Raw genomic sequence first — 57,671 nt, 5'->3', positions numbered from 1 at the left:
TCGATTTCAGCAATAATAAAATAGTACTTATCAATTCTTTTTTTCCATTCTTCCTGATCATCAGCACTAGAAGCCCATGCGTTAATCTGCTTTTCGGAATAATGCTTCTTGTTAATATGGGTAACAGTATCTCTAAAAAGTGACGTAATTTCAAGGCTATCTTCTAGGGTAGCAGGTCTTATTTGTATCATTATTTTAGTCTAAATATACTGCCAAAAGATAAAACGCGCTGAAAAAAGTAAAAACTTTGCTCTGCATGATCCGCAGAATCATTTGTTGTTCTTATGTTATTCATATCAATATAGCCACCTTTAGCATTTAATTGTATGAAAAAGTGTTTAAAGAATGTAAGATTTAAGCCAATATTAGCGGAAAGTCCATAACCAGACACATGAAATTCATCATATCTGTCCTTTTGTAATAATGTTGTATTGGTTCTAGGAAACAAAAGCCCTCCGCCAATACCTTCGGTTACATTTACTTGAAATTTATCCGTATTGCTGATATGAAATAATGATGAAATATCATCATATCTCGCAATTTCGGTATAGATGAAGTTGAGCCCGTCCGTATGTTCAAATTTCAATAAATCACTAGAAATAAATACATTTTCATTATTAAATTCACCATTGTAATTGCTTCCTGGTTCGTTGTCAGGTAAATTAATATAACCGTTTACATTTCTATTTCTGTCTCTATTCATAACATATTTCATATGGTCTAAACCAATTGAGATGGTGTAATGATCTGAGATAAAATATCCCAACTTAGCATTTGTTTGAGGAATGGTCATTCGAGACGGGTTAATATAATCGATATGCCAACCTTTAGGTTTGTCTTTTGCTGTAGCGTCACTTATGGTAAAATCATAGTCATCACCTTTAAATCGAATATCCGATTTTGAATAGGCTCCTCTATTTCCTCCCCAACTAATAAATAGTTTCCCTTTATTAGAGGATGAGTATTTTGGTATTTCTTGAATTTGGCTGTATGCAATTGTGCATAACAAAATGAATCCTAAGCTTAGAATTCTATTTAAATAGTTCATAAGTAACTTCCGTAAGGATATGGGTAGACGTTAATCTTACACCTTACTTACAATAACTAAGAAAATAGTAGTTATAATGCTGTAATTGTTTTTCTAATAGCCACTAAATTAGATAATAAACCTTCCAAATTATCCAAGTGCAGCATATTAGCTCCATCACTTTTAGCATTTGCAGGATCAAAATGGGTTTCAATAAATAAGCCATCAACATTATTAACCACACCAGCTCTGGCAATGGTTTCAATCATATCTGGTCGTCCGCCAGTAACGCCAATACTTTGATTGGGCTGTTGAAGAGAATGCGTCACATCTAAAACCGTTGGTGCATATTTACGCATGGTTGGGATGCCTCTAAAATCTACAATCATATCTTGGTAGCCAAACATAGTGCCTCTATCCGTAATCCAAGCGTTTTCGTTTCCTGCATCCTTTACTTTTTGAACCGCATGTTTCATGGCTTCAGGACTCATAAATTGGCCTTTTTTCAAGTTTACTACTTTTCCTGTTTCAGCAGCTGCGACAACCAAATCTGTTTGTCGTACTAAAAATGCCGGAATTTGTAATACATCAACATATTCTGCAGCCATAGCAGCATCAGACGCTTCATGGATATCAGTAACGGTGGGTACATCAAAAGTTTCAGAAACTTTTCTAAGAATTTTTAAGGCTTTTTCGTTTCCAATACCTGTAAAACTGTCTATTCTGCTTCGGTTTGCTTTCTTAAAACTGCCTTTAAAAACATAAGGAATTTCAAGTTTGTCTGTGATAGTGATTACTTTTTCAGCAATGCGTAAGGCCATGTCTTCGCCTTCAATAGCGCATGGTCCACAAAGTAGAAAGAAGTTTTTGGAATTAGTGTGTTTTAGTTTCGGAATTGTTATCAAAGCTTTAGACTTAAATTGTTAAGTGGCAAAGATACGATTCTGTAGGTTTAGTTGAAACTATGAATATGGATTATAGGGTTATTTTAATATTGTGTCTGCACGTGCCGTCTAAATAACAAGAAAAGTTAATAATTTCTATGAATTTATTATATGGAAAATGAAACAAGTCTAACCTCTTGGATCTAAAAACAAAACGGACTTATTTCTGTTTTAAAACACCTTCTTAATACTATTTCTTACTATCCAAAGCGACATTACAAAGTTACCAACAACTAAAAGGCCTCCGTAAAACAATAAATTTTTCGATGTTTCTGTCCAATGAATAATGTTAAGCAAATCAGATAGATAAGCTAAAATGAGATAAGAGGATAGGCAAACAAAGATAATACCTAAAGAGAAATTTAATTTCCTGCTTGGTTTAATGAGTTGCCATAAAAACGGAATACCAAACAATAATATTGGGTAGGCAGAAATACCTTCTAATTTATTCATGTTTGTAAACCAATATACTATTATTGATAAAAAATAGAGGTAAGGAATGAATTTTGTGTACTTGCTTAGGGTATTCATCTGTTAATTTTTTAGGGTTCAAATTAATCTCGAAAAATATAGCTGTATTTTCTTAAATAGCGATAGGCATTGTAATACAAGCTTTAAGCTACTAATCAATTATTTAGCGTAAGATACAAATTCAAATTATGTGATAATGAAATAATAACATTTTATTAACGAAAAAAAAAGAATTAGCCGTACATTTGCACGCTTAAAAATTGGCATCAGTTATGACAAAGATTAAAAATATTGCAATTATTGCACACGTCGATCACGGGAAAACAACATTGGTAGATAAGATTATGTACCACTGTCAGTTGTTTCGTGAAAACGAAAACACAGGCGACCTTATTCTAGATAATAATGATTTAGAACGCGAAAGAGGTATTACAATTACGTCTAAAAACGTTTCTGTTATTTACAAGGACACTAAAATTAATGTTATCGATACTCCTGGTCACGCCGATTTTGGTGGAGAAGTAGAACGTGTCTTAAACATGGCTGATGGTGTTTTATTATTAGTAGATGCTTTTGAAGGGCCAATGCCACAAACGCGTTTTGTATTGCAGAAAGCCATTGACTTAGGTCTTAAGCCTTGTGTGGTTGTAAACAAAGTGGATAAAGAAAACTGTACACCAGATGAAGTACACGAAAAAGTTTTTGACTTAATGTTTGAACTTGGTGCTGAGGAATGGCAGTTAGATTTCCCTACAGTTTACGGTTCTGCAAAGAACAACTGGATGAGTGATGATTGGAAAAATGAGACTGAGAATATTGAGCCATTATTAGATATGGTGATAGAGCATATCCCTGAGCCAAAATTTGATGAAGGCACTACACAGATGTTAATTACATCTTTAGATTTCTCTTCTTTTACAGGACGAATTGCTATTGGTCGTTTAACTAGAGGTGGTTTAAAAGTGAACCAACAGATTTCTTTAGTAAAAAGAGACGGTTCTATTGTAAAGAGTAAGATTAAAGAATTACATACGTTTGAAGGTGTTGGCCGATTAAAGGTTGACGAAGTTCAAACAGGTGATATTTGTGCTATTGTAGGTTTAGAAGGTTTTGAAATTGGTGATACTGTTGCTGATGCTGAAAATCCTGAAGGTTTAAAAACGATTGCTATTGATGAGCCAACAATGAGCATGTTGTTTACAATTAACGATTCACCTTTCTTCGGAAAAGATGGAAAGTTTGTAACATCGCGTCATATTAAAGACCGTTTAACTAAAGAGCTTGAAAAGAACTTAGCATTACGTGTTGAAGAAACTGATAGTGCAGATAAGTTTATGGTTTTTGGTCGTGGTGTATTACACTTATCGGTATTAATAGAAACGATGCGTCGTGAAGGTTACGAACTTCAAATTGGACAACCACAAGTAATCATCAAAGAAGTAGATGGTGTAAAATGTGAGCCTTTTGAAGAGATGACTATCGACTTACCAGAAAACGTTTCAGGGAAAGCTATTGAAATGGTGACTTTGCGTAAAGGTGAAATGACAAGTATGGAAGCTAAAGGCGACCGTATGGTTTGTCAGTTCGTTGTACCTTCTCGTGGTATTATTGGTTTACGTAACCAATTATTAACGGCGACGGCAGGTGAAGCTATTATGGCACACCGTTTTGTAGATTACAGACCGCTTAAAGGAGGAATTCCAGAACGTCAAAATGGATCGTTAGTATCTATGGAAAACGGACAAGCGATTCCTTATTCTATTGATAAATTACAAGATAGAGGTAAGTTTTTCGTTGATCCAGGTGAAGATATTTACGAAGGTCAAGTTATTGGTGAAAACTCGCGTCAAGATGATATGACGGTTAACGTAACTAAAACTAAAAAGTTAAGTAACGTACGTTCTTCTGGTGCAGATGATAAAGCTAAGATTGTACCAGCAATTAAGTTCTCTTTAGAAGAAGCTTTAGAGTATATTCAGAAAGATGAGTATGTTGAGGTTACACCTAATCACTTAAGATTACGTAAGATTTATTTGAAAGAAGTAGATCGTAAACGAAATAAAAATATTTAAAAAAATTAAATCCCGACGTGTTCGGGATTTTTTTTGCTTTCTTTTTTAGATTAAACCATCATAAATAAACTATACTCATAGAATTTTATTTACTTTGGTATTCACATTAAAAGGAAATATTATTTTCTCAGTAAAAAAATATCAATCGAACTTACAACCAGAATGGGATGCGTTTGTGAAAACTGCAAAAAATGCGACGTTCTTGTTTCAGCGTGGTTTTATGGATTACCATAGCGATCGTTTTAAAGATTGCTCTGTAATGATTTATAAAGAAGATAAGCTTTATGCATTGTTACCAGCAAATCGTGTGGGAGATAAGGTGATTTCTCACCAAGGGTTGACTTATGGTAGTTTTGTGCTTCAAGATAAATCCAAGTTTTTCTATGCTTTTGAGGCTTTTAAAGCCATGCTGTCATTTTATGAAAATGAAGGTTTAAAAACATTAGAAATAAAGGTGATTCCAACCTTTTATAATAGAATGCCTTCAGACGAATTAGATTATTTTCTGTATAAAGCCAATGCGCAGTTAGTAAAAAAGGATGTGTTGATGGTTATTGATTATACACATAAATTACGCTTTCAAAAAAACAGAAGAGAAGGGATTAATAAGGCGCTACGTTCTGGACTAGAACTTAAGGTAGATACTAATTTTAAAGACTTTTGGATAGATGTTTTAATTCCTAATTTAGAAAGAAAACACGGTATTAAACCTGTACATTCCTTAGAAGAAATAGAACTATTATCGTCTCGTTTTCCAGAACATATTAAGCAAGTCAATGTTTATAAAGATGGAAAAGTTGTTGCCGGAACAACGGTGTTTTTAACTGAAACAACGGTTCATCCTCAGTATGTGTCTGGTAACTTAGATAAAAATGCATATGGTAGTTTAGATCTTGCTTACGATTTTATCATTAACAAAATGTGTGATGATAAGCGTTATTTTGACTTTAATATTTCGAGTGAAGACAATGGAAGTAAAATAAATGAAGGTCTTATTTTTTGGAAAGAAAGTTGTGGAGCACGAAGTTTTACAGCAAATACGTTTAGTATAGCAACGAACGTTTATAAAACATTAGAGATTTCACGAACATGATTTTAGTTCGATGTTTTCAATATTAAAACCTATGATTAAATTCTTAGACCTACATAAAATTAATAACCGTTTTCGCGATGCTTTTCAAGCCTCGTTTAGTAAATCTTTGGATGATGCTCATTTTATTTTAGGTCAAAATGTTACAGCGTTTGAAAATGAGTTTGCTGCCTATTGCGGAACAGAACATTGTGTAGGTACAGCAAATGGCTTAGATGCGTTGACCTTAATTTTAAAAGGCTATGTAGAACTCGGAAAATTACAAAAAGGGGATAAGGTGATTGTTCCTGCAAATACCTTTATAGCAACTATTTTATCGGTTTTACATGCGGAATTAGTACCTGTTTTGGTGGAACCAGATGCTGATACTTATAATATTTCTATACACACAGATAAATCAATATTTATAGGAGCAAAAGCTATTATAATGGTTCACCTTTATGGACAATTAGCAGATGCCGAATACTTTAAAAAGATAGCTAAGGATTATAATTGCCTTTTAATTGAAGATGCTGCGCAGGCGCATGGAGCGGTTGCAAATTCCCAAATTCCAAATTCCAAATCCCAAGAACTAATTGTCAAATCCCAAAAGCCAAAAGCTAATAAAGCAGGAAACCTTTCCGACGCTGCAGCATTTAGTTTTTATCCAACTAAAAACTTAGGAGCGCTTGGTGATGGTGGAGCTGTGACTACAAGCGATTCAGAATTAGTTGAGGTCATAAAACTATTACGTAATTACGGAAGTATAGAAAAATACACAAATAAAATTATCGGCTTCAACAGTCGGTTAGATGATATGCAAGCGGCTTTTTTGAGGATAAAACTAGAGACCTTAGATAAAGACAATGAGCGACGACGCGACATTGCTAAAGCGTATTTGAGAGGTATTACAAATTCAAAAATAAAACTTCCGTTCTATGATGGTTCTAAAAATCATGTGTTTTATGCATTTGTGATCGAGGTTGATGATAGAGCGCTTTTCACTGCGTTTTTAGATAAAAATCAAATAGAATGGTTAATTCATTATCCAATTCCACCACATCAACAAGAAGCATTACAAGGTTTTTCGTATAATAATCTTCCGCTTACAGAAAAGATTCATAAAAGAATTATAAGTTTGCCTATGAGTCCTGTGATGACGGAACAAGATATTCAAACGGTCATAGATGTTTTAAATACGTATTAATTGAAGAGACTTTTCCAATATATAAACAACGAAGTTCTGGTAAACGCAGCGCGTTTAAATGTAGCTAATCTTAGCCTTAGAATTGTAACAGGTATTCTGGTTTCAAAATTTATCGCCGTTTATATAGGACCACAAGGCATGGCGCTTATTGGAAACTTACGGAATTTTATGAGTGCCTTGCAGTCGCTATCTATTTCTGGACTTTACAAAGGTGTCGTTAAATTTGTGAGTAAAGTTAAAGACGATGTCGCTGAGCTAACCAAAACCTTATCTACGGTATTTTACTTAGGGTTTTTCTCGTCTGTATTTTTGGCATTGTTATGTTATTACAATGCAGAGTCTATAAATGACTTCATTTTTTCTTCAAGTTATCGCTATACGTATATCATAAAAACGCTGGCTATTGTATTGCCGTTCTATGCCTTAAATATGTTTACTTTTTCCATAATGAATGGGTTCTCTAAACATAAGTATCTACTCATTATTAACATTCTTGGTCAGATTTTAGGGCTTTTAGTCACATTATTATTAATCTACCAAGATAATATAGATGGTGCCTTACTAGCCATAGTAATTACGCCAGCACTTAATTTATTAATTACCATTGTTGGTATTGCGTTTAGACGAAGTTTAGTATCGCATATTAAAATCACCCAAGTTAGTTTTTCGGTTATAAATAAATTAAGTCCTTATATGATAATGGCGTTGGTTAGTGCTATTGCGCTGCCTATTGTAATGATTATTATTAGAAATTACCTTATAGATGAAACAGGCATAAAAGCTGCTGGTTACTGGACAGCCATGACACGTGTTTCAGATTATTATTTAATGTTTTTTAATTCATTAATGGCACTTTATATTTTGCCTCGTTTTTCGGAAATTAATACCAAAATCGCCTTTAGAAAAGAAGTGTTTAGTTTTTATAAAACGATTATGCCTCCATTTTTAATATTACTTCTTGTTATTTATTTGAGTAGATCGCTATTGATAACTGTTTTATTTACTGAAGATTTTAGACCTGTTGAAGACTTATTCGGATTTCAAATATTGGGTGATATAGCACGTGTGCTTTCTATGGTGATTGTCTATCAATTCTTAGCTAAAAAGATGTTTGCGCATTTCTTGATTTTAGAAGTGTTTTTATTCATTATGCTATACTTCTCTAGTGTTTATCTCATTGATGAATTTGGGCTTAAAGGTGCTGTAATGGGGCATTGTTTGAGTTATGTTATGTACTTCGGTATAATAGTATTACTTTTTAGTAGTTCTTTGTTTGGTGTTATAGACGAAGAAGGAACAGCCGATCATTAAAAATAGCCGCGTGAAACTTCCAAAATTTATTAGTAGTAATATAGTGCTTAAGATCACCTCGCTTAACGCTGTGGTGATTACTATTCGATTAATAGTTTCTGCGTTTATTCAACGTTTACTTGCAGTTACTGTTGGAGAAGCGGGTTATGCAAGTATTGGTCAGGTAAGGAACGTTTTAGCGATGCTCACCAGCACATCTACTTTAGGAACGTTTAATGGTGTTGTAAAATACGTGGCTGAATTTAAAAGCAATCAGCCAGAACTTTCTAAAGTGTTTTCTACAGTTTCCGTTTTTGCCATTATTGGTTCTTTAATTTCTGCAGCTGTTTTATTCTTTGGATCATCGTATTTGTCCGATTATCTTTTTCAGTCCCAAGATTATATTTATATTTTTCAGTTATTAGCTGTTATTGTACCTTTTATTGCTGTAGGTCGTGTTGTCAATGCTGTGGTTAGTGGTTTGTCAGATTATAAACGCTATGCTAAAATTGAATTAATAAGCTACCTTTTGGCCACAGGAGCACTGGTTATTGGATTGTATACATCTGAATTACAAGGAGTGATTATTGCCATTGCCTTGGCACCTGTTATTCAGCTCATCGTTTTAGCCTTCGTTTTTGGAAAGACATTAAATGCCCATGTAAAATTAAAGTCACTTAACTTAAATGTCTTATACAAAAATAAATTGTTGGCTTTTACCTTAATGTCTTTTATTTCTACGTTTTTATTGAATTATGTAGAATTGTTTATCAGAACCTTAGTAGCGGATGAAATCAGTATTAATGAAGCTGGTTATTGGACCGCAATCACATTTATTTCTAAAAATTATATGGTATTTGCAACTGGATTGTTTACACTATATGTGCTTCCAAAATTTGCGAGTATTCATAATAAGCATGAATTCAAGGTTGAGGTTTTCAATATTTACAAAACAATTCTGCCTATTTTTGGTATAGGTATGCTTTTGGTTTATCTTCTTAAAGATTACATCATTCTGCTTATTTATCCTGATTTCTCAGGAATGAAACCTTTATTTAAATGGCAATTGTTAGGTGATTTTGTGAGATTAGGAGCCTTAGTATTATCACATCAATTTTTGGCGAAACGATTGGTGAAAAGTTTTGTGATTACTGAAGTGATTTCTTTAGCCTTGTTTTTTATACTTTCTAAAGTATTTATTCAGTATTTTGGCACAGAAGGAATAGTAATTGCACATTTTGTAAGGTATATTATCTACTTTATAATTGTAGTTTTAGTGATTCGTGGGTATTATAATTCTACAACTTCAAAAAGCGAATAACATTACTTATGCTTTTGCCACGTTTTTAAATAGTTTTCAGCACAGGTTTTGTAATTATGATGCGTTTCTACAAACTGTCTAGCATTCAAAGAAATTTCAACTATTTTTTCAGGATTACGTATGAGCCATTCTAATTTGCTTGCAATTTTTTCAGCATCTGGTAAGGCATTTATAGCAACAGTATCCTCTTCTAAGTTATAATAGGAAAGCCATTCGTTTTCAGCACCTGTAAATACCACTTTCCCTTTTGCCATTGCTTCTAAAGCATTAAACCCTTGGTCGTATGCATAAATTTGATCGAGCATTATATGTGCTTGATTATAGGTTTTTATGTATTCGTCATAAGGTAAACTTCTGACCGTTACGATTTTTATTTTATCGGCGTATTTTCGATTGATAATTTCTAAGGCAGCTTCAAAAATATCATTCCCTTTTTTATAATAGTTATGCGAATTGATCCCGTGAAATATCACAATTTTATCTTCAACTTTTAAAGGTTGAAACTTTAATTGTTCCGTGTTTATTGGGTTTGGAATGAGTCCTAAATATTTTGGATGATTCAATAAAGGCAAGTGATAATCTAAATCTGAAGCTATAACGCCAACGATAGATTTGTAAATATGATGGTGTAGTTTTATAAAATCGGGTTGTAAATACTTTAAACCATAACTGAATTTAGACTTTTCATTTCCGTTTAAATACGGAGTTAAAATAGAGTATTTTGGAATCTCATCATGGGCATATTTTACACTGATATAATCGGTACCACAAGACAAAAGGAAAACACTGTTGTTCCAATCAGATATGAGATCGAAAATATCTTGTTCAATTGCGGCAGAACATCCAAAAGGCGCTTCATTTATAAACTGAACAATATCAAAATCACTCATTTTAGGCTTTAAATTTAGAATTTGCTTTATGGTATGAATCGATTCCAAATCGATTTTTGTGAACCTATAAAGCAGATTTTTAATTTTCTTTAAAAATCCTTGGTCATATTTTTTATAAATTGGTAAGTCTACATCGTAATTTTTAAAACCATCCTTTGCGGCCACAATAGTAACCTCATGGTTAAGTTCCTCTAAACCTTCCTTTAAAGAGTTATGAAGTCTACTATATTCACCAACTAATAGAATTTTCATGTACTATTTTATAATTTAAAGTGACATCTTAAAACAGCCTTTTGCTTTACTTGGTAAGTGTATATATTCAAATACGGATGTTTCATTTATATCGTTACATTTGTCTCAAAGATACTCGTTAATGCTAAAAGCCAATAATAAAAAAATTTGTATTGTGGTTTCCTCTTTAGGAAAAGGTGGTGCAGAACGCTCTTCTGGCTTATTGTCACAAATGCTTTATGATGCTGGTTACGATGTTCATGTGGTTAGTGTACTTAATGATATTGAGTTTCCATATAAAGGAAAATTACTCAATTTAGGCGAACTTAAAGATCAGAACGATTCTTCTTTTGGCAGATGGCAACGCTTACGAATTTTAAAGAAATATTTAAAAACGCATAATTTCGATTATATCATAGATAATAGAACCCGAATTGGTTTTATAAAGGAATTCATTATTTCGCAATTTATTTTTAATCCTAAAAAAACAATCTATTGCATTCGAAGTTTTAAAACCGAAAAATATATAAATCCGAATCGAGTTTTAGGTCGATTATTATACAGTAATTCTTATAAAATTGTTGGAGTTTCAAAGGCTATTGCCGAAAAAGTAAAAGCAGATTATAGTTTTAAAAATGTGATCTCTATTTACAATTCAATTCCATTGGAAACGAATAACACAAAGCTCGAAACTAAAAACGACTATATCTTATTTTTTGGTCGCTTAGATGATGAGGTGAAAAATATTTCATTGTTAATTGAAGCCTATTCAAAATCCGAATTACCTAAACATCAAGTAAACCTGAAAATCTTAGGAGAAGGAAACGATCTAGAAAAATTAAAAAATCAAGTAGAAACTTTAAAGTTAGAGTCTAATGTTGAATTTTTAGGATATAATCCAAATCCTTCAGAAATTGTGAAATCTGCGTTATTTACCGTTTTAACAAGTCGCTATGAAGGATTCCCAAGATCAATTTTAGAATCTTTAGCGCTTGGAACTCCAGTAGTTTCTGTAGATTGTAATTCTGGACCAAATGAAATAATTCAAAATAACTTTAACGGACTTTTAGTAGAAAACCATAATCTGGAAGCATTAGCAGAAGCAATGACGAATCTTTTTACTGATAAAGATTTATATTTACATTGTAAGCAGAATTCTCAATTGAGTATTGCGCAATTTTCGGAAGCTGAGATTATAAAACAATGGCAATCCATTTTAAATTAATACCATTATATGTATACCATAAACAACGTAGAAATAATAGACATTCCCAAAGTACATGATGAACGTGGTTTTTTAGCTGTAGTTGAAAAAGATGTGATACCTTTTGGGATAGAACGTGTGTATTATTTATACGATGTGCCAACCGAAAGTAGTAGAGGAGGTCATGCTCATATAGAGCAACAATCTGTTATTATAGCCTTAAGTGGCAGTTTTGAAGTCATTGTAGATGATGGAAACTCAAAGAAGTACATCATGCTTAATAAGCCAAATCAAGGATTGTTTATTCCAACGCATATTTGGAGAGAAATCGAAAACTTTTCTTCTGGAGCTGTGTGTTTGGTTTTGGCATCCACGACGTATAATGAGGGTGAGTATATTCGTGATTATACCGAATTTAAGGCTCAACTTTTAGGATAATATATTTTTTCCCCTTGTAACGATTTTATTTTTACTAGCAGTTTCAAAAGCCACCTTGGACAGTTTAATAAGACGTTTTGTCTAACACTTAAACTGCTAGAATCTAACTGTGAGGTATAATATTCATAAAGCTTTTTATCATCTTGAATCTTACTGAGAATAGCCATTGAATATCTGTTTCTATCCAAAAATAACTTTAAAGGCTTGTTCTGTTTTTCTTCCGTGTAATACTTGTCAAACTTTGGTTTTTTACGCGCATCAAATGTAGTATTCGATAAACTCGAAGGATTAAAAACATAAAACGCTAGAACTTTATTTATAAACAGCACCTCATAATGCATTCCGAAACGTAACCATAAATCTGTATCCTGACCAGAAACAATGGTTGGATCAAATCGTCCTGTTTTATCTAAAATAGATCTATTGAAAACAACGCTAGAACTCGTAATTAAAGAGTACTTCTGGCTAGCTTGAAAAAAATTATGAATGCCATATAGATCTTGTTGTTTAAAATTATACACAACAGGAATCACTTTGTTTTCATATTGCTGTGCAATTCCGGTAGAGAATATGTTTAACTCAGGAAATTTTTGAATGGCATCATACATGTGTTGCAAAAAAGATGCATCCCAAGTGTCATCACCATCTAAAAGTGCGATGTAATTTGAGGTTGCTTCTTTAAGACCTCTGTTTCTAGCATTTGAAGCTCCTTGATTTGCTGTTGTTATCAGCTTAATGCGTTTGTCTTCATATGCACTGATAATGTTTTCACTGTTATCCGTTGAGCCATCATTAATAACGATGATTTCAAAATCTTTGAAGGTTTGGTTTAGAACACTTTCAATAGTTTGTTGAATGTGCTTTTCCTTATTATAAACCGATATGACTACTGAGAAAAATGCCATTATTTAGATGCGTTTAAACTACAATAATAACTCAATCTGAATAGGTCAAAAACTAAAAGCGATGGATTTTTGCCAAGTAAGTTTTTCTTGAACCTATGGTTATATTTACAGTGAACAAATGAAAGTAATTTTGAAATGCCAGTGTTTTTAATTTTAGAATACACCTTTGTAATCCGCGTGTAGTCTGCAGGTAGCAAATCTTGTTGAATGAATAAATCAATCGCTTTTACAGAATCTAATGATTTTTGTAAAAAGGTTTTACTGTTTTCAAGACCTAAATGATAAACGGGGTTTTCTATATGCTCTACTTTAATCTTCGATGCTTTTAAATGATATGAAAACAACGTGTCTTCATGGCGTAAATTGGGTATGTCTTCATTAAAACGCACCGAATCAAAAACGCGTTTATGTATTAAGAAACTTAAAGTTAAAAAGCTTAAATAGGTATTTTTGTTTCGAGCATCGGCAGACAGGGCTTCTCTTTTGTTTCCGTAAATCCATCGTAAAAGTTGCGCATCATCCACACGTTTTTCTTGGTATAAAATACCTCCATATATAACCTCTGATTTTTCTGAGATTGCACTAAGATACGTGTTTATAAAATCATCAGTTTTAGGTAAGACATCTGCATCTAGAAAGAGACACCAGTCGTATTTGGCATCGTTAGCCAATTTATTTCTAATAGCGCTTCGACCAATATTTTGAGGTAGAATGCGATATTCACAATGAGAAAAGGTATTTATAATGCTGTTACTTTCTTGTAAATTATGATTGTCAGAACAGTCATCATAACATAGTATTTCGAAGGTGGTATCTGTTTTTGTTAACTGCTTATGTATTTCGGAAACTAGGTCTGAAATATTATAATTATAAACAGGAATTAGTACAGAAATCATAACTTTTTACAAGGGGTGAAAAAGGACTTAAGAAATGCTTTAACTCTTACGTTGTACCACTTCAAAGACTTTATTTTCGTCGCATTTCAACGTTTTACTTGGGTATTTTAAAAGCAAGGCATAATCGTGAGTTGCCATTAAAATAGTATTACCGTTTTTATTGATATCTTGAAGCACTTCCATGACTTCAATACTGGTTTGAGGATCTAAATTACCGGTTGGCTCATCGGCTAAAATTAATTCAGGATCGTTAAGTAAAGCACGTGCAATTGCAATACGTTGTTGTTCACCTCCAGAAAGTTCATGAGGATATTTAAAGCCTTTAGTTGTCATGGCAACCTTATTTAAAACAACTTCTATTCGGTCTTTAATACGGTTCTTTTCTTTCCAGCCAGTAGCTTTTAATACAAATTCTAAATTGCCATTAATGGTGCGATCAGGTAATAATTTAAAATCCTGAAATACAATACCCAATTTTCGTCTTAAAAATGGGATGTCTTTTTCCTTCATGGTTTTTAAATTAAAATCAACAATAGAACCTTCGCCCTCAGTTAATTCTAAATCGCCATAAAGTGTTTTCATAAAACTACTTTTTCCACTTCCGGTTTTACCAATAAGATACACAAAATCACCCTTTTGCATTTCAAAGTTTACTTTAGATAGCACCATGCTATCACCTTGATAAATCGTTGCATCTTTAAGTTCTAAAACCGTTTCGGACATAGTATAGGTATAAATAAATTGGTAAGTGTAAATGTATTGCTAATAAACTAATTTCCAAAAACTAAATTCCACTTTCCAATCGCGAATTCTTGATGTAAACGTACATCTTATAGTTCAATTGTCTCTAAAGCTTAAAATAATCAATATAATTCTGTAAATCTTTATCACCACGACCAGATAAACTAATCACCACTACATCATCAGGTTTAAAGGTTTTATGTTTAAAAATGGCTAAAGCATGAGAACTTTCAATAGCCGGAATAATACCTTCTAACTGCGTTAATTCTAATCCAGAAGTCATCGCTTCATTATCTGTAGCCGAGTAAAATTCACCACGACCAGTTTTGTATAAATGCGAATGTAAAGGCCCAACACCAGGATAATCTAATCCGGCTGAAATAGAGTAAGGCTCTGTAATTTGACCGTCTGTAGTTTGCATTAATAAGGTTTTACAGCCGTGAATAATACCTTCTTTTCCTAATACCGAAGTGGCTGCACTTTCTCCAGAATGAATTCCTTTTCCGGCAGCTTCTATAGCGATGATACCAACGTTTTCATCATCTAAAAAATGATGATAAGTTCCTGCTGCATTACTTCCTCCTCCAATACAAGCTACGACGTAATCTGGGTTTTCTCTACCTTCTTTTTCTTTTAATTGCCATTTTATTTCTTCTGAAATGACGGACTGAAACTGCGTCACCATATCAGGATAAGGATGCGGTCCAATTGCAGAACCAATAATATAATGTGTGTCCACAGGATTATTAATCCAATCGCGAATCGCTTCATTGGTGGCATCTTTTAACGTGCGACTTCCTGATAATGCAGGAACCACTTTAGCGCCCAACATTTTCATTCGAGCTACATTTGGTGCTTGTCTTGCAATATCAATTTCGCCCATGTAAACCACGCATTCAATACCAGTTAAAGCGCAAACGGTTGCTGTAGCTACACCATGTTGACCAGCTCCTGTTTCGGCAATAATGCGCTTTTTACCGAGTCGTTTTGCCATTAAAATTTGACCAATAGTATTGTTGATTTTGTGTGCACCTGTATGGTTGAGGTCTTCGCGTTTTAAATAAACCTTAGTATTATATTTTTCGGAAAGTCGTTTGGCAAAATAGAGTGGTGAAGGACGACCAACATAATCTTTTAAAAGTTGATTAAATTCTTCTTGAAACTCAGGTTCAGCCATAACTTTTAAATAATTTTGGCGTAATTCTTCTACATTTGGGTAGAGCATTTCTGGGATGTATGCTCCTCCAAATTCTCCGTAATAACCTTTTTCGCTGATGTGATATGTGTTTTTCATAATCCTCTGTCATTCCTGCAAAGGCAGGAATCTATTTGTTTTAATTGTCATTATGGATTCCGTTTCAAGTGCGGAATGACTAATGTGTTTTAAATTGTATTTGTCAGTTCGGGTGATTTCGAGTTTTGTGGAAATTGTATCGAGAACATTTGAAATTACTTCTCGATACAATTTTTTCATCCTTCAAAAATCACTCGAAGTGACCTGTGTTTTAAATTTTTCTAATGCTGCAATGTTCTTTAGTCCTGGTTCAATTTCAAATTTGCTGTTTACATCAATAGCGTAACAATATTGTGATTCCGGTTTTTGTAGGAATGCCAAAACGCTTTCAACTTCATTTATTCCAATACCTCCGCTTAAAAAATAGGGTTTTGTAGATGGATAGTCTTTTAACACATTCCAATTGAACGTAAAGCCATTTCCACCTGGCAATTTACCTTTGGTATCGAATAGAAAATAGTCGATTACGTCTTCGTAGGCTTCTAATTGTTTAAAGTTGAATTCATCTTTAATGCTAAACACCTTGATGATTTCTATTACATCGTTTTTAGGCTTCAATTGAGATTTCGAAACAAGTTCGGCATGACAAACTTTTCTGAGTTTGTCACAATATTCTGGTGATTCATTTCCGTGAAGTTGCACTGCGTGTAGATTATGTTTTGATATCATGTCAACAATAAAATCTACTTTAGCATTCACAAAAACTCCTACTTTTTTTATGGTTTTGGGTAATTCAGGAATGGTGGTATTAAAATGTCTAGCTGATTGATCATAAAATATAAAGCCCAAATAGTCGGGTTGCAAATTTGCAACAGCTTGGATATTGTCTTTATATTTCATGCCACAGACTTTTAGTTTCATTTTATTCTCGTGAAAGCGGGAATCACACCACGCTTTTTAATTTTTGTCATTCCTGCGAAGGCAGGAACCTATTAATTTAGTTGTTTATTATGGGGTCCGTATCAAGTACGGAATGCCAGTTTTCTTATTTAATATATTCCAGCGAAAGCGGAAATTTCATCGCGCATTCGACTTTTTAAATTTTTAAATTGAGACCTGCTAGGTTTTATAAACCTGCTAGGTCTTTTATAAATATAGTAGCACTCTCTCCAGGATTATCTGTCTTCATAAAATTCTCTCCAATCAAAAAGCCTTTAAATCCGTAAGGTTGTAATTCTTTAATGGCTTCAACTGTGCTAATACCACTTTCAGATATTTTTACAAAATCGTCTGGTATTAATTGACTTAGTTGTTTTGAAGTGTCTAAACTGACTTCAAACGTTTTTAAATTTCTATTATTTACACCCAACATATCTAAGGAAGGCATAATGGATTTGTGTAATTCTTCTTCATTATGAACCTCTAATAACACATCGAGATTTAAACTTTTGGCGAGTTCTGAAAATAGTTTTATTTCAGCTTTAGTTAGAATGGCTGCAATAAGTAAAATAACATCCGCACCATAAGCTTTAGCTTCAAGAATTTGATATTCATCAATTATAAACTCTTTTCTTAAAAGCGGTAAACTAGCACTTGCTCGAGCTACTAATAAATCGTCTAAAGATCCACCAAAATATTTACCATCAGTTAAAATAGACATACCACAAACTCCTGCATTTTCATAACCAGAAGCCACATCTTGTACATTTAAACTGTAGTTAATAACTGATTTTGATGGCGAGCGTCTTTTGTGCTCTGCAATAATTCCCGATTTACTGTTTCTTAAATTTGAAGTTAAAGATATGGTTGCTCTATTGAACAATATGGATTGCTCTAGTTGCGAAACGGGAATTAATGATTTACGTAAATTAACCTCCTTACGTTTATCAACTACAATTTTATCTAAGATATTCATTTACTAAGTGCTATTAATGTATCTAAACTTTCTTTGGCTTTACCACTTTTTAAAGATTTTTTAGCCAATTTAAAACCGTCTTTATGTGATATTTGTTTTGCCGTCGCAATCGCTAACCCTGCATTGGCACAAACTACATTGTTTTGAGCTTCTGTGCCATTACCTTCTATGATTTTAACGAATAGTTTTGCAGCTTGTTCTACAGTACTTCCTCCAAATATTTCGGATTGTTCAATTTGTTTAACATCTAAAAAGCTAGGCTCAAATAAAGTTTCAGACGTATTAGAAACGACCTTGGTTTTTCCTGTTAATGAGATTTCATCATAACCATCTAAAGCATGAACAATAGCATAATTTTTATCTGATTCTTGATATAAATAACTGTATAATCTCAATAGTTCAAGATTAAAAACACCGACCATTTGATTTTTAGGAAATGCAGGATTGACCATAGGCCCTAACATGTTAAAAAATGTTTTTACACCAAGTTCTTTTCGGATTGGTGCCACATTTTTCATGGCTGGATGAAATAAAGGTGCATGTAACACACAGATGCCAGCTTTATCGATACTTCGTTTTAAAAAGTCAGTATCATTAGTGAATTTTATACCTAAACTTTCCATAACGTTAGATGAGCCACAGGCTGAAGACACTCCGTAATTACCGTGTTTTGTAACATGAATTCCTGCACCTGCAGTAACAAATGAAGATAATGTTGAAATATTGAAGGTGTCTTTGCCATCGCCTCCTGTTCCGCACAAATCTATAGTGTCGTAACCGTTTAAATCTACGGGAATACAAAGTTCTAAAAGGGCATCTCTAAAGCCTCTGAGTTCTTCAGTAGTTATGCTTCGCATCATGTAAACGGTTAGGAAAGATGCAATTTGACTTTGGTTGTATTTTCCTTCGGAAATGTTAACCAATACGTTTTTTGCTTCTTCACTTGAGATGCTTTCTTGATTGATGAGTCTGTTTAGTATTTGTTTCATATAAATGTTCCGTAAAGCGGAATATCTTTTTAAATGTAATTTCTATTCTTTCTTTTTATCACTGTTCATTTTGCCTTGTTGCACAACCCTTCGACTACGCTCAGGATAAACCAAGCCAAAAATCACGATCAAAATTAGGAAATTACTCATTGATTTTTATTTCTTCAATAAGGAATTCGTGGATGCGAAGCATTTGCTGCGCACCATTCGCTTTCAAAGCTACATGCTTGAAGCTTCGCTTCGAAGTTCCGCTTCTTCGCTCATTATTTCTGAAAATCGTTGTTTCCGACTATGTCGGAATTTGGGACATTAATATTTATTAAATTTTGTTTTCTTCCCAATTAATATTTTAAGTTTTCCAACTTCCAACATCCAACTTCCAACTTCCAACTTCTCACTTCTAACCCTCATTCACCCAATTCTTCAAAATCTGCTTTCCATTTGGTGTTAAAACAGATTCAGGATGGTACTGAACCCCTTTCACATCATAAACCTTATGTCGCAATGACATAATTTGTCCGTTTTGGTCAAAAGAAGTGGCTTCTAAAGATTCAGGTAAATTAGTGTTAACTACCCAAGAATGGTATCTACCAACCTCAAATGTTTTATCTAAACCTGTAAAAAGTGATTCATCATCAACCGAAACCGTCACATGTGTTGCTACACCATGATAAACGGTATCTAAATTCTCTAGTGAACCACCAAAAACTTCACCAATAGCTTGTTGTCCTAAGCATACACCCAAAATACTTTTAGTTGGCGCATAGGTGGCTATAATTTCTTTCAGTAAACCTGCTTCATCTGGGATTCCAGGACCAGGTGATAAGACAATTTTATCGAAAGCCTCGACTTCTTCTAGTGTTAGTTTATCGTTTCGTTTTACGGTGACATCACAATCTAAATCTTCTAAATAATGAACGAGATTATAGGTGAAACTGTCGTAATTGTCTATGACTAATATTTTTTTCATCTGAATGTTCCCATGCAAATGGGAATCTTTTTAATTATACTTTAATCTTTTAAAATGGATTCCTGCCTACGCAGGAATGACAAATTAACTAAATACTTTCTGCTTGCTCAATCGCTTTTGTTAAGGCACCAAGTTTATTATAAACTTCTTGTAATTCGCTTTCTGGATTTGATTTTGCAACTAAACCTGCACCTGCTTGCCAAAATAATTTATGATCTTGACTTAAGAAAGTTCTTATCATAATAGCGTGGTTAAAATTACCATTAAAATCCATAAAGCCAATTGCTCCACCATAGTAACCTCTACTGGTTTTTTCATATTTTTCAATCAACTGCATAGCTTTGTGTTTTGGTGCTCCACTTAGAGTTCCTGCCGGAAACGTATCTGCAACCACTTGCATGGTATCTGTATTTTCATGAATAGTTCCAGTAACCTTACTCACTAAGTGAATAACATGCGAGAAGAATTGTACTTCTCTGTAATTTTCAACAGTAACATTACTGCCATGTCTGCTGAGATCATTTCTGGCTAAATCTACAAGCATAACATGTTCGCTATTTTCTTTTTTATCTTTTATTAATTCTTCTGCGAGTTCGGCATCTTTAAGGTCGTTTCCACTACGTTTAAAAGTGCCTGCAATAGGATGAATTTCGGCTTTTCCTTCACTCACTACTAATTGAGCTTCTGGCGAACTTCCAAATATTTTGAAATTTCCATAATCAAAATAGAAGAGGTAAGGTGAGGGGTTAATACTTCTAAGTGCACGATAGACATTAAATTCGTCTCCACTAAATTGTTGCGAAAACTGTTTAGATAATACCAACTGAAATACATCTCCTCTGCCACAATGTTTTTTTGCGAGTTCTACATTCGCTTTATATTCGTCATCCGTGAGGTTAGATTTAATGTCGCCTTTTGGTTTAAAATCGTACGATGCATACTGACGCGTTTGTATTAATTGTAAGATGTCATCGATATTATTTTCGTTATGAAAACAATGTGCAAAAATATATGCTTCATTCTTTTGATGATTAATCGCGATTATATTTTGATAAACCGCATAATATATTTCTGGAATACTAACTGAATTATCTTTTTTTGAAATCTCAATGTCTTCAAAATATTTTACAGCGTCGTAAGCCGTATAACCAAAAATGCCATTGTTAATAAATTTGAATTCTTCGTTAGCATCTACTTTAAAACGTTGCGTAAATTTGTGAATTTCTTCAACAACACCAACGGTTTCAACAAAATTACTTTTAGAACTACCATCTGGATACGTTTGGTAAATGGTATCGCCTTCCACTTTTATAGAAGCAATAGGATTACAACAGATATATGAAAAGCTATTGTCGTTGGCGTGATAATCACTACTTTCTAAGAGAATACTATTAGGAAACTTATCTCTAATTTTTAGATAGATACTCACAGGAGTAATGGTGTCCGCTAAAATTTTTTTATAATGTGTGTTTAAACTAAATGTTTTCATTTTATGTCAAATTCAATATCTCTTTAAACAGAGATGCGTTTCAATATAATAGCTTCTTAAGCCATGTTAAATTAAAAAAGGCTTGTCGTGAAGACAAGCCTTTTTTTATATAAGTATTACATACTAAGGATTAGTTCACGAACGTAAGTTTGAGAAATTCCACCACCAAGTATGATTTGTATTTGTTTTCATAATATGGTCAAATATAGAAATGATAATTTATAAATTCAAATATTTGTTTTAATTTTTATAAATTATTCAAAAGTGAAGTTGTAAATTTTTAAAATAACTGAGGTCTAAACGACTTTGAAACTACATTATATAGTCTGTTACACGAATTGTTTTCTGCGTTTTAGAAATAGTATAGATTTTATTTTAAGTTGAAATTTGTTAAATATTGAAGTTAGAATGTAACACTTCTCATTTTTTTTCGTCTATATCATAATGAAATGTTAATTTTGCTAAAAATATAGAATAAGAAAAATGGCTGATTTATCACAAGAAGAATGGACAAAACAATTAGAAGCAGATACTAATGCTGTTGTTTTAGACGTTAGAACACAAGATGAAGTTGATCAAGGAATGATTCCTAATGCAATTCATATTGATATATTTAAAGGACAAGGTTTTATTAATGAAGTTGAAGAATTAGATAAATCTAAAAACTATTATGTGTATTGTAAGTCTGGGAATAGAAGTGGACAAGCTTGTGCAATTATGAATCAATTAGAAATTGAAAACGCCTATAACCTTTTAGGTGGATTTAGTGAGTGGGAAGGTGACGTTGCTTAAAAAACTATAATATTATTATAAATAACCATGAAAAAAGTCGTTACAATTTGTTGTTTCCTATTAATGGTCGGTCTTTGCACGAGTTGCTTAGATAAGGTCCTTAGTAATACAGAGGTACAACTTGTATCTGCTGATGAAATGGAGTCTATTTTAGAGCAAGAAGATGTGCAATTAATAGATGTTAGAACACCAAAAGAGTATGAAGAGATGCATATCGCAAACTCTCAGAATATAGACTTTATGTCACCTACGTTTGATGAGGATATTTCAAAACTCGATAAAAGTAAACCCGTAATTTTGTATTGTAAATCTGGAGGAAGAAGCGCGAGATGTGCAAAGAAATTAAAAGACGCTGGATTTGAAAAAATCTATGACCTTGAAGGTGGAATTTCAAAATGGAAACACTCAGATAAACTGAATATTAAAGTTAAATCATAATCTTACCAACCGAGCCAAGTGTTCGGTTTTTTTATACTCTATATTATCCTTCTTTAAATCTTAAGGTTTTTATAAATTAGACGACTGTAATCTGAAAACAGAATAACATCTGTTACATTTGCAAAATTAACCTGTCGTATATGGATTTTAAAAAAGTATTTCTGCTGTGCCTTTTGGCATTTTGTTTTTCATTTAATTTATACTCTCAAGTTTTCGACCCAGTAAAATGGGAGACTAAGGTTGAGAAAGTTTCTGATACAGAATACGATTTAATTTCAACGGCTACGATAGATGCTGGTTGGCATTTGTATTCTCAAAATGTACCAGAAAATGGACCAATTCCTACTGGTTTTTCATTTACAGAAAATGATAGTTTTGAGTTAGTCGGTGAAACAACTGAAGATGAAGGTGAAATTGTTGATGATCCTGTTTTTGAGATGAAAATTAAATTTTTTGATCATAAAGCAGAGTTTGTACAACGCATTAAGGTTTTAAACAACGAATTATCGTTAGTGGAAGGTGAAGTAGAGTTTATGGTTTGCGACGACCAAAGATGTTTGCCACCAACGTTTATAGATCTTCAATTTAATATAGAGGACGCTAAGGGTGTTGAGGACGATGCTCCACAACTGTCTTTAGGTTTACCGAGCACTACTAACGTAATAGGAGGAACACCTAGAATTTTAGAGCCTGTTAAATGGAGTACTTCGGTTGAAAAAATTTCTGATTCTGAATTTGTTCTGGTAACATCTGCAACCATAGATAATGGCTGGAAACTATACTCGCAGAGTGTTGATGAAGGTGGTCCAATACCAACAAGTTTTGAATATACATTGAAAGATGGTGTAGAATTAGATGGTAATACTGTTGAAGAAAAAGGTGAGAAAAGTTTGGATAAGGTCTTCGATATGGAGATCAAATACTTTAAAAACAAAACGAGCTTTAGACAGAAAATTAAAGTTGTAAATGCAGATATTACGTCAGTTACAGGTGAAGTTAGTTTTATGGCTTGTGATGATGTTGAGTGTTTGGCTCCAACTTATGTTGATTTAAATTTCGATTTAACGTCAACCACTGCAGAAACAAAAGGTATAGATGACAAGTATGAATCTGGTACAGCAGATTCTGAAGAAGAAGATTCTAGCAGAGGCTTGTGGTCTATTTTTATTATCGCTTTTTTATCAGGTTTTGTGGCTTTGTTAACACCTTGTGTATTTCCTATGATACCAATGACGGTAAGTTTCTTTATAAAACAAAGTCAATCTAAAGCAAGAGGCATAAGAAATGCTGTAATTTATGGTTTATCAATTGTTGTTATCTATGTCTTATTAGGAACTATAATAACGGCTATTTTTGGTGCTGATGCCTTAAATGCTTTAGCGACAAACGTCTGGTTTAATGTCATTTTCTTTATATTATTAGTGGTTTTTGCCATCTCGTTTTTAGGAGCTTTCGAAATTGTGCTTCCAAATTCTTGGGCAAACAAAGCCGATAAACAAGCTGATAGAGGAGGTCTTTTAGGTATATTTTTTATGGCTTTAGCTTTAGCGATAGTCTCTTTTTCTTGTACAGGTCCTATAGTAGGAACTATTTTAGTTGAAGCGGCTTCAAAAGGCGGTGTTGCTCCTGTAATTGGAATGTTAGGATTTTCTTCGGCAATTGCCTTACCATTTGCTTTATTCGCAGCGTTTCCTGGTTGGTTAAATTCCTTACCAAAATCTGGTGGTTGGTTAAATACCGTGAAAGTGGTTTTAGGATTTCTAGAATTGGCATTGGCTTTTAAATTTTTATCACAAGCCGATTTAGTCTTACAACTACATTTCTTAGAACGTGAAGTATTTATCGCGATTTGGATTGCTATTTTTGGAACGCTTTCACTGTACCTTTTTGGTAAAATTCAATTGCCTCACGATTCGCCTTTAAAGCATATTTCCGTAGGTCGTTTACTACTAGGTTTACTCACATTAACGTTTACCATATATATGATTCCTGGACTTTGGGGAGCACCGTTAAAAATTATAAGTGCGTTTCCACCTCCATTAGATTATTCAGAATCTCCTTATGGTGTTGGAAATTCTAGAGGTGGAGGTTCCGCGAGTACCACAGATATTCCAGAAGGTGCACATTTATTAGCTCCACACGATATTTTAGCTTTTAACGATTACGAAACTGGCTTAGCATATGCTAAAAAAGTTGGAAAACCTGTGATGTTAGATTTTACAGGTTGGGCTTGTGTAAATTGTCGTAAAATGGAACAAAATGTTTGGGTAGATCCTAGCGTTTTATCTCACCTAAAGAATGATATCGTTCTTATTTCATTGTATGTTGATGAGCAAATTGATTTCCCCGAAGGTGAAGCACCAGACTCTAAATTAAGACCAGGAAAAAAATTAAGAAATGTTGGGCAAAAATGGAGCGAATTCCAAACTATTAGATATAAAACCAATACGCAGCCTTATTATGTGTTAATGGATCATAATGAAGAAAATCTAAACGAACCAACAGCTTACACACCAAATATTAAGGAATATGATGCTTGGTTAAAGGAAGGGATTGGAAATTTTAAGGATTAAAGATTTAGTTCCATTCTAAGTTGCTTCGTTCCTCCCAATAAAGTTCTGGTGAAACGGCAAATGATTTCAGTGTTGTCACTTCATCTGTTGTCAATTTAAAATCTAAAGCTTTTAAGTTTTGTTTTAATTGATTGGAATCTGATGCACCACTCAACACCAAATTGGGGTTTAAATAATCCATGATGAAACGAATGGCAATGGCATCATTACCTACTTTATATTTGTTAGAAAGCGTTTCTAAGTAATCATAAGCTTCAACATAATTCTGAAAGCTATCATTTCTAAATACACGGCCATTTGCTAAGGCTTCTTTAATTATTACAGTTTTTCCTTCAGCTAATAGAGCTTTTAAAACAGTATAGGTTGATGGCTCAAGAAGATTAAATGTCACTTGGAAACTGTCAAACAAATCTTCACCATTAAAACTAATTTTTCGAGCTTTTTCAATGATTTTTACTTGTTCTGTTCCACTAGATGATAGTCCGATTTTAAGTTGGTGTTCTTCTTTTAGTTCGTATAATCTAGCGAGAACAGCATCATTGGTTAAAACTCCACTATCTAAGGTAGCAGAATGAATTTGATAGATTTTTAAATTTGGTAAAAGTCCTTTGGAAACACCCCATTGTTCGTTTAACTTTTCAATAGAATGTTCTTTAATTTCATGCTTGCCAGAAAATCCAACCTCCCAATTGGCGACATAGGTATAACCAAATTTTGTAGACAGGCTCACGTCTTTATGGTTTCTAGAGGTATTCCAATCTAACAAAAATTGTTCGCCCAAACCGTATGATGGAGCAACATCAAAATCTCTAATTCCCATTTGGTAACTGTCATCTAAAACCTGAGCTGCATTCATTTTAAACGCAGCAACAGATTTATCAATATCATTTTTAGACCTAATATTAATATAATCTGGACGACCTAAAGCGGCTAAACCTAATCCTAATTTAGTAGTGCTCATTATTTTATGTGTGCTTTATTTTATTTGGGATGACATCAAAATTTACGTGATTTGAAAAATTCTTCAATAATAGTTTCAATTTAGGATTTATAAAGCGTTCGCAAAAAGGTTTTTCAGGATTTTTTTGATAGTAATTCTGAATGGCTTCTCGAGATGGTTAAAACATTGAAAACGGTAATACTTGTGTTATAATCGTATTTTCGAAATCTGCTTGGAGCATCTGCAATATATTTTCAATTTTAGCTTTTTGAATGTCTGAAAAATAATAAACTGCAGAACGGTATTTATCTCGCATAGCGTGTGCAGACGTGCTTTTGTGTGTATATAAATGAATTTTAATTAAGGTTTGAAGAGAAATCGCTTCAGGATTAAAATGAACAACAACAGCTTCAGAAAATGTTTGGTTTTCATTTGTAGATGCTATAAAGCCTTGTGATACGTTTGCAACTCCTTTTAACGCTTGAAAAACAGCTTCTGTACACCAATGGCAACCACCTCCTAATGCTATTTTAGCTTCTTTATACATGTATTTAATTCCAATGGATAATACTTTTATTATAAATCCAATTATCGTATGGTTTCTAAAAAGTTGATCGCAGAACTAGCATAGAGGTGAAAATCGCTATACACCACATTGTTATGCGTATCTATAAAAATAAACCATGGTGTTCCGCCAGTTTTATAATTGGTTATAATATTACTTTGTGATTTGTCATCTTTCCCAGCATCATGACCAAAAGGAATCTTTAAATCATATTGTTTTTGAGTGGCTAACATTTTATCGAAAGTATTAATTTCGTAACCTTCAAAAACAGTTTGAATGGCTAAAAATACAACCTTATCATTTCCTTCTAAAGCATCAACCATTGTTTTTAAATTAGGTAGACCCTTACTGTGGCAACCACGACACCAGCTTTGAAAACAGAATAAGACTTTGAATTTTCCTTCTAAATCTGATAGATTAATGGCTTTCGCTTTATTGCCATTGGCATCTACCCAATGATTAACATTAAATTCGGGTGCTCTAAACAATTCTTGAGTTCTAATTGACATCTTATGGTTTTTTGCATTAGACGTATTAACACTTCAGGCCATTCTATAACTGAATTGCCTGAGCGTTGTTTTTTTACCTAAGTTCAGTCTAAGCCGATTTTAATTTGTCGGCATGAAGCTTTCTTAGTTTCGCTATTTTTGGATCGATTACAAAACTGCAATATCCAAAATCAGGATTGTTCTCATAAAAATCTTGATGTTCTTGTTCTGCTTCATAAAAAGTTGGAACAGCTGATAATTCAGTGACTATAGGATTCGGATAATGTGGTTCTAATTCTTTTATCACAATTTCTGCGACAGTCTTTTGTTTATCATCATGATAATAAATCACAGAACGATATTGTGTGCCACGATCAGCTCCTTGTCTGTTAAGTGTTGTTGGATCGTGCGTCGTCATAAAAATGATTAGAATATCTTCATAAGTTATTATGTTAGCATCAAAAGTAATTTGAACCACTTCTGCATGGCCAGTTAACCCAGAACAAATTTCTCTGTATGTAGGTCTGCCAGGTACATTGCCTCCAGAATATCCGGAAACCACTTTTTCTACACCTTTTACTTCCTGAAAAACGGCTTCTGTACACCAAAAGCAGCCTCCGCCCACTGTGGCGATTTGTAAGTTTTTAGTTATCATTTGGCAGTCTCCTTGTCTATAATCATAGATTCTGAATTAACGCAATAACGCAAACCACTCGGTTCTGGTCCATCTGGAAACACATGACCTAAATGAGAGTCGCAAGTATTACACATTACCTCTACACGTACCATTCCTAACGTGGTATCTCGTTCGTATTTAATGGCATTTTCTTTAATAGGCTGTGTAAAACTTGGCCATCCAGTGCCAGAACTAAATTTAATTGTAGAATCAAATAGGGGAGTGTCACAACAGACGCAATTGTATTTACCTTCGTCATAGGTGGTACAAAGTTCGCCACTGTGCGCTCGCTCAGTTCCTTTTTGTCTTGTGATTCTATATTGCTCTGGAGACAATTGGGCTCTCCATTCGGCTTCTGTTTTTTCAACTCGTCTGTCTGGAGTTGGGTTTCCTTTAACGGAAAAGTTGATGATATCTTTCCAAGTTAACATAAGTAAATGTCCTTTCTGGTTTTAATGAATTAATTTTTATGTTTAAGGTAACTGTAGTCGAAATGGTATTCAATTCCTTGCAGTTACAAATTCTATCTAATTTACCACTTTTAAATTACATTATAATAGAGCTAAGCTAATGATTCACGTTAAGTTTTTCTTAAATACTCATAAAACATAGTCCATCATTCTTTTTTCTGTATGATAAATAATAGTTTTGCAGCACATTTAAATGAAAATAAGAAGTTTATGAGTTTAGTAAAAGAAAATGATACAGTAAAAGTACATTATACTGGGAAATTAAAAAACGGACAAGTCTTTGATAGTTCTTTAGAGCGTGAGCCTTTAGAGTTTACATTAGGACAAGGTATGTTAATTCCTGGTTTTGAAAAAGCTGTTATCGATATGAAAGTGAACGATAAAAAAACAGTAGATATTCCTGTAACTGAAGCTTATGGTGAAGTGAGACAAGAGTTATTTCACAAAGTTGAGAATGCACAACTTCCTGAAGAAGTAAAGCCAGAAGTTGGTTTAGGATTAGTATCTAAAGATGCACAAGGTAATGAGCATCCATTCAAAATTGTTGAGGTAAATGAAGATCATATTGTTGTTGATGGAAACCATCCATTAGCAGGACAAGAGTTGGTATTTGATCTTGAATTAGTTGAGATTAAATAAACACGAATTGTTTAGCATATAAGAGACCTGTGATGTAATTTTCGCAGGTCTTTTTTTATTTATAAAAGGACGAGCTCTTAGTTCTAAAATAAATTCATTTTTTTTAAATCATTTAATTAATGCGCCATTTAATTACGTTATTTATAGGAATTGAGCTTTTTTCATACAGCTCCACAACACAAAATCCTGAAATTTCCTTTGCAGATAATCCTGTTGTTGCACATAGAGGTGCTTGGAAAGCCAAAGACTTACCACAAAATTCAGTGGCAGCATTAAAAGAAGCCATTGACTTAAAATGTACAGGTTCTGAGTTTGATGTTCGTATGACGGCAGATAACATATTAATTGTAACGCACGATGCCGATTATGCTGGTTTAGATATTGAAACTTCAACATATAACGAATTAGCTAAACACAAGTTGTCTAATGGTGAGATACTGCCAACTTTAAGAGATTATATTGTTGCAGGTATGACCAATAATAGCACAACAGCATTAGTGTGCGAATTAAAACCTTCTAAAATTGAAGGTCGTAATATACGTATTGCTGAAAAAACAGTAGCCTTAGTTAAAGAACTAGAAGCTGAGGCTTATATCTCTTATTATATTAGTTTTAGTTACGAGCTTATTAAACGTATTAAAGACATTGAACCTAAATCGAAAGTCTTATATCTCGATGGATCTAAATCTCCACAAGAATTAAAAACTGATGGTATAACAGGATTAGATTATGCGGTTTGGAAACTAAAAAATAATAAGCATTGGATTGTAGAAGCTAAAGTTTTAGATCTTAAATTGAATTCGTGGACTGTAAATAAACAAAATGATATCGACTGGTTATTAACAGAAGAATTTGATTATATAACCACAGATGAACCTGAATTAACCTTTGAAAGACTAAAGGTGATTTCTAAGAGTATTATTAAAGAGTAATATTCAGTATATTTAAGGTTTAGGTGAATTATTAGAAAAACGAATACATGAATCGAATTATATTAGTCATTCTTAGTCTTATGGTTTTGGGTTGTAACCCAAAATTGTACCAACCGGAATCTAGAAATGATAACGATAGTCTAAAGGTAATGACTTACAATATACGCTTAGATCTCGCTTCAGATGGTGAAAATGCATGGCCAAACCGAAAAGATTTTTTAAACACTCAGGTGTTATTTCTAAGTCCAGACATTCTTGGAGTTCAGGAAGCGAGGCCAAATCAAATCTCAGATTTAAATGTTGCTTTACCAGATTATAAATTTATAGGTGAAGGAAGAGATGGAAATGGAGAAGGTGAATTTTCTGCTATCTATTACAATTCTAAAACACTTAAAGTTGAAGAACAACACACGTTTTGGCTGTCTTTAACACCTAGCATTGTCTCAAAAGGTTGGGACGCTGCATACCCAAGAGTTTGTACTTATGGATTATTTTCGTCGGTAGAGAATGATGAAAAATTCTGGGTGTTTAATACACATCTAGATCATGTAGGTAGTGAAGCGCAACACCAAGGTATAAAACTAATTTTACAAAAAATAGCTTCAGAAAACACCGAAAATTATCCTGTATTTCTCATGGGTGATTTTAATGTTGAACCTAATAGTGATGTTGTAGCAGAACTATTGCCAACCTTATCAGATGCTAAAGAAGTAGCTGCCGTAAAGTTTGGTGCAGATGGTACATTTAATGGTTTTAACTATAGCGAACCTGTAACAAGACGAATCGATTATATTTTCGTTTCAAAAACACCACATGTCAAGGTGCATAAATATGCTGTGTTTTCTAGTGCCATAGATTTTAAGTTTCCTTCAGATCACTTTCCTGTTTATATTGAAGTTGATTTAAAATAGGTATTAGTTAACTGCAATCACTAAAACGATATGCTTCGTAAAAATTAAATACTATTGTTGTTCTTTGTCAACTAACACATCTACTGTGGCGACCGTTCTAAAGGCGGTATGATCAGATCTAGAATCTGCACTCGTTCCCATTTATGCTGAAATTCTATAACTTGTACAATAGAGTGCATGACATAGGAATGAACCACCTTTAATAATGTATTCAATTGCGTAGAACATAGGCCATCCGAAATTAAATTCGTCTTATGTTTTATTCAAAACCTTGTATTTGTTGCGTGATTTTATCAATCCAAGAATTGTTGATTTCCACTAATTGACCATGTTTTGTTTCGTTGTCATAGAATGATTGCGTTTGCAAACATTCTGCCCATAATTTTTGATATACGTTTACATAAGCATTGTAATTGGCATTTTTCTCTTCTTTTAGTTTTTCAAATGCATCACGAATTTTGAAAGCATATAATGCTGCTATGTCAAAGTGAAGTTGTTCATGTAAAAGTAAATAAGGGCTTTCTTCATATACCCAAGAGTGGTCCGTATAAAAATTAGCAACAACAGTTAAGGATTCATAATTTTGAATATTTTCATTGGCATCAACCATAATATCATTAGGAAGTATTTCTATTTTGTACGATGTTAAGGCATAGGCTAAAATATCCTCGTTTGGACTGGCTTTAAAATCAGACCAAGTTAACTTTCTGTCTTTTGACCATTCTACTGTAGTTTGTGCGTTTATATGTTTTGATATAAATAGAAGTATTAAGATATAGTAAAATGTTGTTGGTTTTTTCATACGTAAGAAGTGGTAATACGTTTTATGACAATATATGCTTATAAAAAATAAAATCCTTGTATTTATAAATAATACAAGGATTTTAGTGGAGTCGGAGAGAACACGTAGTACAATATTGTAAGCTCTTTAATATCCCGTTATTATTCAAAATTACCAATAAAAACAATACGTACAAAGGTTTTGCGTAATTAAAAATATTTGATTGAATTGTATTAAGTTGTATTAAATTGTACGGTACAATACAAAAAAAGCTATATTTGTACGGTAAGTTTTAAACCCTTATTTATGGCAACTGTTAAATTTTTATATAGAAGTACAAAAGAAAACGCACCGTTAACCGTTCGGTTGTTATATAGAGATAATAAAACACCTTCAATTATAAAGGAGAGAAAAAAAGAGGATAAAATAAAAGTTCCTTATACGGACGTTGTACAAGATGCAAAAACCAAATTAAGCATTTATAGTAATGTCGAGTTAAAAGAAAATCCCTTTTTAAATGCTAAAGCATATTTTAATAAATTCTACAAAAAAAGCGATAAACGTATTAAGTCTAATCAAATTTTAAAAGGCATAGACCTTGACAATAAAAAAATAGAAATAGAAACGGAAATGGCTAATATTAAAAGGCACGTTCTAAATTCTTTTAATGTGGCAAATGAAACCGATATTACTAATAATAAAGATTGGTTAAAAGAGTGTATTAATACTTACTACAATCCTCAAGAAGTAAAAGAAAAACCCAAAGATTTAATTTCGTTTATAGATTATTACCTAGACAATAAAATTGGTGCCGGAAGAGAAGCCACCAAAAAAAAATATAAGGTTGTTCAGAATAAAATGATACGTTTTGAATCTTACAGAAAAAAGCAAATTTTAATTAAAGATGTAAACGAGGATTTTAAAAAGGAATTTGAAAATTATTATTTATTAAATCAATATTCAGAAAACACAATACAAAGAGAGTTTGTAATGATTAAAACCTTTTGTTTTTATGCTAAATATTGTGGTTTAGAAGTTAGTTATCAATTAGAGGAATTGAATTTTAAAAGGGAGAAAATAGAGCATATCTATTTAACGAATGAAGATTTAGAAGCTATTAAAAAAGTCAATTTGCCACATGATTATTTAGATAACGCTCGTAAATGGTTGTTACTATCTTGTTATTTAGGGCAAAGAGTTTCGGATTTTATGAGATTTACTAAAGATATGATCCGCATTGAAGATGGTAAACATTTACTCGAATTTACACAAGTGAAAACGGATAAGATAATGACAATACCAGTACCGAGAGCGGCAAGGGAAATATTAAATGCTAATAAAGGCGAGTTCCCTCGTAGAATTTCAGACCAAAAGTATAACGATTATATAAAAGAGGTTTGCGAGCTTGCTGGACTTAACGAAATATGTAAAGGTAAAAAGCGTATTTGTATAGCACCCGAAAAAAAGAAACCTACTAAAAACGATTATAGAGATGTTGCAGGAGAGTTTGAAAAATGGGAGCTTGTCAGCAGTCATATAGGACGTAGAACGTTTGCAACTTTACACTATGGAAAAGTACCAACCAGTTATTTAATTGCTATAACTGGGCATTCATCTGAAATTCAATTTCTTAACTATTTGCAGAAGTCAGAAAAAGACAAAGCAAAGGATGCGTATAAATATTTTGATTAAAAAAAAAGGTTTTTAAAAAGCATCATTTTTTACATTTTTTGCACAAAACACAATTTTACAATATGGATTTACATAAAAATATAGATGAGTTTATTTTATTAGTTTCAGATATTAGGAATATTTCCCCTCAAGATTTTGCCGCTTATTATCCTTTAGATGACAAAACAGCGAACCCGAAAAATTTAAGTGTTTTAGAAATTGAAAATCATTTTTCCAACCTACAAAAATTTAAAGTTTCTGAAAATTGGAACGGGTATATATCTTTAACATCTAGAATTTATTTAATATATGAATCATTTAATAAGTTATCTAATGGGGATAAAAGCATAGTTATAAATTACTTTGCTTTAATATCTAAAGATGCACACGTAAAAACTCAATCTTTTGTAAGTGATAAACTTTTATCAAAAAAAGAGTATTATAATTTATTAGGTATGTATCAAATATTTTTTAATAATTTACTATTTGATATTTTGAGCGAGTTAAAAAACTTAGTGAATACTTCTTTATTGGAGTATGGAGCGGCACAAAGTAAAGCGGGTAAAATACGCAAAGAACAATATTTATATTTTGCTAGTTTAGTAGCTCAAAATTTAATTACCCGACATCCAGTAAAAGGAATTTTATATAACGATAAAGAATATTCACCTAGAGAATTAGGAGTGGAAATTAGCACACCTCATCAGTATATAAATGATACTTTTTTAGGCGGTAAAAAAAATATTTATACAAAAGTACGTTACAAAAAAATAGTTGAATACTGTAAAGAAAAAAATATAGACATCAGCCCTGTTTTTGAGCAGAATTATAATAAACACCATTTAACAGAATCTTAATCAATAATTGACACTTATTTGACACGGTGACACTAATAAAGTGACAAGCCATTTAAACAATATTTGAATAATTATTAATTCAAAACACAGTTTAACATGGTTCAATTACTTACAGCCGATCAGGCAAAAAGTTTGTTTAGTGAAACGCTAGAACAAAAATTTAAAGAGTTTTCTAAATCTCTATTAAGCAAAGAAACGCACGAGGAAATACTTACACGTGATGAAGTTTGCGAGTTATTACAGATAAACCCCTCTACATTATGGACGTGGCAAAATCAAGGCAAAATTACGGCTTATGGTATTGCTGGATCAAGACGGTATTATAAACGTTCGGAAATCTTAGAAAGTTTAATTCCTTTAAAGACAAAATAAAAGGCTAGATGAGTATAAAAAACACAAATAGCCTTAAAAATTTTTCAGAGGATTTACAGGTTAAATATACAAAAAAATCTCAAGATGAGATAATTAGCGAATTACTTAGTTTAGTTTCAAAACTGAATTTTTTTAAAATTAAGTACGGGAATAGTGAGATTAAAGGTGCGAAACTAAATAGGAGTGATTATATAGTTATCGTAATAGATGAAATATTAAAAGTTGCTGCGGTTAACACATGGAATATTTGTATAAAAAACGGTGCTATCTATTTGTATAACGGTCAATATTGGGAGCAGATAGAGAAACCTAAATTTCAAAACTTTTTAGGTTGTGCAGCTATAAAGTCAGGTATTGAAGTAAACACAGCTAAATATTATGCTTTTAAAGAGCAGTTATATAACCAGTTTGTAAGTGCCGCTTATTTAGAACCCCCAACAGCAAGTAAAGGAACAACGCTTATAAACTTGCTTAATGGAACTTTTGAAATAACAGCCAGTAAACAAATATTAAGATCTTTTAATCCTAATGACTTTTTAACGCATCAATTACCTTTCAAATACGACCCCAAAGCAAAAGCACCAATTTTTCAAAAATTTTTAGATGAAGTTTTAGCCGACAAAACAAAGCAAAAAGTTTTAGCCGAATATTTAGGTTACATTTTTATAAATCCTAGTGTATTAAAATTAGAAAAAGTTTTAATTCTATTTGGATCAGGTGCAAACGGTAAAAGTGTAGTATTCGAGATAGTTAGTGCTTTATTGGATCGGGAAAATATTAGTAATTATAGTTTACAATCTTTAACTAATGATAACGGTTACTATCGTGCAAAAATTGGAGATAAGCTTTTAAATTATGCAAGTGAGTTAAATGGCAAAATGGAAACCGATGTATTTAAACAAATGATAAGCGGCGAACCTCTTGAGGCACGTTTGCCATACGGAGAGCCGTTTGCCTTAACTCAATACGCTAAACTAATGTTTAACTGTAATACATTGCCTAGAGATGTAGAACATACCAACGCATTTTTTAGACGTTTTTTAATACTTCATTTTGATAAAACTATTGCAGAAAAAGACCAGGATAAAGACTTAGCAAACAAGATTATTAACAATGAGTTAAGCGGCGTTTTTAATTGGGTTTTAGATGGCCTGCAACGAGTTTTACTACAAAAGAGCTTCACATATAGCAAGGCTATTGAATCAATGCGAGAGATTTACGAGAACGAATCGGACAGCGTGAAATCATTTATTGATGAGTATGGTTATAAACCTAGTTTAAGAGATACTACACTTGTTAAAAAGATGTATGACGAATATCGAGCGTATTGTTTTGAGGATGGTTTTAAAGCCGTGAATAAGACCAATTTTAAAAAGCGTTTGAACCATCATAAATTATATGTTAAACGTGCTGCGGTTGGTTATGTTGTAGCGGCAAAATAACCCTATTAATACTATGAGTTTCATTATATGGGTTAATGATCCTTAGCAATTGCCACTATTCACACACAATACAATTATATATAATATCAATATTTAAAAAAGACCTCAAAAAATGAGGCATCAATAAACATGAAAAAACTTTTAAATTACAACCAAACAGAACACCATTCATTTGAAGAAAATGTAATCGGTCACACAATAGATATTTTAAAGAAAGCCCAAACGGAACTAAAGAATCAAGGAGTTGAAACATCTTTTACACTTGAACAATTATCTAAGGGAAACTTCACCGAAATATTTAATTCTTACCACAAAAAAGAATGTAAAAAGCAAAACTCGAAATTCATTTTATCTAAATACCTAGACTTATGCGGGTTTACCGATAAGGTGCTGCAAGAGTTGGAGCAAACTTATAAAAAGCTAATAGACAAACCTCATACCTTTTATTCTGTAAATAATAGTTTTTATAAAACGTGTGGGTATGGAGGTTTTAATATAACTGCGGCACATAAAGAAGCCCTAAAAAAAGCACCTAAATTAAAAGAATACAAAGTATTTGACTTCTTAACTATTAAAGGCAATAACTATGATATAAGCGTTTCGGATGAATTTTATAAACTCTATGCGGTTAATTCAAAACAAATTGATTTAATTAATAACATAGATACTTATATAACATCATGCAGAAATTTAGGTTTAGAATATAAATCTACACTTGAACCGATTAAGAAATACATTAAAGACCTAGAGAGGGATTTAAGTAAATATGAGTTAAATTTTGATAATATTTTAATAATTCAGTAAGCTATGAAAACAGACGAATTAATATTAGAAGCAGAAACGCAAACAGCTCTTGAGCATGAGATTATAAAACACAATGCGAAAGGATATAAACCTATTGGTAACGTTATCAATATTGATGGCATATATCAAATTAAAATGGCATATCATGGAATATAAAGTAATTAGAGAGCATGATGTTAACGAGTTACAAGATAAAATTAACGATCTAGCTGCGGATAATTGGCAAGTGAAAGGTAATTTAGTTGTTTATGATGACTATCTAACTGTTATGCTGGAGCGCAAAATTTAGAATTTTTGTTATTTGTATTAAAAGGCTTGTTATCTTAATGATAGCAGGCTTTTTTTTATGTGTTATATAGATTTGTTACATTTATAATAAAGCCTTCGCAAAACCTTTATTTATAAGCGTTCTAAATAAAAATGCTATTTATAATCATTCTTAATAACTTCAAATGTAACAATATTTCAAATATATGCTAAGTGAATGTGTTATGCGGAGCGGAACATCTTGCTTATCAGATAGATACCCGTCAAAGTACCTAAAATGTTTTTGCGTAGTTACACCTATAAGCGCACGACTTATCTACACGTTGTGAACAATTGCAGATACTTATTATCATTTGCCACTTACAAAGACACACACCAGCACGCACCACATCCACACAGATAACCACAGACAGCCATACCCGAACCAATACGACTAAGTATATAGATAACGGCTTAACCCCTCTTAAAAGAGCTTATTTGTAGCTTACTAATAATTATTACTTGCCGCTTATATGAATACCGACTTACTACATACCATGTGCAAAGAAGCTACACGCAAAGCGTTTAACGAGTTTAAGAGGCAAATAGATATTGAGTTATTTCCTTTAGATAATTCAATAAAAGAAGTGCTTCAAAGTGAAATGTTGCAAAATATTACAGGAACAGTAACAAAGCACTTTGTAAATAATTACAATTTATCTACTATTCAAATTGATTTATATAAAAAGATAGCCTTACAGACTTCTAATAATTATGCAGCTAAATTTTTGAATTAGTGCAGAAAATGTAAAAAATGTATGTTTTAGAAAACCTTTTTTTTAATGATAGGGTATATGTTATTTTTAGATTAGTGCAGAAAATGTAAAATATGCACCTTTTTAAAAACATTTTTTTTGAGTAAAGTTGTACTACTTTTTATATGAAATTACCGTACTGAATACATAACAATACATTTACCGTACAAATAAAATTAAGAAACCCCGTAAACATTGACTTTACGGGGTTTAATAGTGGAGTCGGAGAGAATCGAACTCTCGTCCAAACAAGTAACCAAAGGGCTTTCTACACGTTTATTCTTTTCTTGGGTTTTCGACTTAAAGCTGGTTAAAGACAACCCACTTTAAGCTTAGCTTTTTAATCTCGAAAGGGCATCAAAGCACTACCCAATCTTAGTCAATTTTTACGATGCCTCATGCAGAAACGCCACTGACTAGGGCTTTTCGGAGACATTTAGCCTTCCTACCTAGTAGGAATGAGCACGAATCTTACTATAATTCAGATTATGCAGCTAAAGCGTAGTTATTCTCGCCGTTTAAAATTTGGTCTAGCCTTTTAGGTGTGTCAATGCCATTACACCACGTGCTTACCATTTAATTAATCTCGCTGTCAAAACCAGTCGACCCCATAAGTTTCTGCGAAAGCAGAAATCTTATCAAGATTTATTATCTGAATAAGGAATGCAAAATTAATGAAAATAATAATGCAAAGGCTATACCAAACTTGTTTTATAAATTTCTTAACTTATATGGTTTCAAATTTATTTTGAATTAGTCGATTGATTAATAAAAATTTTAAAATGAAAAACTCATTTGCCACCCTTGTGAGGTTCTGCTTGTGTTTAAGTTTAATGTATGAATAATTAAAGGTTGTCAATAAAAAAAAAATTATCGTTTTTTAAAACAATGAATTAAAGATTTAATTACTTTATTGAATGCTTTTAGTAAGACCTCGTGTGATGATATTAGCTCGTTTCGTTGTATTACGGTAAATCCTAAAAAAAAATCAAAGAATATCAGATTTTGTTTAAAAGTTTTTCGAAACTCTTCCCGAAAAGTAAGAACATAATACTGTTACTATTTGCCTTTGTGTTTTTACGGATAATTGAAAATGCTTTAGTTATTTGTGCCTCTACCGTTTTAATTGAAACATTTAGGTATTCCGCAATTTCAATGTTCGTTAATCCTTCTTGTTTACTTAATAAAAACGTCTGTTTACATTTAGGAGGTAGATTTTCTATTTCTGTTTTTACTAAATCGATTAATTTTTCAAAACGAGGTTTATGATCTTCTTCTTCCAAAATAGTATCAAGTGCATCAATATATTTTTTTTCGAGCATAACTGTAGATTTCATTTTACGATATTGATCTATAAATTCATTATAAGTTAATTTATAGAGAAACCGCTGTATAACAAATTCGCTTTTAAGCTTATGGCGTTGTTGCCATGTGCGAATAAATACATTTTGCACTATATCTTGTGCCAAATCGTGGTCATGCGATAAGCTAAATGCATAAACACATAATTTTTGGTTGTACTGCTTCACTAAAAAAGTGTAGGCATTTGTGTTTCCGCTTTTTAGCGCTTCAATTAACTTTGTATTATCTCTTGAAAAATCTAGCATTATGTAATATTTCATTGGGAAATTAATAAAAATTTTAAGAATAAGTAAGGGTAGTGAAGATTTCCTTCGTTATAGTATAAAGAAGTTAGAATAGATGATTTCAAAAAAAATAAAAAAGATAATAGTAAAATACCTTACAAATGAGGCAACTTCAACAGAATTAGATACGCTAACATTATGGTTAGATAATCCTAAAAATGAGACGTTGTTTAATGATTTTGTAAAAGTTAATTATGCTATTAATTATAATATGAAAGCGTATGATTCTAAAACAACAGAATTACAAGTTTTAAAGTTTATAAATAAAGATAAAAGGACTAAGCGTTTGGCTAAGAGAAAAGCATCTTTTTTAAAGTATGCTGCATTAATACTTGTTTTCTTAGCGTTAGGTTACGGTTATCTCGAATTGTATTCTAACAAAAACGATAAACTTGTTTTTCCAACTGAAGTTATAACGCTTAAGTTAGATAATGGGAAAACGAAGACTATTGATGACAATGATTCTAATGATATTGTGGATGACGAAGGTCATATTATAGGGATTCAATCTGGTAAAAAAATAGAGTATTTTACTCAAGAAAAAAAATCAGTATTGGTTTACAATACGCTAACGGTTCCTTATGGTAAAAAGTTCGAAATTAAATTAGCAGATGGTACCATTGTAAACTTAAACGCAGGCTCCTCGTTAAAATACCCCGTTAATTTTATAGAAGGAAAACACCGAAATGTATTTTTAGAAGGTGAAGCATTTTTCAAGGTTGCAAAAGATGCTAAGCACCCATTTGTAGTTAATGCAAATGAAATAGATGTGCGGGTCTTAGGTACAGAGTTTAACATTTCGTCATATTCAGAAGATGAAAATATTAATACCGTTTTAGTCGAAGGCTCAGTCAGTGTTTATAAAGCTAATGCAGTCTATAATGTAGAGAATTCAACATTACTAAAGCCAGGGTATAAAGCGGCTTGGAGTAAAGTGGATCGTAAAATACAAGTTTCTGAAGCGGATGTTGAGTCTCATTTAGCTTGGCTAAATGGTAGACTTATTCTTAAGGAAGTAGAGTTTAAAGCTATTTTAAAGAAATTAGAACGACAGTATAATGTCAAATTTATAAATCATAATAAATCATTGGAAAATAGATTTTTTACGGCAAAATTTGATAATGAGGATATCGATCAAGTGATGGAAAGCTTGAGCTACTCAGGAAATTTCACTTATAAATTTAATAAAGATACAATCATCATTAACTCTAAAAAAAAATAAGGCCTATGCTATAAACTTAAAATGTAATTATTTCTATTTAAGTAGATCTACTTTTAATTTTATTATCGCGGCTCAATCTATACGCTATAATGAAAAAATCGGAAAATGTTGGAGCATTTCCCGATCTTAAAAAAGTGATTTACATGTCTAACACATTAAAATCAAATCAAAAGTATGCAAAAAAATATCATTGAGATAGGTAAAATGCTATATCTCCCTAAACTAAGTTTAAAAATGAAGCTCACTTCCATTTTGCTTTTTTTTACCTTATTGCAAATCCATGCAACATCAAACTCACAAAATGTTAAGATATCATTGGATTGTAATGAGATGAAATTAGAATCTATTTTAAGTCAAATAGAGAAAAAGACTGATTTTAAATTTTTGTATGAAAAAACTATTTTAGATAATGATAAGCTTCTAAATATTTCTACAAAAAATGAGAAACTATCACGTGTTTTAAAAACGATATTTGATAATACTGACATCGATTATCGTATTGTTAAAAAACAGATTGTCTTGCGAAGAGGTCAAGGAAATCCAATCCAATTGAATAGGTCTGCAGCTCAGAGTCAGATTACAGGAACAGTAAGAGATAAAAATGGTACGTTATTACCAGGCGCAACAGTATTGGAAAAAGGGACAGATAATGGTGTTATTACGGATTTAGACGGAAATTACAGTTTAAATATATCTCAGAGTCCTGTAACAATTGTCGTGTCATTTGTCGGATATGAAACAAAGGAAATTGAAGCTAAGAATGGTGATGTTATAAATATAGTACTGCAAGAATCAATTACAGGGCTTGAGGAAGCCGTTATAATTGGTTATGGGAAAGTTAAAAGAGAAAGCTTAACAGGTTCAGTTGGTACTGTTGATATGAAAAATATTACAAGTCAGGCACCTACAGTAAATTTAGATAATGCACTGCAAGGACAAATTGCAGGGGTTAATGTTACAAGCTCATCAGGACAGCCAGGTGCAGCGGCGAGAATTAGAATTAGAGGAACTACTTCTTTACTAGGATCAAACCAACCCTTATATGTTATTGATGGTATTCCTGTGGCTCCTAATAGTAATATTCCTTCAGGTGGATCAGAAGGCAATAATTTGGGGTCTGAATTAAACCAAGAAGGTATTAGTACTCCTATTGGTAATATCAATGCTTCTGATATTGAATCTATAAGTGTTTTAAAAGATGCATCAGCTGCTGCTATATACGGATCAAGAGCGGCCAATGGAGTTATTATAATAAACACCAGACAAGGGACATTTTCGAGTAAAACAAAATTTCAACTTAATATCTCTACAAGTACGCAAAGTGGGCAAACCTTAGATGTTTTAAATGCGAGTCAGTTTAGGAACGTTTTAACAACTGCTGTGGGTAATGGTACAAGAGATGATGCATTCACTAGGTCAGTATTAGATGGTTCTTATTTTGGTGACGCAAATACAAATTGGGAAGATGAGTTAAGTCCTGGGGCGCCAATATCTAGTAACTATAATTTAAATGTACGTGGTGGTTCAGAAAAGTCCAGATACTCTATGACTTTAGGTATTAATACACAAGATGGTGTTTATGAAAATACTGGGTTTAATAGGTATAATTTCTCGACTAATCTTGATACTAAGATTAATGACAATTGGACCATTGGATCTAAAATAAATTTATCTTCTTCTGATCAAGACGCGGTAGATGGAGGGCTAACACAGCTTATTTATGATTTTAGACCAGACGTGCCAGTTTTTGATACCGATGGAAATTATTCGTTTTCACCACAGTATACGCAAGAAAATCCAGTAGCCCGTTCTAAAGCACTTAATAATAATAAAACATTCTTATTATTAGGGTCTATATATACAGAGATAAAGTTGGCAGAGGGATTAAATTTTAAAACCTTATTCTCTTTAAATTATAATGATGGTAATCAAAAGAGTTTTTATCCCGAATTTACTTTTGTTGGTGGTTGGGACCGCAATTTAGGAAATGGAGACGGTTATGCTCAGGAAAGTAGAAGTCGTAGTACAAGTACGTTATTTCAAAATACACTATCTTATGATAAGCTAATCGGAAAACACAATATTAGTGCGGTAATTGGAGCTTCTTTTGAAAAGAATAAAAGTTCAAATGTAAAAGTTTGGGGTGAAGGTTTTTTTAATGAAGTATTAACAAATATAACTAGCGCCACTGTTTTTTCGGATGGATCATCATATGAAACCTATTCAGGGTTAGCCTCTTATTTTGGACGTGTTAATTATGATTTTGATGACAAATATTTGTTGACGTTATCTGCAAGAGTAGATGGTTCTTCAAAGTTTGCGAAAGATAATCAATATGCCTTTTTTCCTGCAGCTGCGGCGGCTTGGAGACTTTCAAATGAAGAGTTTTTGATGAATGTTGATTTTATTGACGAGTTAAAATTGAGAGCAAGTATAGGAACTACTGGGCAACAAGATTTTGGAGATTACGCGTGGAGAACGCTTTTTGAAGGAGAGGATTATGGACCAGACCCATCTGTTATTATAACTCAATTAGGGAATGATAAATTAAAATGGGAGAGAACAGAACAAATAGATTTCGGGCTTGATTTTACCTTTTTTAAAGGGAGATTTAGTGGAGGTATTGGGTATTATTCAAAAGAAACAAAAGATGCATTATTTACCTCAATCACACCGGGGAATACTGGGTATAATAGGATTATTGCCAATATTGGTAATACCCAAAATTCAGGTGTAGAGTTAGAATTAAAAGGTGACGTTATAACTTCTAAGAATTTTAATTGGAATGTATCATTCAACATCAGTAAAAACGAAAACAAATTAACCAAAATATCTGATGATTTTAGAGATGAAGATGGTTTCTTAACCGGTTTTCCTGGTGGTGGACGCTTAAAAGAAGGAAGTCCAATAGGCTTAATATATGGTTATGTTGCCGAGGGACTTTTTCAAGATCAAGATGCTATCGATGCTTTAAATGCAAGTTCTCCTTCAGGAGTTTATCAAAATATTCAAACCGCTCCAGGGGATTTAAAATTTAAAGACTTAACGGGGCCAGATGGTGTGCCAGATGGTATAATAACCAATTTAGATCAAACGGTTATAGGAGATACGCAGCCAGATTTCTTTGGTGGGTTTAATAACACTTTTCAGTATAAAGGGTTTGCATTATCTACCTTCTTTACATTTTCAGTAGGTAATGATATTGAAGCTTTTGGTTTAGCTCGAGGGACGAATTTTGGAAGTACATTTATTGGTGAGAATAAGGAGACTAGTGTTTTAAATGCATGGACTCCAGATAATAGAAACACCAATATCCCTCGATCGGTTTATTTTGACCCAAATAATAATGATAGAACATCTTCTCATTATGTTTATGATGCTTCTTACATAAGATTAAAAACGCTAAGCTTTAGTTATACCTTTTCAAAAAAGGATATTGAAACGCTTAATTTTTTAGATACAATGTCTATATTTTTCTCTGCTCAAAACTTATTTACAATAACAGATTATCCAGGTGCAGATCCAGAAGCTTCTAATTTATTTAATAATGATATTAGTTCTGGTAGAGATAATAATCGTTTCCCTATTTCAAAAGTATTCACAATGGGATTAAATATTGCATTTTAAAAACAATTAAATTATGAAAAAAATAATTATTTATAGTCTAGTTATATGTCTCTTTACATCTTGCGAATTAGTAGATGTTTTAGAAAATGATCCCCCTAACAATTTAGTAGAAGAAAACGTGGTGCAAAGTGAAACAGATGCAAGAGCGCTACTAAATGGTGTTTATACAACTATAACTTCTAGAATTAATGATAAATATTATATGTTCTCAGAGTTAATTCCTAGTGCTATGATAGGATCTATGAATGGCTCAGGGACAGGAACAAGTCATATTCAGTTTTCCAATAACTCATTAGAATTTGATAATATCTACGTTAGAGATTATTGGTTAATGTTTTATAAAACAATGGATATAGCAAATAATACCATTAAACAAACCAATCAACTTTCTGGAAATTTAATTTCAGAGACTTCCAGAAAAGAAATAATTGGAGAAGCACGCTTTTTAAGAGCAATGTCTACGTTTGATGCCCTTAGATATTATGGTCAGTTTTTTGATGAAAGTAGTAATTTGGGGATCGTATTACGAACAGAGCCTAGCAATTTTGTTACTAGAAATAAAGCAAGAAATACAGTTGCAGAATGTTATGAGCAAATACTATTAGATTTGGATGCCGCAATTTTAGATGCGCCAGATTATTCCGTGACCTATCGCGCCTCAAAAACAGCAGCAAAAGCTTTAAAAGCAAAAGTGTTGTTATATCAGGGTAAATATGCAGAAGCTGCAGCTTTAGCAGACCAGGTGATAAACGATGGTACAACAAGCTTAGCGCCCGACTTTGAATCTGTTTTTAGCCAGGGTTTAAATTCTTCAGAAATGATTTTAATGACGTACCGAGATGCAAATTCAGATACAGAAGATAACAATCGTAAACGCTTTTATTCTGGCATTCCTCCTACAGATAATTGGTTTACAGCTATCATGGATACAGATCCTAGAAAAGCCTATACTTACAACGATTCGGATATTTTGAAAACGAATAATGAGGAGGTCTTTAGACCAACTTATTTCTTACGTCTAGCTGAAATGTATCTTATAAAAGCAGAAGGCTTAGCTTTTAGTGGTGCATCTTTAGCAGACGCCAGTGCTCCTTTGAATATTATTAGAAATCGTGCAGGTATTGGTAATACTTCAGCAGCAAATATAGAAGCACTTAAAGAAGACATTTTTAATGAAATAGCAAGAGAACTTGCTTTTGAGAACGGAAGTGAATGGTTTGCAGCGATTCGGTTTAATAAAGCAATGCTACTTAAACCTTCTATAATTAGCTCTAACCAATATATTTTGCCTATTCCTGAAGAAGAAATAAATGGTAATGGCTCCATTACATTTACAGATCAGAACCCTGGTTACGAATAACAAATATTGATTAGTCTCAGTAGATTACCCCTAGCAGAGTTTTAATTTTCTTTTTAAAGAATTTAAGACTCTGTTTTTAAAAATGATTTAAGATTTTACAATGATGGATACTTACTAATTAAGCTATCCATTAGAATAATATTGAAAAATTTTAAGACTTATAAATAATTTTAATAACAACAATTCATGAAAAACAGAACAGTAATTTTAATAACACTTTTGCTCTTTTTAAGTTTTAGTCTGCCGGCTCAAATAAAGGATTTAAATCGTAAAATACCTACAGATCCAACAGTAAAAATCGGTAAACTAGCTAATGGGTTAACTTATTACATAAAACAAAATGCAAAACCTAAAAATAAAGCAGAATTAAGATTAGTAATTAATGCAGGTTCTATTTTAGAAGAAGATGACCAGCAAGGGTTAGCACATTTTGTAGAACATATGGCTTTTAATGGAACTAAAAGTTTCGAAAAAAATGAACTTATTAACTACCTACAAGGCCTTGGTGTTGAATTTGGGGCAGACTTAAATGCACACACTGGTTTTGATGAAACGGTTTATAAATTATCAGTACCAACTGATGAAGAAACGTTTAATACCAGTTTACAGGTTTTAAGAGATTGGGCAGATGGTATTACTTTTGAAGATGAAGAGATTGATAATGAAAGAGGGATTGTGGCAGAAGAGCTTAGGGCTAGAAGTGGTGCTCCTATGCGTATGTATTATCAGTCTATTCCTAAAATAACCAACAATTCGAGATACGCTAAGAGGTTACCAATTGGTACAACGGATGTTATTTTAAATTCTGAATATGATGCCATGAAACGTTTCTACAAAGATTGGTATCGTCCAGATTTAATGGCTTTGGTGTTAGTCGGAGATTTTGATGTGCATAAAACAGAGAAAAAAGTAAAAGAATTATTCAGTGGTATGCAACTTATTGATAACCCAAAAGAAAGAGTGTATTATGAAATTCCTGACAATAAAGAACCTGTTATTACAGTGATTACAGATAAAGAAGCATCGGGTGTGAGTATTTCTTTATTTAGCAAAAAAGACGAAACCGAAGTAATAACACTTAATGACTATCGTAACGAGGTTTTAAAATATTTATATTCAGCAATGTTACGTCAAAGGTTAAATGAAATTGGCTTACAACCTGATGCCCCTTTCTTAAGTGCCATTGCTGGTATAGGTGATTTTCTAGGAAATAAAGATGCTTTTTTATTAAAAGCAAGTCTTAAAGAAGATAAAATTACGGAAGGAATCGAAGCGTTATTAGTGGAAAGTGAACGCGTTAAGAGGTTTGGATTCACTAATACAGAGCTGGTACGTTTTAAAGAACAGTTGTTAAACGGTGCAGATATGCGCAGAAAAGAGAATGGAAAAATTAACACAAAATATTACGTAGAACAGTATATTGATAATTTTACAGATAGTAAAGCGATTCCAAGTGATGCGTTTATTTACCAGTTTTACAAAGAAGTTTTTCCAACAATTACCGTTGAAGAAATCAATAACTTAAGCAATGATTGGATAAAAACAGATAATGTGGCCGTAGTTCTAAATGCTATTGACAAAGAAAATTTAAAACTACCTACAGAGGAAGACATTGAAGCAATACTTAAAAAGGTTAGTCTACAGCCTCTAGAAGCTTATGAAGACGCGCTTAGTGATATTAAATTAATGACTAATGAGCCAACTCCTGGAAAGGTAATTAGTGAAACCTATAACGAAGATGTTGATGTTACGACGTGGAAACTAGCAAATGGAATCACTATAATTGCTAAGCCTACTAAATTTCAGAACGATTTAATTTCAATGAGTGGGTTTAGACCAGGAGGAAGTTCTTTGGCCCCAGATTCTCTATATATTTCAGCCAGAAATGCAGGAAATATTATTGGGTCCAGCGGTGTTAATGGCATATCTGAATCTGACCTTAATAAATTGAACATGGGGAAAACAGTGAGAGTTACCCCAAACATAACGTTCTACGATGATTTATTCTCAGGTTCAAGTTCGTCAAAAGACTTAGAGACAATGTTGCAAATGGTCCATTTGTATATCACAAGTCCGAACAAGGATGAAGGTGTGTTTAATTCGAAAAAAGCAAATTTAAAATCCATTTATAAAGATCAGGATAAAAGTCCAGGAAACTTTTTTGATAATCAGATAAGTGAAATTATGACCAAAGGCCATCTTAGAGGAGTGCCTTTAACAGTGCAACAGATTGAGGATGGACTAAATATCGATGACGCATTTAAGTTTTATAAAGAGCGTTTGGCATCAGCAAATGGGTTTACTTTTGTTTTTGTAGGGAGTATTGACCTTAAAAACTTAAGAGCGTTTACAGCAAAGTATTTAGGGAGTCTACCGTCAGACCTAGAAAAAGAGAGCACATGGAAAGATATAGGGATGCGCTATACTAATACGGTTGTTAAAAAGACGTTTCTCAAAGGAGTTGAAAATAAAAGTATAGTAGACATGCGATTTACTAATAATTTTGACTTTTCTCTTAAAGAAAAAAATAAGCTAAGTTTACTTGGTAAATTGCTTAAAATTAAACTTACTGAAGAAATGCGAGAAAAAATGTCTGGTGTTTATGGTGTACAAGTTGCTGGTTATGCATCTGACATACCTTACGGTTGGTATAGAATGAATATACGTTTTACCTGCGATCCAAATAATGTAGAGAAATTAGTGCATAAAGTGTTGGAAGAAATTAAAAAAATCCAAAAAGATGGAGCTACTGAAGCAGATTTGTATAAAATAAAAGAGGCTGAATTAGCTAATCATAAAGAGTTCTTAGAAATTAACGCCTACTGGATAAATAAATTGAGAGAAGCCGTCAAATATGATTTAAAATTAGAATCTATTTTAGACTCTGAAGCAGAAATAAATAATATTGACTCTAATATGTTTAAAGATGCCGCGAATACATATTTTAATATGAATAATTATGCAGAGTTTGTTTTAAAACCAGAAGCTTCACAGCAAGAATAAAACCATTAAAAAACTATTTTATTATAAACCCAGTGCGCTTCATAAGCCACTGGGTTTTTCTTTATAAATGCTTTTATTTTAATCTTATTTTTTTTGTTATGTCTTGGAGAAACTCCCACTAGGTAGAGCGTAATGCTACAAATAAGAACAAGTAAAAGGGGGGGCTTAAGTTTATGTTGTATCAGTGCTTTAGTTGAATGTTAATCATGATTTTTTATTAAATTATAAAGTCTCTTTGTGCTTTTTATTTTTAGCTCAAGAAAATTCTAGAAGTTGCTTTAAAATTGAAATACATTACGGTAATTAGTATAAGATGTTAAATGATATTAATTTGCTCATAAATATTAATCACACTATTTTCGTGAAAACTATAATTTTCCCATTTTTTTGGGAATGATAATTCCATTAACATGACATTCGCCATCATAAAAGAACGTAAAAATCCGCCAGATAGACGTGTGGTCTTTTCACCTGAGCATTTAGCTGAAGCAAGAGCACAATTTCCAAAGGCTAATTTTATTGTAGAATCTTCGGATATCAGAATTTTTCCAGATGAAGCCTATAGTACACTAGGATTTGAAGTGTTAGATGATGTGTCTCATGCTGATGTAATGATTGGTGTAAAAGAAGTGCCGATTGAAAATTTAATACCGAATAAAAAATATTTCTATTTCTCTCACACTATTAAAGAGCAACCATACAACAGAAAGCTGTTAGTAGCTATGTTAGAGAAAAACATAGAAATGTACGATCATGAAACCATTGTTAAAAAAAGTAATGCGCGTTTAATTGGTTTTGGACGTTATGCAGGTTTAGTAGGCGCCTATAATGGTTTTAGAGCTTTGGGATTACGAGACGGATTATTTGAATTACCTAAAGTTGAAACACTAGCCGATTTAAACGAAGTTAAAGCTGAATTAGATAAAATCACCATTCCTAATATTAAAATTTTATTATCAGGAACAGGCAAAGTAGCCTATGGAGCAAAGGAGATTTTAGACCATTTAGGAATAAAACAAATTAGTGATGCTTTGTATTTAACCTCTCAATTTACAGAGCCCGTTTATGTTATGGCTGATGTGATGGAATATGCCAAACGAACCGATGGTAAAGTAGGAGATAAGTTTAAATTTTATAAAGATCCATCGGGTTACGAAAGTAATTTTATGCCTTATGCTAAAGAGACCGATTATTTTATTGCAGGTCACTTTTATGGAAATAATGCACCGTATTTGTTTACTAGAGAAGATGCTAAACATCCGGATTTTAAAATTAATTTGGTAGCTGATATTTCTTGTGATATCGATGGTCCTGTGGCAAGTACCATACGACCGTCAACCATAGCAGATCCTTTTTATGGTTACGATCCTAATACAGAAAAAGAAGTGGCTTACGATGCTAAAGGTGCGATTACTGTTATGGCTGTAGATAATTTGCCATGTGAATTACCAAAAGATGCCAGTGAAGGATTTGGTGAAACATTTTTAGAACATGTCATACCTGCTTTCTTTAATAATGATGAACGCGACATCTTAAAACGTGCTAAGATTACTGAAAATGGTGAATTGACAAAAAGATTCAGTTATTTACGAGATTATGTAAATGGTAAATAAAAAAAAGAGGCATTCTTAATTAAGATGCCTCTTTTTTTTATGGTGATGATGTTAGTTTATTATTTCTATCATGGTATTAATTTTACTAACCTCTTTATCTGCAGAACCACTAAAACCGACAGATATAAAGTTGATTCTTCCACTTGGTCCTATGATGATTTTAGTTGGTATTCCAGTTATATCGAAAGCATTTGCTACAGTGTGATTTCCGTTTTCTTCTTTTGGATCAATAAGTACATTAAAATCATAGTCATTATCTGATATAAATTTTGATACTTTTTCTATGCGATCTTTACCATCTTCAAGAGTGTCTATAAATAGAAATTCTATAGTCTCATCGTTTTTGTATTTAGTCACGGCTTTTTGCATGCCTGGAAAAGAAGCGATACAAGGGCCACACCATGTTGCCCAAAAATCTAAAATAACAGTTTTGCCTTTTAAAGATGATAAGGTAACGTCATCTCCATCTAGATTCTTTAAAGTAAAATCAGGTGCCTCTTTGTCTATAAGTGTTTTCTTTAGGGCTTCAATCTCAGCTGCCTTAGCTGTTTCTTCAAGTTTAGCCAACATCATATCCGCATCTTTGGTATCATCAACATTTTTAACAGCTTCTAAATAATAGGAATTTAGTTTTGCAGTGCTTCGACCTTCTTCAATAAACTCAGTAGCGTTTTCAACAACGGCTTCATATTGTTCATCTGCCATTAAATACTGAATATAACGTTCGTTCATTTCTCCGTTAGCATCATCTTCAATCGCAATAGATTGATATGTTATGGCTTCCTTTATATCATCATTTTTAAAAGCTAGTAAGGCATAAGTGTCTGCATACATACCATACGTTTGTTTTAAGCTGTTTTCGTATTGCTTAGGGCTGTAAAAGTCTGGCTTATTTTTAAGAGCTTCTTGTTCAGCTTCAACCAAATCTAAAGATTGTTTTGATAATGCCATGGCAGCTTCAATATCTTCACCTTTTTCAGCTTTTGGCCAAGCAATGCTGTTATAAATCGAGGCTTTAGAATACGCATCATCCATTAGGTTTAAGTACTCGTGAAAAGCGTCTTCATTTCCGTTGTTGTAATTAGCTAAGGCAATATTTTGGATGATGTATTTACCATCTGAATGGTTTAAAATTGCTTCTTTGTGGGTTTTAAAAATAGTTTCTTTAGAGTCTAAATTTTTGGCATCAAAATAAGAATTGATTATTGGTCTAAATGCTAAACTACTATTGGGATATTTTTCTGAAATAATGTTGAGAATACTGTCATTTCGTTCAGAATCTCGTAGACCGGAATAAATACGAGATAACATCTCATAATCTTCAAGAGATTCAATTTTCGTGGTTTGATATTTTGAAAGATAAGCGTCGCCAAGATCTGAAAGTTGACTAGCATCGACTTGCCTCGCTAAATAAAAGTGAGAATTAATCCAATCTTTAGTTAATTCTGGATGCTTTTCAATAGTCGTCGCAATAGCTGACAAAGCATTTTCAGCATCTCCCGTTATACCAAAGTTTTTACCAGAAGAAAAGGCATAGTATTCTTTTGCAGCGTCTTCATCTTTTGCTACTTGTCCTTCACTGTTTACAACAGAAAAAAGGTAACCGTCCGCATTGTTATCGTCATAAGTATCGTCTACTTTAAAATTAAACGCAATAACCGAAATACTATCTGGAACCGTAATGGTTGCCGAATTATTTTCAAATTCTAAATCGTAAGGATAGTGTTTAGCATGATTAACTTGATAATAAAAACTATCGTCGAGGTCTCCATCTCCAGTATAGGTGATTTTAAAAGGCTCATTAGCTTTAATGGTTGGGGATGTAAAACTAAAATCTCCAATGTCTACGGGCTGTACTTCTGTTTTTTTGTCGTCTTTACAAGCCATCAGTAAAAGTAATACAACAGCTGCGAGGTTTATTTTTTTCATGGTTACTTGTGATTTTTATACATAAAGATAAGCACTATAACGAGAAATTTGACTGTTGCTTCAATTTAAATTTGAGTCGTGACGATAAAAATTCTTAAACACCCAAAAGCCTATGACTAAAAAGGTTCCAAAACCAAATGTAAATAACCAGGCTTCAAAATGCTGAAAAGGTGAAACAACCATGCTTACAATATCCATAAATAAATAATGAGGTTCGCTTATAATTTCCCACGAGTTATAACGAAGAAATCGGCCTAAGTAAACGCCAAAACCACATAGAAAAAGAATTACAATACTAAAGATTTCAACAGGACGCTTTTTTAATCTTACCACCATTAATTGTTGCATATCTAATATGGATACATAAAAGAGTAATAAACCACTCAATGCAAATGATAATACGACTAACACATCGAGCCATAAGAGTGAATCGTTTCCTATTCTAATATGAATGAGATCAGTAACGATATAAGGTGCATTGGGCAAAAAAGCTAACCAAACCAGAAACCAAAAGCCAAGTTTTAGTTTACTTAAACCTGATACGCTATTGAGATATAGAGTTATAGCGTAAGGTATGATGGCTAAAAATAGATTCCAGATTAAGAATAAAAAGAAATAAGATTTATTGAGTTTTACACGAACCAAGAGTAAAACACCACTAAAAAATAGGGCTACGGTAATTAGCGATAGGGTTTTAAATTGATTCTGAATCATTGTTTTTATAGTTTCCATAGACTTATATTTTGTTTCTTTAGGCGTTTAGAAATCGAAGATTCTACAGCCAAAACGGTTAAGATTCCTAGTGTATAGGCCAACAAATCTGTGACATGAAATGTGCTTCCAAAAATAAGTTTAGCAGTCAAGCTATCTTGTAAATTAAAGTAGGTTAAGAAAGGGGTAAGTTGAAGGAATTCTATGCCATAAGCAATCAAGAGGACGACTAAACTCGACGCCCTCACATTCAAGTTGGTGCATCCTCTAATAATTGCATATAGTAATATAACAACGAGATAATCGCCAAACGTATAGCGAATAAACCCTGTTTTGATAATAAAAGCAATGGCCAATTCTATAAGAAATAAGCTATGTGCTAGGACTAAATAATTTTTGTTGAGTTGAAATTTCATTTTAAAATTTTATATAATTAATGACTATTAAAAAGTAGCATATAGCAATAGGAATATTTAAGAGTAATTGTCCGAGAGTTTTAAAAACCAAGATTTTGAATTTCCAATAAACGCAGGCTGTAATAATTAAAACGATACATAGAATAATATTAATTAGTGTGGCATATCCCACAAATTGAATGCCAGCGGTAACTATAAATCGCTCTTTAGGGTAGATTAAAAAAGAAATTAATAAACAGGTTCCAAATATAAAACTGATTATACCTACGAGTTTGGCTGTGTTAATAATGCTATGTAATGTTTTCATTTTTTTTTATAAAACCTCGCTCATTCCTTTGGGAGAGAAGAGGAGCGAGGATTATCACCCTAACTAATTATCCGTTGTTCCAATCAATTTTACGAGACACAAACATTACTGTCGCTAATATTGAGAACAGCCCAATACTACCAACTAATAAAGCATAATTTTCGAGTTGAATTATTACGTAAATAAATGCATATAAGGCGGTTAGTGATAAACCAATCAATGCTGAGAATTTAAAATTTCTCAGAATCGATTTAGAATATAGGGTTATGAGTAATACTACAGATACACCAGCAATTACATAGGCCTTTAAGAAATTACTATGTTCTGAAATTGAAACTAATAAGGTGTAAAACATGACTAAAGCCAAACCAATCATTAAATATTGAAAGGGATGAATATGGATTTTACTCATGGTTTGAATTAAGAAAAATATTAAAAAAGTGAGTCCAATAACTAAGAATCCATATTTAGCGGAACGTTCACTTTTTTGATACTCATCTACTAAAACTATGAATTTAGTACCAAAAGCAAACTGTTTTAAATTAGGGACTTTCTTTAAGTATTTTTGCGAAAACGCTCTGTTTATAGATAACACTTTCCAATCTACTTTAAAGCCCTCTTTTGTTATGCTTCTGGTTTCATCATTTGGAGAATAGTTGCCTATAAATCCAGGATCTGCCCAATTTGAAGTCATTTGCATAGTTGTTGTTTTCCCAACAGGAATGGCTTGTATTTGTTTACTACCATCGTAAGTTACATTCATGTTAAACTTAAAATTGGTTTTTAATAGTGCTTCGTTTATAAACCCTGTTTCTAATTCATCTAAATGGTTGGCTGATGTATTGTCATTATAATTAGTTTCAAAAAGGTAAGGAGTGCCGTCTATATTTATTGCCATTTCATTTTTAATACCTTTTAAGTTGGTAGTTCTAAATAAGATGGATGCTTTTTCCCAAATGGCATCTTCATCTTTAATACCTTTATCTCTAAGCGTTGGTGTTTTATAATTTCCCTCTAAAGCTATATCTGATGTAAAAACGGCAGATTCAAAATTGCCTAAATGCATGGTTTTAGATTTCACAGAAGCATCTATATTTAATTTTTCTGGAAATATGTAAGCATAATTCAGATGCGTTTTAGTTTCTTTTAGATACGTTTTAGTTTTTTCGTTAAAGGTTGATGTTTCTGAGTAAGATTTATAAGGTATTTTTAAAATAGGACCATATAGCATCACTTCATTCCCCCATTTTTGATTAATTTCTTGTACAACATCTTGCTGTCTAAAGGCACGTTCTTCAATTAGTAAATTGACGTATGTCAACGGAATAAGTAGAACAAGTATTAATGCACCAACCATTAACATGCGTGCAGTGATTGAAGTTTTTAACCATTGACCAAATTTGTTTGGCTGGTTATTAGGTGTTTGATTGTCGGTGTTTTGATGTTCTATTTTTTCCATGTTGCTTTTGTTTTTTACAGATGTGATTTTAAAGTACTTTGAAATTCAAAGTGAATGATTAAAAAAAAGATTTTAATTTTTCGACTATTGCGTTGAGCGCAGTCGAAACGTCTATTTTAAGTTTTATTGATTAATTTTTCAAGGGCTTCAATATGTTTTTGAAATTCTAATTTTCCGAGTTTAGTTACGCTGTATCTCGTATTCGGTTTTCGACCTATAAATTGTTTTTCAACTAAAATGTATTCAGCCTTTTCTAAAGCTTTGGTATGGCTCGCTAAATTGCCATCTGTGGCGCCCAATAATTCTTTCAACATTTTAAAATCGGCATACTCGTTTACCATCAATACAGACATAATACCGAGTCGTATTCTATGATCAAAAAGTTTATTTATGTTGGTTATTATGCTCAATTTTCTGTGTTCAGTGTTTGTTTGAGAAATTAAAGTAATAGGTTATTGCGGTATTTGGTCAATTCCTTAATTCCTATACAATCTCTTCATAATTTTTTTCTTTGCGCCTTTCCGCCTTCGCGAGAATTTTTTATTTTTCTCTCATCTCTCATCTCTCATCTCTCATCTCTCATCTCTCATGTTCTCTACGAATCTCCGTGTAATCTCTGCGCATCTCTGTGTTAGTTTTTTCTTTGCGCCTTTTGCGTCTTCGCGAGAATAATTTTCACTTCGCATCATATTTAAAATGCATCCAAGTCCCGTAAACAATATGCATAATACCAAATCCAATCATCCAAAGCCAGAACCCATAACCAGGATAATAACTCGCGATTAAGCCTAATATAATTTGAATATATCCTAAATACTGAATGTCTCCAATACTATATTTAGAAGCACTCACCAAAGCTAAGCCATAAAAGATTAACATTAAGCCACCTGTTTGGCCGTAACGTCCTTGGCTTAAAATAATGAAACAATAAATTCCACCAACGGTTAATGGCACCAAGAAATTGAATAATAATCGTTTTGAAGAATTATCCCAAATTTTTTCACCTGTATTTTTCGCTTTTCTAGTGGTAAGGATTATACCTGTTACTGCACTTAACAAAGCGATCATAGAAAGCACTAACATACAGGTCCAAAATACCCAACCATGGAATATATATAGAGTGCCACCACTGTAAGTCATAACCAACCAGTATGCAATTGCAGCTCCAATTAAAGCATAAACACCAGCGAGAATTCCAGACAGGCCACTCAAGGAAATAAATCGTGATGATTTATTCATAAGATTTTTAATCTCACTAATGTCTTTTAAATAATCTTTTTCGCTCATATTAAAGTACTTTGAAATACAAAGTAAAATAATTAATTCGGTTTGAGCAAATTTATTTTCAAGATTTCGTTAAATTTATAAATCAACTTATAAATGACAGAACCACAATGATCGAATTACTTTTAGCTATAGCCAATATATCAGGAGGCATTTTATTAGGCCTAGCAACCCTCGATAAATGGGATGGTGAACATAACTTTTTTAATAAAATCGCTGGGTTTTTAGCTCCTTTTGATACCGTCATTGGACTTGCACTGATTATTTTAGCCATACTTGAGTTTTGGGATGGTTTGCTATTTAATATTGTGAGTATTTTAGGTGGAATTTTACTTTTAACACATGTATTCGGAAAAGTACCTGCTCTAGAAACGAGTTTGAGAAAATTATCTGATAAACTAATGCCTTTTAAAACTATTATCGGAATCGCACTAATTGTGATTGGAATTTTAGGTGTCTTTTAGTAGCGTGTAAGCCATGTCTTTGTTAAAGTCGAAACAGGCAAGGAAATGCTGCCTTGGTTTTAGCATAGCGAGCACTTCCATAGAAAAATTAGATTAGTTTAGACTGCAAAATTATCACATCAATGGTCGTCATATTATTTTCAGGATTTGGTGTATTTTTACTCCAACTTTTTTTAAAATGATAAATCACTTAGAGTGATAAACCCTTAAGACTAAAACTATTTAATGTGAATCCGGCAGAAGCACACATCCTAAAACAACCCGAACCTTTCAAATCCATAATCATGCATTTGCAAGTACTGGTAGAACATACTTTACCAGAAGCCGATTTGTTATACAAGTGGAGAATGCCATGCTATTACATCGGTAAACGTCCAATTTGTTACATCAATAAAACCAAAGATTATGTGGACGTTGGTTTTTGGCATTCTGCACATTTATCAAAACAATGGGATGCCTATTTAATTTCCGAAAATCGTAAAGTGGTAAAATCATTACGTTACAAAACACTCGATGATATTGATGATGCCGTGTTTATTTCAATATTAAAAGAAGTAGAAGGTTTGAAGGAAAAGGGGTTTTATAAGAAAGGTTGATTTTAGTCTCAGTGTTCAGTGTTCAGTGTTCAGTCTTCAGTATGAGGAAAAAGTTATTCATTATTAAGTTATTAAGTCGCTATCCCAAATTACTCTGTGAATCTCCGCGAAACTTCCGTGCATCTCTATTTAATTTTAACTTTGCGCCTCTGCGCCTTTGCGCGTAACTTTTTAGTCTTTAGTCTTCAGTCTTCAGTCTTCAGTCTTCAGTCTTCAGTATGAGGAAAAGTTATTCGTTATTAAGTTATTAAGTCGCTATCCAAAATTGCTCTGTGAATCTCCGCGATACCTCCGCACATCTCTGCGTAATTACCACTTT

The 57,671-nt window shown here is 32.6% G+C and carries 55 protein-coding genes and 1 other RNA gene (1 of these 56 running past the window's edge); 28 read left to right on the top strand and 28 right to left on the bottom strand.

What is annotated here, in order from left to right:
* The 4 genes from ITJ86_RS00280 to ITJ86_RS00265 form a co-directional block, all read right to left on the bottom strand.
* On the bottom strand, positions 1-191 hold the 5' end (the start) of the coding sequence (locus ITJ86_RS00280; RefSeq protein WP_195869599.1) for a GNAT family N-acetyltransferase. The gene continues 274 nt to the left of window position 1, outside the view; only the first 191 of its 465 coding nucleotides appear in the window; its start codon is at positions 189-191; its stop codon lies beyond the left edge, outside the window.
* On the bottom strand, positions 191-1,048 hold the full coding sequence (locus ITJ86_RS00275) for a hypothetical protein (protein ID WP_195869598.1): 858 nt from the start codon (positions 1,046-1,048) through the stop codon (positions 191-193). The genes ITJ86_RS00280 and ITJ86_RS00275 overlap by 1 nt, the downstream gene beginning before the upstream one ends.
* Before the next feature lie 71 nt (positions 1,049-1,119).
* A complete protein-coding gene (gene kdsA / locus ITJ86_RS00270; protein ID WP_195870155.1) occupies positions 1,120-1,923 on the bottom strand; it encodes a 3-deoxy-8-phosphooctulonate synthase in 804 nt (267 codons plus the stop codon).
* 219 nt (positions 1,924-2,142) lie between these two features.
* On the bottom strand, positions 2,143-2,424 hold the full coding sequence (locus tag ITJ86_RS00265) for a hypothetical protein (RefSeq protein ID WP_230080175.1): 282 nt from the start codon (positions 2,422-2,424) through the stop codon (positions 2,143-2,145).
* Between the two features lie 290 nt (positions 2,425-2,714).
* Here ITJ86_RS00265 and typA point away from each other — a divergent pair, with 290 nt between their 5' ends.
* The 5 genes from typA (at position 2,715) to ITJ86_RS00240 (ending at position 9,401) form a co-directional block, all read left to right on the top strand.
* Positions 2,715-4,514: a translational GTPase TypA gene (gene typA / locus ITJ86_RS00260; RefSeq protein WP_195869596.1), complete on the top strand. Its 1,800-nt coding sequence runs from the start codon at positions 2,715-2,717 to the stop codon at positions 4,512-4,514.
* 94 nt (positions 4,515-4,608) lie between these two features.
* On the top strand, positions 4,609-5,607 hold the full coding sequence (locus tag ITJ86_RS00255; RefSeq protein WP_230080174.1) for a GNAT family N-acetyltransferase: 999 nt from the start codon (positions 4,609-4,611) through the stop codon (positions 5,605-5,607).
* A gap of 31 nt (positions 5,608-5,638) precedes the next feature.
* Positions 5,639-6,790: a DegT/DnrJ/EryC1/StrS family aminotransferase gene (locus ITJ86_RS00250; protein ID WP_195869595.1), complete on the top strand. Its 1,152-nt coding sequence runs from the start codon at positions 5,639-5,641 to the stop codon at positions 6,788-6,790.
* The gene (locus ITJ86_RS00245; protein ID WP_195869594.1) at positions 6,791-8,101 is read left to right on the top strand and encodes an O-antigen translocase; all 1,311 of its coding nucleotides are present in this window, start codon (positions 6,791-6,793) and stop codon (positions 8,099-8,101) included. It abuts the gene before it with no gap.
* Between the two features lie 10 nt (positions 8,102-8,111).
* Positions 8,112-9,401 (top strand): O-antigen translocase, encoded by a 1,290-nt coding sequence (locus ITJ86_RS00240; protein WP_195869593.1) that lies wholly within the window; start codon positions 8,112-8,114, stop codon positions 9,399-9,401.
* Between the two features lie 2 nt (positions 9,402-9,403).
* Here ITJ86_RS00240 and ITJ86_RS00235 read toward each other — a convergent pair whose 3' ends face one another.
* Positions 9,404-10,543 (bottom strand): glycosyltransferase, encoded by a 1,140-nt coding sequence (locus ITJ86_RS00235; RefSeq protein ID WP_195869592.1) that lies wholly within the window; start codon positions 10,541-10,543, stop codon positions 9,404-9,406.
* Positions 10,544-10,664: 121 nt separating this feature from the next.
* On the opposite strand from ITJ86_RS00235, the gene ITJ86_RS00230 reads away from it, so the two are divergent.
* Positions 10,665-11,747: a glycosyltransferase gene (locus ITJ86_RS00230; RefSeq protein WP_195869591.1), complete on the top strand. Its 1,083-nt coding sequence runs from the start codon at positions 10,665-10,667 to the stop codon at positions 11,745-11,747.
* Between the two features lie 9 nt (positions 11,748-11,756).
* Positions 11,757-12,164: a sugar 3,4-ketoisomerase gene (locus ITJ86_RS00225; protein ID WP_195869590.1), complete on the top strand. Its 408-nt coding sequence runs from the start codon at positions 11,757-11,759 to the stop codon at positions 12,162-12,164.
* On the opposite strand, the gene ITJ86_RS00220 is transcribed toward ITJ86_RS00225, so the two are convergent.
* The 9 genes from ITJ86_RS00220 to ITJ86_RS00180 all read right to left on the bottom strand — a co-directional run bounded on the left by ITJ86_RS00220 (position 12,149) and on the right by ITJ86_RS00180 (position 21,303).
* Complete coding sequence (locus tag ITJ86_RS00220; RefSeq protein WP_195869589.1) at positions 12,149-13,069, bottom strand: glycosyltransferase family 2 protein; 921 nt, start codon at positions 13,067-13,069, stop codon at positions 12,149-12,151. The genes ITJ86_RS00225 and ITJ86_RS00220 overlap by 16 nt on opposite strands.
* Positions 13,069-13,965: a glycosyltransferase family 2 protein gene (locus ITJ86_RS00215; protein ID WP_195869588.1), complete on the bottom strand. Its 897-nt coding sequence runs from the start codon at positions 13,963-13,965 to the stop codon at positions 13,069-13,071. The genes ITJ86_RS00220 and ITJ86_RS00215 overlap by 1 nt, the downstream gene beginning before the upstream one ends.
* A 39-nt stretch (positions 13,966-14,004) precedes the next feature.
* The gene (locus ITJ86_RS00210; protein WP_195869587.1) at positions 14,005-14,688 is read right to left on the bottom strand and encodes a cell division ATP-binding protein FtsE; all 684 of its coding nucleotides are present in this window, start codon (positions 14,686-14,688) and stop codon (positions 14,005-14,007) included.
* Positions 14,689-14,812: 124 nt separating this feature from the next.
* A complete protein-coding gene (trpB, locus tag ITJ86_RS00205) occupies positions 14,813-16,000 on the bottom strand; it encodes a tryptophan synthase subunit beta (protein ID WP_195869586.1) in 1,188 nt (395 codons plus the stop codon).
* A gap of 183 nt (positions 16,001-16,183) precedes the next feature.
* Positions 16,184-16,840, bottom strand: a complete 657-nt coding sequence (locus tag ITJ86_RS00200) for a phosphoribosylanthranilate isomerase (RefSeq protein ID WP_449663334.1) — start codon at positions 16,838-16,840, stop codon at positions 16,184-16,186.
* Positions 16,841-17,066: 226 nt separating this feature from the next.
* Positions 17,067-17,855 carry an indole-3-glycerol phosphate synthase TrpC gene (gene trpC, locus ITJ86_RS00195; RefSeq protein ID WP_195869584.1) on the bottom strand — a complete coding sequence of 263 codons (789 nt, stop codon included), beginning with the start codon at positions 17,853-17,855 and terminating at the stop codon, positions 17,067-17,069.
* On the bottom strand, positions 17,852-18,844 hold the full coding sequence (gene trpD / locus ITJ86_RS00190; RefSeq protein ID WP_195869583.1) for an anthranilate phosphoribosyltransferase: 993 nt from the start codon (positions 18,842-18,844) through the stop codon (positions 17,852-17,854). The genes trpC and trpD overlap by 4 nt, the downstream gene beginning before the upstream one ends.
* A gap of 400 nt (positions 18,845-19,244) precedes the next feature.
* Positions 19,245-19,814 carry an anthranilate synthase component II gene (locus ITJ86_RS00185; protein ID WP_195869582.1) on the bottom strand — a complete coding sequence of 190 codons (570 nt, stop codon included), beginning with the start codon at positions 19,812-19,814 and terminating at the stop codon, positions 19,245-19,247.
* A gap of 88 nt (positions 19,815-19,902) precedes the next feature.
* The gene (locus ITJ86_RS00180) at positions 19,903-21,303 is read right to left on the bottom strand and encodes an anthranilate synthase component I family protein (RefSeq protein WP_195869581.1); all 1,401 of its coding nucleotides are present in this window, start codon (positions 21,301-21,303) and stop codon (positions 19,903-19,905) included.
* 483 nt (positions 21,304-21,786) lie between these two features.
* Between ITJ86_RS00180 and ITJ86_RS00175 the strand changes: the two genes are divergently transcribed.
* The 3 genes from ITJ86_RS00175 to ITJ86_RS00165 all read left to right on the top strand — a co-directional run bounded on the left by ITJ86_RS00175 (position 21,787) and on the right by ITJ86_RS00165 (position 25,106).
* Complete coding sequence (locus tag ITJ86_RS00175) at positions 21,787-22,095, top strand: rhodanese-like domain-containing protein (protein WP_195869580.1); 309 nt, start codon at positions 21,787-21,789, stop codon at positions 22,093-22,095.
* A 27-nt stretch (positions 22,096-22,122) separates the two neighbouring features.
* Positions 22,123-22,533 carry a rhodanese-like domain-containing protein gene (locus ITJ86_RS00170; RefSeq protein WP_195869579.1) on the top strand — a complete coding sequence of 137 codons (411 nt, stop codon included), beginning with the start codon at positions 22,123-22,125 and terminating at the stop codon, positions 22,531-22,533.
* 140 nt (positions 22,534-22,673) lie between these two features.
* Positions 22,674-25,106, top strand: coding sequence for a protein-disulfide reductase DsbD family protein (locus ITJ86_RS00165; protein WP_195869578.1), 2,433 nt, complete (start codon positions 22,674-22,676; stop codon positions 25,104-25,106).
* A gap of 4 nt (positions 25,107-25,110) precedes the next feature.
* On the opposite strand, the gene ITJ86_RS00160 is transcribed toward ITJ86_RS00165, so the two are convergent.
* The 5 genes from ITJ86_RS00160 to msrB form a co-directional block, all read right to left on the bottom strand.
* Positions 25,111-26,067, bottom strand: coding sequence for an aldo/keto reductase (locus ITJ86_RS00160; protein WP_195869577.1), 957 nt, complete (start codon positions 26,065-26,067; stop codon positions 25,111-25,113).
* 157 nt (positions 26,068-26,224) lie between these two features.
* On the bottom strand, positions 26,225-26,593 hold the full coding sequence (locus ITJ86_RS00155; RefSeq protein WP_317190604.1) for a peptide-methionine (S)-S-oxide reductase: 369 nt from the start codon (positions 26,591-26,593) through the stop codon (positions 26,225-26,227).
* A 41-nt stretch (positions 26,594-26,634) separates the two neighbouring features.
* The gene (locus ITJ86_RS00150) at positions 26,635-27,120 is read right to left on the bottom strand and encodes a peroxiredoxin family protein (protein ID WP_195869576.1); all 486 of its coding nucleotides are present in this window, start codon (positions 27,118-27,120) and stop codon (positions 26,635-26,637) included.
* An 88-nt stretch (positions 27,121-27,208) separates the two neighbouring features.
* Positions 27,209-27,754, bottom strand: coding sequence for a peptide-methionine (S)-S-oxide reductase MsrA (gene msrA / locus ITJ86_RS00145; RefSeq protein ID WP_195869575.1), 546 nt, complete (start codon positions 27,752-27,754; stop codon positions 27,209-27,211).
* The gene (gene msrB, locus ITJ86_RS00140; protein WP_195869574.1) at positions 27,751-28,206 is read right to left on the bottom strand and encodes a peptide-methionine (R)-S-oxide reductase MsrB; all 456 of its coding nucleotides are present in this window, start codon (positions 28,204-28,206) and stop codon (positions 27,751-27,753) included. Before msrB ends, msrA begins: the two co-directional genes overlap by 4 nt.
* Before the next feature lie 249 nt (positions 28,207-28,455).
* Here msrB and ITJ86_RS00135 point away from each other — a divergent pair, with 249 nt between their 5' ends.
* From ITJ86_RS00135 to ITJ86_RS00125, 3 genes are all read left to right on the top strand, one after another.
* Complete coding sequence (locus ITJ86_RS00135; RefSeq protein ID WP_195869573.1) at positions 28,456-28,884, top strand: FKBP-type peptidyl-prolyl cis-trans isomerase; 429 nt, start codon at positions 28,456-28,458, stop codon at positions 28,882-28,884.
* Between the two features lie 119 nt (positions 28,885-29,003).
* The gene (locus ITJ86_RS00130; RefSeq protein ID WP_195869572.1) at positions 29,004-29,816 is read left to right on the top strand and encodes a glycerophosphodiester phosphodiesterase family protein; all 813 of its coding nucleotides are present in this window, start codon (positions 29,004-29,006) and stop codon (positions 29,814-29,816) included.
* Positions 29,817-29,863: 47 nt separating this feature from the next.
* Entirely contained in the window at positions 29,864-30,727 is an 864-nt protein-coding gene (locus ITJ86_RS00125; protein WP_230080173.1) for an endonuclease/exonuclease/phosphatase family protein, read from the top strand.
* Positions 30,728-30,986: 259 nt separating this feature from the next.
* Here ITJ86_RS00125 and ITJ86_RS00120 read toward each other — a convergent pair whose 3' ends face one another.
* Entirely contained in the window at positions 30,987-31,529 is a 543-nt protein-coding gene (locus ITJ86_RS00120) for a DUF922 domain-containing protein (RefSeq protein ID WP_195869571.1), read from the bottom strand.
* 285 nt (positions 31,530-31,814) lie between these two features.
* Between ITJ86_RS00120 and ITJ86_RS00115 the strand changes: the two genes are divergently transcribed.
* The 8 genes from ITJ86_RS00115 (at position 31,815) to ITJ86_RS00080 (ending at position 37,697) form a co-directional block, all read left to right on the top strand.
* Positions 31,815-33,200 (top strand): phage integrase SAM-like domain-containing protein, encoded by a 1,386-nt coding sequence (locus tag ITJ86_RS00115; RefSeq protein ID WP_195869570.1) that lies wholly within the window; start codon positions 31,815-31,817, stop codon positions 33,198-33,200.
* Between the two features lie 62 nt (positions 33,201-33,262).
* A complete protein-coding gene (locus ITJ86_RS00110; protein WP_195869569.1) occupies positions 33,263-34,036 on the top strand; it encodes a hypothetical protein in 774 nt (257 codons plus the stop codon).
* Between the two features lie 96 nt (positions 34,037-34,132).
* Complete coding sequence (locus ITJ86_RS00105) at positions 34,133-34,408, top strand: helix-turn-helix domain-containing protein (protein WP_195869568.1); 276 nt, start codon at positions 34,133-34,135, stop codon at positions 34,406-34,408.
* 8 nt (positions 34,409-34,416) lie between these two features.
* Positions 34,417-35,850, top strand: a complete 1,434-nt coding sequence (locus tag ITJ86_RS00100; protein WP_195869567.1) for a DNA primase family protein — start codon at positions 34,417-34,419, stop codon at positions 35,848-35,850.
* A 129-nt stretch (positions 35,851-35,979) separates the two neighbouring features.
* Positions 35,980-36,654 (top strand): hypothetical protein, encoded by a 675-nt coding sequence (locus tag ITJ86_RS00095; RefSeq protein ID WP_195869566.1) that lies wholly within the window; start codon positions 35,980-35,982, stop codon positions 36,652-36,654.
* Positions 36,655-36,657: 3 nt separating this feature from the next.
* Positions 36,658-36,810, top strand: coding sequence for a hypothetical protein (locus ITJ86_RS00090; RefSeq protein ID WP_195869565.1), 153 nt, complete (start codon positions 36,658-36,660; stop codon positions 36,808-36,810).
* Positions 36,800-36,943 carry a hypothetical protein gene (locus ITJ86_RS00085; protein ID WP_195869564.1) on the top strand — a complete coding sequence of 48 codons (144 nt, stop codon included), beginning with the start codon at positions 36,800-36,802 and terminating at the stop codon, positions 36,941-36,943. Before ITJ86_RS00090 ends, ITJ86_RS00085 begins: the two co-directional genes overlap by 11 nt.
* Positions 36,944-37,433: 490 nt before the next feature.
* On the top strand, positions 37,434-37,697 hold the full coding sequence (locus ITJ86_RS00080) for a hypothetical protein (RefSeq protein ID WP_195869563.1): 264 nt from the start codon (positions 37,434-37,436) through the stop codon (positions 37,695-37,697).
* Between the two features lie 232 nt (positions 37,698-37,929).
* Here the strand turns inward: ITJ86_RS00080 and ssrA are convergent.
* Positions 37,930-38,325: a transfer-messenger RNA gene (gene ssrA / locus ITJ86_RS00075) on the bottom strand.
* Positions 38,326-38,713: 388 nt separating this feature from the next.
* Positions 38,714-39,337, bottom strand: a complete 624-nt coding sequence (locus ITJ86_RS00070; protein ID WP_230080172.1) for an RNA polymerase sigma factor — start codon at positions 39,335-39,337, stop codon at positions 38,714-38,716.
* 79 nt (positions 39,338-39,416) lie between these two features.
* Between ITJ86_RS00070 and ITJ86_RS00065 the strand changes: the two genes are divergently transcribed.
* The 5 genes from ITJ86_RS00065 (at position 39,417) to ITJ86_RS00045 (ending at position 50,186) form a co-directional block, all read left to right on the top strand.
* Positions 39,417-40,583, top strand: a complete 1,167-nt coding sequence (locus tag ITJ86_RS00065; protein WP_195869562.1) for a FecR family protein — start codon at positions 39,417-39,419, stop codon at positions 40,581-40,583.
* 234 nt (positions 40,584-40,817) lie between these two features.
* Positions 40,818-44,210, top strand: coding sequence for a SusC/RagA family TonB-linked outer membrane protein (locus tag ITJ86_RS00060; RefSeq protein WP_230080171.1), 3,393 nt, complete (start codon positions 40,818-40,820; stop codon positions 44,208-44,210).
* Between the two features lie 13 nt (positions 44,211-44,223).
* Positions 44,224-45,570, top strand: coding sequence for a RagB/SusD family nutrient uptake outer membrane protein (locus ITJ86_RS00055; protein ID WP_195869560.1), 1,347 nt, complete (start codon positions 44,224-44,226; stop codon positions 45,568-45,570).
* A gap of 186 nt (positions 45,571-45,756) precedes the next feature.
* Positions 45,757-48,573 carry a M16 family metallopeptidase gene (locus tag ITJ86_RS00050; protein ID WP_195869559.1) on the top strand — a complete coding sequence of 939 codons (2,817 nt, stop codon included), beginning with the start codon at positions 45,757-45,759 and terminating at the stop codon, positions 48,571-48,573.
* A 410-nt stretch (positions 48,574-48,983) separates the two neighbouring features.
* Positions 48,984-50,186, top strand: a complete 1,203-nt coding sequence (locus ITJ86_RS00045; protein WP_195869558.1) for an NAD(P)-dependent oxidoreductase — start codon at positions 48,984-48,986, stop codon at positions 50,184-50,186.
* A 51-nt stretch (positions 50,187-50,237) separates the two neighbouring features.
* On the opposite strand, the gene ITJ86_RS00040 is transcribed toward ITJ86_RS00045, so the two are convergent.
* The 6 genes from ITJ86_RS00040 to ITJ86_RS00015 all read right to left on the bottom strand — a co-directional run bounded on the left by ITJ86_RS00040 (position 50,238) and on the right by ITJ86_RS00015 (position 56,295).
* On the bottom strand, positions 50,238-52,115 hold the full coding sequence (locus ITJ86_RS00040; RefSeq protein ID WP_195869557.1) for a TlpA family protein disulfide reductase: 1,878 nt from the start codon (positions 52,113-52,115) through the stop codon (positions 50,238-50,240).
* 60 nt (positions 52,116-52,175) lie between these two features.
* Positions 52,176-52,847: a DUF1361 domain-containing protein gene (locus ITJ86_RS00035; RefSeq protein ID WP_195869556.1), complete on the bottom strand. Its 672-nt coding sequence runs from the start codon at positions 52,845-52,847 to the stop codon at positions 52,176-52,178.
* Positions 52,835-53,242 (bottom strand): ribosomal maturation YjgA family protein, encoded by a 408-nt coding sequence (locus tag ITJ86_RS00030; protein WP_195869555.1) that lies wholly within the window; start codon positions 53,240-53,242, stop codon positions 52,835-52,837. Before ITJ86_RS00030 ends, ITJ86_RS00035 begins: the two co-directional genes overlap by 13 nt.
* 374 nt (positions 53,243-53,616) lie before the next feature.
* Positions 53,617-55,008, bottom strand: coding sequence for a cell envelope integrity protein CreD (gene creD / locus ITJ86_RS00025; RefSeq protein ID WP_195869554.1), 1,392 nt, complete (start codon positions 55,006-55,008; stop codon positions 53,617-53,619).
* A gap of 116 nt (positions 55,009-55,124) precedes the next feature.
* Positions 55,125-55,418 (bottom strand): winged helix-turn-helix domain-containing protein, encoded by a 294-nt coding sequence (locus ITJ86_RS00020; RefSeq protein ID WP_092444317.1) that lies wholly within the window; start codon positions 55,416-55,418, stop codon positions 55,125-55,127.
* A 265-nt stretch (positions 55,419-55,683) separates the two neighbouring features.
* Positions 55,684-56,295 carry a hypothetical protein gene (locus ITJ86_RS00015; protein ID WP_195869553.1) on the bottom strand — a complete coding sequence of 204 codons (612 nt, stop codon included), beginning with the start codon at positions 56,293-56,295 and terminating at the stop codon, positions 55,684-55,686.
* Positions 56,296-56,402: 107 nt separating this feature from the next.
* Here ITJ86_RS00015 and ITJ86_RS00010 point away from each other — a divergent pair, with 107 nt between their 5' ends.
* Both ITJ86_RS00010 and ITJ86_RS00005 read left to right on the top strand, forming a co-directional pair.
* Positions 56,403-56,756 carry a hypothetical protein gene (locus tag ITJ86_RS00010; protein WP_195869552.1) on the top strand — a complete coding sequence of 118 codons (354 nt, stop codon included), beginning with the start codon at positions 56,403-56,405 and terminating at the stop codon, positions 56,754-56,756.
* Between the two features lie 227 nt (positions 56,757-56,983).
* Positions 56,984-57,352 carry a DUF1801 domain-containing protein gene (locus ITJ86_RS00005; RefSeq protein ID WP_195869551.1) on the top strand — a complete coding sequence of 123 codons (369 nt, stop codon included), beginning with the start codon at positions 56,984-56,986 and terminating at the stop codon, positions 57,350-57,352.
* The last annotated feature ends 319 nt before the right edge of the window (positions 57,353-57,671 follow it).

Source organism: Winogradskyella marina (genome assembly GCF_015645385.1).
In the GTDB taxonomy this organism is placed as follows: Bacteria; Bacteroidota; Bacteroidia; order Flavobacteriales; family Flavobacteriaceae; genus Winogradskyella; species Winogradskyella marina.
The sequence above is the reverse complement of the archived record's forward strand: the minus strand, read 5'-3'. Positions and strand labels throughout refer to the sequence as shown.

Bases quoted from the DNA above. Each gene is read 5' to 3' on its own strand.
- ITJ86_RS00200 (WP_449663334.1), bottom strand. From the start codon at position 16,840: ATGAAATATAAAGACAATATCCAAGCTGTTGCAAATTTGCAACCCGAC.
- ITJ86_RS00060 (WP_230080171.1), top strand. From the start codon at position 40,818: ATGAAGCTCACTTCCATTTTGCTTTTTTTTACCTTATTGCAAATCCAT.
- trpD (WP_195869583.1), bottom strand. From the start codon at position 18,844: ATGAAACAAATACTAAACAGACTCATCAATCAAGAAAGCATCTCAAGT.
- ITJ86_RS00265 (WP_230080175.1), bottom strand. From the start codon at position 2,424: ATGAATAAATTAGAAGGTATTTCTGCCTACCCAATATTATTGTTTGGT.
- ITJ86_RS00065 (WP_195869562.1), top strand. From the start codon at position 39,417: ATGATTTCAAAAAAAATAAAAAAGATAATAGTAAAATACCTTACAAAT.
- ITJ86_RS00100 (WP_195869567.1), top strand. From the start codon at position 34,417: ATGAGTATAAAAAACACAAATAGCCTTAAAAATTTTTCAGAGGATTTA.
- ITJ86_RS00095 (WP_195869566.1), top strand. From the start codon at position 35,980: ATGAAAAAACTTTTAAATTACAACCAAACAGAACACCATTCATTTGAA.
- ITJ86_RS00055 (WP_195869560.1), top strand. From the start codon at position 44,224: ATGAAAAAAATAATTATTTATAGTCTAGTTATATGTCTCTTTACATCT.
- ITJ86_RS00010 (WP_195869552.1), top strand. From the start codon at position 56,403: ATGATCGAATTACTTTTAGCTATAGCCAATATATCAGGAGGCATTTTA.
- ITJ86_RS00160 (WP_195869577.1), bottom strand. From the start codon at position 26,067: ATGAGCACTACTAAATTAGGATTAGGTTTAGCCGCTTTAGGTCGTCCA.
- typA (WP_195869596.1), top strand. From the start codon at position 2,715: ATGACAAAGATTAAAAATATTGCAATTATTGCACACGTCGATCACGGG.
- ITJ86_RS00210 (WP_195869587.1), bottom strand. From the start codon at position 14,688: ATGTCCGAAACGGTTTTAGAACTTAAAGATGCAACGATTTATCAAGGT.
- ITJ86_RS00185 (WP_195869582.1), bottom strand. From the start codon at position 19,814: ATGAAAAAAATATTAGTCATAGACAATTACGACAGTTTCACCTATAAT.
- ITJ86_RS00045 (WP_195869558.1), top strand. From the start codon at position 48,984: ATGACATTCGCCATCATAAAAGAACGTAAAAATCCGCCAGATAGACGT.
- ITJ86_RS00105 (WP_195869568.1), top strand. From the start codon at position 34,133: ATGGTTCAATTACTTACAGCCGATCAGGCAAAAAGTTTGTTTAGTGAA.
- ITJ86_RS00230 (WP_195869591.1), top strand. From the start codon at position 10,665: ATGCTAAAAGCCAATAATAAAAAAATTTGTATTGTGGTTTCCTCTTTA.
- ITJ86_RS00135 (WP_195869573.1), top strand. From the start codon at position 28,456: ATGAGTTTAGTAAAAGAAAATGATACAGTAAAAGTACATTATACTGGG.
- ITJ86_RS00070 (WP_230080172.1), bottom strand. From the start codon at position 39,337: ATGAAATATTACATAATGCTAGATTTTTCAAGAGATAATACAAAGTTA.
- ITJ86_RS00150 (WP_195869576.1), bottom strand. From the start codon at position 27,120: ATGTCAATTAGAACTCAAGAATTGTTTAGAGCACCCGAATTTAATGTT.
- msrB (WP_195869574.1), bottom strand. From the start codon at position 28,206: ATGTTAACTTGGAAAGATATCATCAACTTTTCCGTTAAAGGAAACCCA.
- ITJ86_RS00165 (WP_195869578.1), top strand. From the start codon at position 22,674: ATGGATTTTAAAAAAGTATTTCTGCTGTGCCTTTTGGCATTTTGTTTT.
- ITJ86_RS00235 (WP_195869592.1), bottom strand. From the start codon at position 10,543: ATGAAAATTCTATTAGTTGGTGAATATAGTAGACTTCATAACTCTTTA.
- ITJ86_RS00115 (WP_195869570.1), top strand. From the start codon at position 31,815: ATGGCAACTGTTAAATTTTTATATAGAAGTACAAAAGAAAACGCACCG.
- ITJ86_RS00090 (WP_195869565.1), top strand. From the start codon at position 36,658: ATGAAAACAGACGAATTAATATTAGAAGCAGAAACGCAAACAGCTCTT.
- ITJ86_RS00085 (WP_195869564.1), top strand. From the start codon at position 36,800: ATGGAATATAAAGTAATTAGAGAGCATGATGTTAACGAGTTACAAGAT.
- ITJ86_RS00125 (WP_230080173.1), top strand. From the start codon at position 29,864: ATGAATCGAATTATATTAGTCATTCTTAGTCTTATGGTTTTGGGTTGT.
- msrA (WP_195869575.1), bottom strand. From the start codon at position 27,754: ATGATAACTAAAAACTTACAAATCGCCACAGTGGGCGGAGGCTGCTTT.
- ITJ86_RS00215 (WP_195869588.1), bottom strand. From the start codon at position 13,965: ATGATTTCTGTACTAATTCCTGTTTATAATTATAATATTTCAGACCTA.
- ITJ86_RS00155 (WP_317190604.1), bottom strand. From the start codon at position 26,593: ATGTATAAAGAAGCTAAAATAGCATTAGGAGGTGGTTGCCATTGGTGT.
- ITJ86_RS00035 (WP_195869556.1), bottom strand. From the start codon at position 52,847: ATGGAAACTATAAAAACAATGATTCAGAATCAATTTAAAACCCTATCG.
- ITJ86_RS00250 (WP_195869595.1), top strand. From the start codon at position 5,639: ATGATTAAATTCTTAGACCTACATAAAATTAATAACCGTTTTCGCGAT.
- creD (WP_195869554.1), bottom strand. From the start codon at position 55,008: ATGGAAAAAATAGAACATCAAAACACCGACAATCAAACACCTAATAAC.
- ITJ86_RS00080 (WP_195869563.1), top strand. From the start codon at position 37,434: ATGAATACCGACTTACTACATACCATGTGCAAAGAAGCTACACGCAAA.
- ITJ86_RS00220 (WP_195869589.1), bottom strand. From the start codon at position 13,069: ATGGCATTTTTCTCAGTAGTCATATCGGTTTATAATAAGGAAAAGCAC.
- ITJ86_RS00120 (WP_195869571.1), bottom strand. From the start codon at position 31,529: ATGAAAAAACCAACAACATTTTACTATATCTTAATACTTCTATTTATA.
- ITJ86_RS00015 (WP_195869553.1), bottom strand. From the start codon at position 56,295: ATGAGCGAAAAAGATTATTTAAAAGACATTAGTGAGATTAAAAATCTT.
- ITJ86_RS00225 (WP_195869590.1), top strand. From the start codon at position 11,757: ATGTATACCATAAACAACGTAGAAATAATAGACATTCCCAAAGTACAT.
- trpB (WP_195869586.1), bottom strand. From the start codon at position 16,000: ATGAAAAACACATATCACATCAGCGAAAAAGGTTATTACGGAGAATTT.
- ITJ86_RS00110 (WP_195869569.1), top strand. From the start codon at position 33,263: ATGGATTTACATAAAAATATAGATGAGTTTATTTTATTAGTTTCAGAT.
- ITJ86_RS00170 (WP_195869579.1), top strand. From the start codon at position 22,123: ATGAAAAAAGTCGTTACAATTTGTTGTTTCCTATTAATGGTCGGTCTT.
- trpC (WP_195869584.1), bottom strand. From the start codon at position 17,855: ATGAATATCTTAGATAAAATTGTAGTTGATAAACGTAAGGAGGTTAAT.
- ITJ86_RS00130 (WP_195869572.1), top strand. From the start codon at position 29,004: ATGCGCCATTTAATTACGTTATTTATAGGAATTGAGCTTTTTTCATAC.
- ITJ86_RS00175 (WP_195869580.1), top strand. From the start codon at position 21,787: ATGGCTGATTTATCACAAGAAGAATGGACAAAACAATTAGAAGCAGAT.
- ITJ86_RS00050 (WP_195869559.1), top strand. From the start codon at position 45,757: ATGAAAAACAGAACAGTAATTTTAATAACACTTTTGCTCTTTTTAAGT.
- ITJ86_RS00180 (WP_195869581.1), bottom strand. From the start codon at position 21,303: ATGAAAACATTTAGTTTAAACACACATTATAAAAAAATTTTAGCGGAC.
- ITJ86_RS00275 (WP_195869598.1), bottom strand. From the start codon at position 1,048: ATGAACTATTTAAATAGAATTCTAAGCTTAGGATTCATTTTGTTATGC.
- ITJ86_RS00030 (WP_195869555.1), bottom strand. From the start codon at position 53,242: ATGAAATTTCAACTCAACAAAAATTATTTAGTCCTAGCACATAGCTTA.
- ITJ86_RS00040 (WP_195869557.1), bottom strand. From the start codon at position 52,115: ATGAAAAAAATAAACCTCGCAGCTGTTGTATTACTTTTACTGATGGCT.